This is a genomic window from Humibacter ginsengiterrae, from assembly GCF_054780115.1.
In genome coordinates, this window is sequence record NZ_BAAGWY010000008.1 from 1 (window position 1) to 54,505 (window position 54,505).

The window sequence follows — 54,505 nt, forward strand, 5'->3', positions numbered from 1 at the left end:
CCCACAACCTCCTCAAACTCCGAGCAGCCACCCCCGCCTGACCGGGCAAGCCGGCACCCTCCAGCCAGACGCCGAACGCTACCAAATCCCGCACCCCCACCGCCCAGAAGATTCACGCGACAGCCTGCCCTGTGCTGGTACCACCATCACTACGTCGACACCGGCGGCTGGGCCATCCGCATGATCGCCGGCGCACCACACGTCCGGGCACCAGCATGGATCGACCCCACCGGGGAATGGCGACCCACCGGCACCTGGCGACCCACCGGCACCGCACGCGGAAGGCCGAGACGACGCGAATGAGCGCGCCCCGGGCAACGGCCGCAGCGCGGTCCATGCGTGATCCGGCAACTCCCGGATGTACGGCGGTGCCGCGGCTCCGTGCCGCGAAGTTCGCACTGCCCGACAGCCGGTGGCGTGCGCCCTAGGACTCCGCCACAAGCTCCAGGAATCGCCGGTGGAACCGATACTCGCCATTGATCTCCGGGTGGAAGGCGGTGGCCAGCAGTCCGTCCTGCTCAACCGCGACCACCCTGCCGTCGACGAGCGTCGCCAGCGCGGTAACGTCCTCAGACATCCGCTCGACAGCGGGCGCTCGGATGAACACGGCGTGCACGGCAGGATCACCGAGCTCCGCGATCGGCAGGTCTGTCTCGAACGAATCGTTCTGGTTGCCGAACGCATTGCGCCGCACGGTGACGTGGAGGCCACCGATCGTCTGCTGTCCGTCAGCCGCGTCGACCAGTTTGTCGGCGAGCATGATCATGCCGGCGCACGTGCCGTAGACGGGCATGCCCGCCGCGATCCGATCGCGAATCGGCTGCGCGAGCCCGAACGATCGGCTGAGCTTGTCCATCACGGTCGACTCACCGCCAGGAATGATGAGCCCACCGACCTGGTCCAGTTCGGCCGCGCGGCGCACGGGTACGGCTTCGGCACCGATCTCCCGCAGCACGTGCAGATGTTCGCGGAAGTCACCCTGAAGTGCGAGAACGCCGACCCGGCGGCCGCTACCGGTCACGCTCATGGTCTCCAGCGTAATCGGCTCCCGCCAGCGCTCCGCGCGGGCGTCCCGCGCCGCACGGCGGAGCCGACCCATGAATCCGGGACATGCATCCGCCACACGTTACGAGTCCACGCCGACGTGCGAATCACGAATCCACACCGGCGTCCGACGCGAGCTCGGCCGCAGCCGCGTCGTCGATCTCCCAAATGGTCAGGTCGGGTGCATCGTCACCGAGCTCTGTCCGCACGACAGTTTCTGCCACCTGCGATGCATAGGCCACCACCGCCCATTTGCCCGGGGCGAGGATGCTCGCAACCTGCTTGCGCAAACGCCGCTCAGGGGTGGCGTCATCCTCGGCGACCCGATCGACGACGGCGTTCACCGTGCCGCCGACCCTGGCACCGAGCAGCGGTGTCGCCAAGAGCGAACCCAGTATCTGGGCGAACGAGGCGGCGTCTCGCTCGTTCTCGGGTGCGACCGGATCATGAGGTGCGGTCGTGAGCTCGAGGTGGCCGTCCTTGCCCACTTCGACCCAGACGAGCCCCGTGAGGTTGAGCAACGCGGCACCGTGCAGCTCCCGGAGACGGTTGAAGACTCGACGGGAGGCATCCTCATCGTCGAAAGAGGCACTGATGAGAGCGGATGCCATGGGTCACCTCCGTAGAACGCGGTCGAACGGCTTCTCGTGACATCCGCTCGGCACGTCGAGCCTCGCGCCGTGCTCTTCGTCGATCAAGGGCTTGCAACTATCAACGGAAGCGTCACTTGGACGAACCCGCCTTCGCCGCGCCCGCCGCGCTCGGCTGATGTCGGGAGAGTTCGATGACGCCGTACACCGCGATGGCCCCGGTGACGATGAAGACCACGTCGGCCCAGATCGGCGCGGTCGCCGCTTCCCCGAGCACGACGATGCCGATGCTCACCCCCACGAGCGGGTCGATGACGGTAAGCCCGGCAACGACGAGTTCCGGGGAGCCGGACGAATACGCCGTTTGCACGAAATACGTTCCGAGGATCGCCGCCGTGACCAGCCCGAGCAGGCAGACGACGGTCAGCCAGTCCGCCGGGCTGAGGCGGAAGCCGTTGTGGATGATGGTCTGAACGCGGGTGATCAGCACCTTCGCGAGCGTCGCGACAAACCCGAACAACACGCCGGCGCCCGCGACGTAGAACAGTCGAGTGAACCTGGCCCTGAACGCCACGAAGCCGATTCCGAAGAGCAGCAGCACGACCGCCAGGATGATCACCACGATCAGAAGCTGCGCGTCGGTGATCGGGATCGTGGTGGTGGTGAGCGCCGCGATGGTGACGAACAGACCCACCCCGGCGATGCAGCAGACGATGGCACGGATGGCTCGCGGCTCCAGTCGCGTTCTGGACAGCCTGGCCGTGATCACTGCCGTGATCACGAGCGCCATGGCACCGAGCGGCTGAACGACGGTGAGCGGCGCGAGAAACAAGCTGAAGAGCTGGAGCACGATCGCCAGCCCGAGCATGAGGGTGCCAAGAAGCCACGACGGCCGGCGTGCCAACGCGACGAGCTGCTTCCAGCCCAGGCCGGAGTGCTCCGCCGCATCCGCGCTGCGACCGACCTTGGTGACCCCGTGCTGCTGGAACTCCGCCCCCAATGCGAGGAAGACGGAACCGACGAGCGCGACAGGGATGCCCAGCGACTGCGCTGGAGTGAGCGAGACCAGGGCGAGGCTCACGAGCATCCTTCCCCGCGGAGGCCGTTCTCGGAGGCGATCACGACCTCCTGGACGCGGCCCGGCGGATGAAGCCGACGATCACCGTCGCTATGAAGAGGATGATGCCGATGATCGCAAGCCAGAGCAGGCCCTTGAACGCGAATCCGACGACGGCCACGATCAGCCAGATGACCAGAAGCACAACGAGCAAGATCAACATGGTCGAAACGCTACGCGCGTCCCCGCTGTCGGACGAGGGCTGGACGAGAGCGCGCCGATGCGCTTCAGCGGCGAAGGCTCCTCGCCTACCAGCCGCGCTCGGCGAGGCGATGCGGAGCAGGCACGTCGGCGACGTTGATGCCGACCATCGCCTCACCGAGTCCGCGGGACGCCTTGGCAATCTCCTCCGGGTCGTCGTAGTACGTCGTCGCCTTCACGATCGCCGCCGCACGCTTGGCGGGATCGCCCGACTTGAAGATGCCCGAGCCGACGAAGACGCCGTCAGCACCCAGCTGCATCATCATCGCCGCATCGGCCGGGGTGGCGACGCCTCCTGCCGTGAACAGCACGACGGGTAGCTTGCCGGTCGTCGCCACCTCGGCCACGAGGTCGTACGGTGCCTGCAGTTCCTTCGCCGCCACGTAGAGCTCGTCCTTCGACTTCGACTTCAGCGCGTTGATCTCCGAGGTGATCGCGCGGATGTGCTTGGTCGCCTCCGAGACGTCTCCCGTGCCGGCCTCACCCTTCGACCGGATCATCGCCGCACCCTCGGTGATGCGCCGCAGCGCCTCGCCCAGGTTGGTCGCACCGCACACGAATGGCACGGTGAACGGCCACTTGTCGATGTGGTTCACATAGTCCGCCGGCGACAGCACTTCGGACTCGTCGATGTAGTCGACACCGAGCGCCTGCAGCACCTGCGCCTCCACGAAGTGCCCGATGCGAGCCTTCGCCATAACCGGGATGGAGACCGCCGAGATGATCCCGTCGATCAGATCCGGGTCGCTCATGCGCGCGACACCGCCCTGCGCACGGATGTCTGCAGGCACTCGCTCGAGCGCCATCACGGCGACCGCGCCGGCGTCTTCCGCGATCCTCGCCTGCTCGGCGGTGACGACATCCATGATCACCCCGCCCTTCAGCATCTCCGCGAGCCCGCGCTTGACGCGGCTCGTTCCGAGTTCGGTGGTCGTGGTCTCGATCGTGTCGGTCATGATCCTCTGGGTTTTCGTCACGCATGCCGTTCATCGGCAGGCAAGGGGTTGCTAGCGAAACTCGACGTCCACGGTAGCGGCGCCGGCAGAAAAGACGCAGTGAGCGTGCCTGGTACGGGCGCTGGAGCGGATGGCTGTACCGGGCCGCGTCCCTCATTAAGTTAGCATCTGCGTATGGATGCGGATAAGCCGATATGCGGTCGCGAGGTGGACAGCCAGTACGTCGAGCTGGCCGTCGAGGTGTTCTCGATGCTCGCCGACGCCACCCGGGTGCGGATCATCCTCGCGCTCCGGGATGTCGAGGAGTTGTCGGTGAACCACCTTGCCGACATCGTGGACAAACCGCCGTCGGCGGTGTCGCAGCACCTCGCCAAGCTGCGCCTGGCTCGCATCGTCGCGACACGTCAAGACGGGCAGCGCGTCTTCTACCGGCTGGAGAACGAGCATGCGAGGCAGCTCGTCTCGGATGCGATCTTCCAGGCGGAGCATTCTCTGGGAGACGTGCCGCGCCACCACCACGTGCAGGCGGTTGAGCAGTCGTGAGCCACACACACCAGCACGAGCACGAGCACCAGCATCCTCATGCCCACCACAACCACGACCACGACCATCACCACGACCACGACCACGACCACGACCACGACGGCCACGAGCACTCGCATCCGCATGGCGGTGTGAAGGGATTCCTCTACGACCTCTTCGTTCCGCACACGCACGATGCCGCGGACTCCGTCGATGACGCGCTCGAGGCGAGCAAGGCAGGCGTTACCGCCGTCAAGGTCTCAATGTTCATCCTGCTGGGCACGACCCTTCTGCAGTTCGGCTTCGTGCTGTTCACCGGCTCCGTCGCGCTCCTGGCCGACACGATCCACAACTTCGCCGACGCGCTTACCGCCGTCCCGCTATGGATCGCGTTCGTGCTCGGCCGACGCGTCGCCACTCGCCGCTACACCTACGGGTACGGGCGCGCCGAAGACCTCGCCGGCTTGTTCATCGTCTTCGTCGTCGCGTTGTCCGCGGTCGTCGCCGGCTGGGAGGCGATCGACCGTTTCATCCATCCGCAACCGGTGGAGAATGCCGGGTGGCTGATCGTCGCCGGCCTGATCGGATTCGCAGGAAACGAGCTCGTCGCCGTTTACCGCATCCGCGTCGGGCGCAAGATCGGCTCGGCTGCACTGATGGCCGACGGTGTGCACGCGAGGCTCGACGGCATCACCTCGCTGTCGGTCGTGCTGGGCGCCATCGGTGTGCTCCTCGGCTTTCCGCTCGCCGACCCGATCATCGGCCTGCTCATCGCTATCTCGATCCTGGCGCTGCTCTGGGGCACGGTGAAGTCGGTCGGCGCACGCCTGATGGATGCCGTCGACCCGCTGTTGCTCGAACGAGTCGAGCATGTGCTCGAGCACACGACCGGAGTGACGGGCATCCAGAACGTGAAGCTGCGCTGGAGCGGTCATCGTCTCATCGGATCGGCCATGGTGACGACGGATGCCTCGAGCCTGCACGACGCCGTACGCGTCGCCGATCATGCGTCAGCGCACGTCCGCGGCGAACTCCGCAACCTCGACGACTTCCTCGTTACGCCGGTACCGCCGGGCCGCTGACACGCGCCACCTTCAACGGCGACCGGGGCGCCGGCAGTTCAGGAATAGCCGCGCTTGAGGAGCATGCCCGCTGCCTTGTCGAACTCGTCCGAGCTCGGAATCTGGAAGGCGAGCGCGTTCGCGTATCGGACGATCACGTTGAAGATGCTCGCCACTGCCGCCGCATCGCGGAGATCGTCGACGGACAGGCCGGCATCCAGAGCGGCTCGAGCGTCGGCGGCGGTGAGCTCGTCCGGACGACGCGTGACCTTCTCGATGAAGGTCAGCGCCGCTTTCAGCCGATCGGACACCGGGGCGGTGCGGTAGTCGTTCAACACGGCGTCGACGAGCGCGCGATCGATGCCGCGCACGGCGATCGCACCGTGCGCACCGACGCAGAACGGGCACGAGTTCCAGGATGCGACGGCAGCGGCCATGAGTTCCCGCTCGTACACGCTCCATCCGCTCTCTCCGCGCATGGCCCTCTGCGTCCAGGCGCCCAGAACCGGGCCGGCGAAGTCCTGGTGATAGAACGCCACTCGCGCGGCATCGGGCAGACGGATGCCGGTGAGCCGCGAGATCATCGCGATCAGCGCTCGGTGCCGAAGGGTATCGCCACGCTCGACCTCAGGCAGGCGCATCGAGGGCTTCCTCGATCACTGCCGCTGCGGCATCCCAGCGGTGCAGCCCCGTTCCGATCGCGGCGGTCAGGATCAGCTCGAACGCGCTCCTCTCACTGCCGGTCGCACCCAGCACAGCCGCGATTTGGGCATCCGTCACTCGTGCCGAGTCTCTGGCGATCTGTTCGACGAGCTGGTCGTACGGCTCGGGTACGGCGGCACCCCTCGCGGCACGTTCGAATACCGCCAACCGCAGCGCGCGGTCGGTGTCCCCGCTGTCGGCGACACGGGCAGACAGGGCTCGGGCATGCTCGGCGTGCGACTGCGGGCCGTCCCTTCGCATGGCGGCGACTCTACGCGCAGTCCGAGAGAGCTGAAAAGGGGGATGCCGGTCCGCCCGAACCCGACATCCCCCGGCTCACACGGCCGTCAAACCGCAGCGACGATGCTCTTGAGCTTGTCGTACAGCTCCTCGCTGGTGTGCTGCTCTTGTCCGAGGTTCTCGGTGAGCAGCTCCACGACCTGCTGAAGCCGGAGGGAGTCGGCAAGGCAGATGAGCGACTGGTATGCCGCGATCTCGGTGTGTTCGGTCTCGAGCGCTGCCGACAGCACCACGCTGTCGAGGAGCGACACGTCGGACTTGCGGATCAGAGACGTTCCCTCGCGAGAGAGCCCCTTCGTGGTTTGAGACGGTTCCTCGGCTGCGGAGATCTCCAGCTCCTGGCACACCTGATCGAGGTTCTGCATCTGGTGCCGCGTCTCATCGGCGTGGTGACGGAACATCTCCTTGATGTCCTCACTCTGCGCGGCCTGCTCGAGCTCCCCGAGCATCGAGAGCGAGTCCTGCTCCATCGAGATGGCCGAGCCGATGCGGTATTCGAGAAGCTGGCGTGGGTTGTCGAAGTGTTCGAACATGCGCAGATCTCCCTCACTGATAAGACGTGCAAGACCAGAACACGGCATGGCTCACGTGAAGATAAGGGGTTGCCAAACCGCAACGGACACGTCCGGCGACGGTGGGCACGCACCTGCTGGTTTCGAATACGACGTTGAGCGAAATGTCAAGACCCTCCCGGTATGAGGGCCACCCTTGAAGTCGTCTGCCGACCCGCGTTTCGATGTTCCCCAGGGGTCGTCCCGCTCCGAGCGACATCGCGCCCTACTACAGACTCAAAACACAAGTTCTTCTAAGGAGTGAGCCATGGGAACCATGATCTACGGGCCGCAAGATGTGGAATTCGACGACCGTCTCCTGACCCGCCTGGAGATCGTCATCGTCAACAAGTTCCGTCGCCGCGAGTCCTTTCTGATGTCGTGGCTGGACGACCTTTCGGTCGGAAGCGGCAGGGCGTCGCTGTGGATGTCCGCCGAGGTCCCGGTGTACTTCAAGTACCTGGGGTCGCGCGTTCCGGCCGTCAACCGTGACTGGCTGCGACTCCTGGAGACGGAGGCCAACGGACCGCGCGGCCTCGTCGTGCTCGACGAGGATGGCGCGCCCGCCCACGCTGGACGTGCCGGTCAGCAGCGTCCTGACCGGGACGCACACCCGGTGCGCAGGGTCGCCTAGCCGACTCCCGCTAGTCCCACTGCCACGACTCGGTGCGGTACTCCTCACCGCGGTCGGTGAGTTCGAGGCCCAGGCCGGGCCGCGAGGGATCGGGCACGAGGCATCCGTCGACCAGTTCGGGCGTGCCGTCGAAGAGCAGAGGCTCGATCAGCGCGTGGTCGTGGAAGTACTCCACGTGCACGCCGGGCTCGACGGATGCCGTCAGCACGGCATGCAGCGCCGGCGCGCAATGCGCGCTCAGCGCCACGCCCCACGCGACGCACTGCTCGGCCGCGTTCAGAAATCCCGTGACGCCGCCGCAGCGCGTGGCGTCCGCCTGCAGTGTGTCCACGGCGCCTGAGGTGAGGAGCAGGCGGAAGTCCGCCGGCATGTAGCCGTACTCCCCTGCCGCAATCTGCATGCCGCCCGGGCCGCGGTCGCGCATCAGGCGCAGCCCTTCGAGGTCGTCGCTGGAGACCGGCTCCTCGAACCAGGTCACGCGGTCGTCGGCCCAGAACCGCTGCGCCATGCCCAGTGCTTGTTTGCGGCTGTACGCGCCGTTCGCGTCGACGAACAGCTGCACGTCGCCGCCGATCGCCTCCCGGGCGGTGCGTACGCGAGCCGGATCCGCATCAGGATCCGTTCCGATCTTCATCTTCACCGCGCGGATGCCCTGCTCGGCCCATCCGCCCAGCTGCTGCCGCAACTGCTCGTCGCTGTAGCTCGTGAACCCGCCGCTGCCGTACACCATGATGCGGTCGCGGGAAGCGCCGAGGAGCCGAAGCAGAGACACGTCGAGCAGCTTCGCCTTGAGGTCGTGCAGCGCGACGTCCACGGCCGAGATCGCGCTGGCCGCGATGCCGCGCCAGCCGATGTTGCGCACGGCCCGCGCCATCGCCCAGAAGAGCTCCGGTGTCGCCGTCGCGTCCTTGCCGGTCACGAGAGGCGCGAGCACGTCGCGCACCAGCCCGAGACCGGTCGACGAGGTGTACGCGTAGCCGAGGCCGGTGCATCCGCCCGCGTCGATCTCGACGACGAGCACCGTCGTCGAGTCCCACTTCGCGGTACCGTCCGACTCGTGCATCGGCTCCCCGTCGAACGTCGTCGGCACCACGTACACCCTGGCGCGCACGGCCCGGATCGCAGTGTCGGCGGTCGGACCCGACCGGCCCGTGGCGTCCCGATCCCCTGCCAGGGTCATCCGCTCACTCGTCCTTCTTGTCGCCGCCGATGTGCAGCGCACCCTTCACGCGTTCCAGTCCCTCGGTGACCAGCGCCTCCGCCGAGTCCTTGATCACATTGACCTCGAACGGGTCGCCCTTCAGCAGCGCAAGACCGGTGTTCTTCGCGTACTCCTTCGTGATGTGCGGCGGCAGCGGCGGGATGTTCCGGCTCACCATGGCGTCGATCACGGTTACCCCATCGTGGGCGAGCGCGGTCTCGATCGCGTCGGCGGCGTCGTCGTCCTTCTCCACCCGGATGCCCTGAAAACCCAGCAGCCGCGCATAACCGGCGTAGTCGATCGACTCCACGTCCTGCGCGGTGCGCCACACCGGGTTGGCGTCTTCGGTGCGCATCTCCCAGGAGACCTGGCCGAGGTCGTTGTTATGCAGGATGAGCACGACGAACTGCTTGTTCGGGAACCTCTTCAGGTACTTCTTCATCGTGATCAGCTCGTTCATGCCGAGCATCTGGAACGCCCCGTCGCCGATGGTGCAGATCACCGGACGGTCCGGGAACGCGAACTTCGCAGAAGTCGCGTACGGCATCGCGGCGAGCATCGTCGCCAGCCGGCCGGAGAGGTCGCCGCGCATTCCGCGCCGGAAGCGCAGGTGATGGGCGTACCAGTCGGCGGTGGTACCGGCATCCGCGGTCACGATCACGCCGTCTGGGAGCCGCTTGTTCAGCTCGAAGTAGAACCGCCGCGGGTTGGCGCCGTCGTCATAGTTGACCATCGCCTCCGCTTCTTCCTCGCGCTCCCAGCCCTGCATCTCGTCGATGATCTTGCGCTGCCACGACAGGTCGTCCTTGGGCTTCAGCATCGGGATGAGCGCCTTCAGCGTCGCCCTCACGTCGCCCCACAGGTTGACCTCGGTGGGATAGCGGATGCCCATCTGCTCCGGCTTCAGATCCACCTGGATGGCCCTGGCCGCGCCCGTCTCCGGCAGGAACTCCCCATAGGGATAGTTCGTGCCGAGCATGAGCAGGGTGTCGCACTCGTGCATCTGGTGCAGGCTCGGCAGCGAGCCGAGCAGTCCGACCTGCTGCGTGTGGTACGGGATGTCGCCGGGAATGACATCCTTTCCGCGCAGCGCGGTGATGACGCCCGCGCCGGTCAGTTCCGCGGCCTTCAGCACCTCGTCGGTCGCGCCCTGGGCGCCGGCACCGACGAGGAATGTGACGCGCTCGCCGGCGTTCAGGATGTCCGCCGCCTTGCGCAGCTCCGCCTCGCTGGGCGTGATGTCGGTGGATGCCGGCTCCCTGCTGGCCCGTGAGACCCAGTGCGCCGCGGTCGGCGTCACCGCCTTCATGGCCTGCACGTCGTGCGGGAACACGATCACCGCCGGCTGCAGCCGCGCCAGCGCGCTGCGGAACGCGGTGTCGATCACGGCCTCCGCCTGTACGGGCGAGACGATGGTCTGCACGTAGCAGGCGACGTCCTGGAACACCCGCTCCAGGTTGTTCTCCTGCTGCGTGAACGTGCCGAGCGAGGCGAGGCCCTGCTGGCCGACGATCGCTACGACGGGCTGGTTGTCCATCTTCGCGTCGTAGAGACCGTTCAGCATGTGGAATCCGCCGGGGCTCGACGTGGCTACGCACACGCCGACCTCTCCGGTGAACTTCGCGTGCGCTGTGGCCATCAGCGAGCAGATCTCCTCGTGCGTCGGCCTGATGTAGTCGACGCCGTCGCCCTCGTCCTGCGCTTTGCCGAGCGCGCCGTCGAACGCCCCGATCCCGTCGCCGGGGAACCCGAACACACGAGTGACACCCCAGTCCTTCAGCCGCTCGATGACGACGTCGCTCACCGTCTTAGCCATCTGTCTCCTCCTTCGTCTCTGCCGTTCGTGTCACCGTCGCGCCATTCGATCCGCCGCGCGTGCCGCGATGGCCATGATCGTGAGTGCCGGGTTCGCGCTGCCCTGCGTGGGCAGCACGCTGCCGTCGGTGATGTACAGGTTGGGCACGGCGAAGGTGCGGCAGTCGGCATCCACCACGCCGTGCTCCTCGTCGGCGGCCATGCGCGCTCCGCCGACGAGGTGCGCGTACCGCTTGATCGTGATCGCCTCGTCGGCGCCCGCGGCCAGCAGGATGTTCTCCATCACCTTGGTCGCCGCCTCGATCAGTTGCCGGTCGTTGTCGCACTGGCTGTAGGAGAAGCGCGCGATCGGGAGGCCATGCCGGTCCTTCTCGGTCGACAGTGTCACCCGGTTGTCGGGCAGCGGAAGGAACTCGCACAGCGCCCCGAAGCACGCCCAGTGCACGTAGTCGCTCATGTAGTTGCGGAACTCCGCACCCCAGTGCCCCTGCGCCATGACGTGCTCCGCCCAGGTGATCGGCAGTGGAGACACGGTCTGGATCGAGAAGCCCCGCTTGTACGGCTTGCTCGGGTCGGTCTCATAGAACTGCTCGGTGCTCACCTCCGGGGGCGGCGCCTTGTACATGCGGATCTCCGAGTCGAACCGCCCGGCGGTCTGCGGGGCACCCTGCACCATGAGGTACCTGCCCACCTGGTCGAAGTCGTTGCACAGTCCGTCCGGAAAGCGTGCCGATGCCGAGTTGAGCAGCAGCCGCGGCGTCTCGATCGAGTACCCCGCGACGATGACGACGGATGCCTTCTGGAACCGCTCGCGCCCGTCGCGCACGTAGCGCACCCCGGTCGCGTGCCCGCTGAAGGCATCCACCTCGATGCCGGTCACCATCGAGTCGGGACGCACCTCGGCGCCGTGCTCGAGGGCATCCGGAACGTGGGTGATGAGCGGAGAGGCCTTCGCGTTGACCTTGCAGCCCTGCAGGCAGAAGCCGCGGTAGATGCAGTGCGGACGGTGGCCGAAGCGACCGTTCGCGATGGCGACCGGGCCGACTTTCGCCTCGATGCCGGCCTTCAGCGCCCCGCGCAGGAACACCTCGCCGTTGCCGCCCACCGGATGCGGGCTGTACGGGTAGCGATGCGGGTCGCCCCACGGCCAATCCTCGCCGGCAACCGGCAGCTCGGCCTCGATCTGCTCGTAGTATCCCCGCAGATCCGCGTAGTCGAGCGGCCAGTCGGCTCCGACTCCGTCGACCGTCTTCGTGTGGAAGTCGCTCGGGTGGAAGCGCGGCGTGTAGCCGGCGTAGTGCACCATCGAGCCGCCGACGCCGCGACCCGAGTTGTTGGAGCCGAGCGGCACAGGGTCGCTGCCGCCGATCTCTCGCGGTTCCGTCCAGTACAGCTGGTGGGATGCCGCCTCGTCGCTGACCCAGTCGTCCTCCGGGTTCCAGAACGGGCCGGCATCCAGCGCCGCAACGCGCCAGCCCATTCGGGCCAGTCGTTGCAACATGGTCGCGCCGCCCGCGCCGCAGCCCACGATCACGGCATCCAGCTCGTCGGTGTCGTCGAAGTGCCGCATCTGCGTGCGCAGCCGGTCGTCGACCGCGCCGCGAGGCGTGAGCAGCCAGGCGGATTCGTTGCGCTCGCGCACCGTACTCACGAATCATCGCCCTTCGAGTCGTCGCCGTGTCCCCGGGACGACGACGGAGCGCGACCGCCTTGTCCGGTCGTGTGGCGTGCACTGTTGTGCGCCTCGCGGGCCGGACCCGGGCGACGCAGCGGATCATCGTGCGGGCGGGCATCCGGAACCTCGTACGGCTCCCGCTTGTCGATGCCGAGCTCCTTGTAGCCGCGCGGATACGCGGGACCGCCGAAGCCGATCTCGTTCCACACCGCGGGATGCGAATAGAAGGCTGTCGCGGCGTACCGCGTCCACAGGCTCCACACCTGGGCGGGCGGCAGGTCGTGCCAGCGGTCCTCGCCCCAGGTGCGCACGGTCTCGAGCAGCTCGCACTGCTCGTCCTCGTCGCACTCGGCGAAGTCCCGGCCATGACGGTCGTGCGCATCCTCATTGATCGCGGCTAGGGATGCCTGCCACGCCTCCGAGTCACGCGGCATCGTGTCGTAGTGCCAGCCGTCGGTCTGATTCTCGGCGAGGCGGGCATCCACCATGCGGGCAAGATCCACGGTCTCACCCCCGGGATCGGCCGGCTGCCCCATCAGCCGGTCGAGCAGGCACTTCGCCGTCGCCTCTTCGAGTTGCGTGAAGAAGCGCACCGCCGGAAGCCCGTGCAGACGGGCCTGCAGGGCGGCCTTCGTTGCCGTGTCCCAGTGCTTCTCCTGCCCCATCACGTTGAAGCCGGGGAAGCGGCCGCCACCGTCCTCCGGCGCGAGCGGAAGCGTGTCGCGGGGGCGGTAGTGCTGCTTGCTCACCGCTCTCTCCGCAACAGCGCGGCGAGCAGTCCCATGCCGCCGACCAGCGTGACGAGTAACGGCGCGAGCAGCGGCGGCCCCATCTCCATGTTGTAACGGAAGTTCTTCCACCCACCCGGCTTCTGACGGATGCCCCTCGCGTGCAGCCACACACCCTGCAACCCGTTCGCCAGGATGATCACCGCCGCGATGGGCAACGCCGTCTTGGCCATGCGCTTGCTCACGAAACCAGCCGCACCGGCGACCACGCCGATCGGTCCGGTCGCGATGGGCGCCCACATCCACGGGTTGCCGAAGCTGGCCTTGTCGTGCTCGAAGAAGATCTCGGCGGTCGTGACGGCCGCCCCGACCGCGGTGAGCGCCGACATGCTGCGCTCGAACCGCCCGTGTTCCACGTCTTTCACGAGCCGGTCGATGCCGTAGACGGCCTCCGCTGCCGGATGCCCGTGCAGAGACCGCGGCATGCGCACCAAAGGGCTCAGCCCCTCGGTCCGGCCGCGGCGGTCCCCGGTGCGGCGACGGTCGTTATGGCGCAAAGAACTCTTCGGGCTCAACACTTCTGCATTGTGCGCAGCCTCGCGGCCGGACGTCGAGTGGTTGCGCGATGTCGGCTCGCGTTGTATCGAGAGGGCGCGCGTCAGTCGGCGGGACCCCCCCCCCCCCCCCCCCCCCGACGACGTGTCTTCAGACGTCTCGGCGTCGGTCGATGGCCGTGGACGATCCTCCTCGTCGACCCGGTCGGCTGCCCTGTTCTCGTCGGCGGTGCTGGTTGTTGCGTCGTCGCGCGCTCCGTCGCCGGAACGCTCGGAGCCCTCGAGAGGCTCCGTGCGGATGTCCGGGTCCGGCTGCCCGTTCGTGTCGCTCATGATCGTGCTCCCATACGCTCTCGTCGTCTCGCTCGTCCGCGCAACAAAGCACAAGTCGGGCGATTCTGGCAAGGGGTGGTGCCGGCCATGCGGCGCTGTCAGGGTGACGGACATGGTTGCTCTAGCTGTAATCCTGCTGATCATCGGAATCATCCTGCTGTTCCTCGGCATCTTCGTGCACGTTGCGAGCTTCTTGCTGTGGATCGGCATCATCCTGCTCATCATCGGCATCATCGTCGGCCTCTTCAGGCTCCTGAGAAGAAGCGTCTGACCCGGAACGGGTGCGGCGGTGCGAAAACCTCGCGCCGCCGCATCTGCACGCGCGCCGAAAAGAGCACCGTGAACCACAACGACCACTCCGCGCGCGACGACGCCTCGCCGCGTTCTGCCGGCTTCCCCCCGCACGTCTCGCTGCAGCGCATCGGCGCGAACAGATGGTGTGTCGTCGACTCTCGTTATCCCGCCAACGACGCACGTTGCCTCATCGGGTATGTGGAGCGCGTCGACCACGTTTACCACGCGATCCGGCTCGACTCGTCGCCGATGACGTCGTTCGACGAGCTGGATCTCGAGTCGATCATCCACGATCTCGAACCCGCGGTCTCGGACGACGACCGCTGAGCTCGCCCGGGGACGCGCGCGACGTTACGCCGGGTGAACACCCGGGCTCGCGCCTGGCCTGCGGCGGTTACCTTTGAGGGTTGAGGCATTCCCGTTTCCCTTCGAGTCCGTGCGGCAGTGCGAACCGCTCGTGCACGGATTCCCGCAGCAAAGGAACCGTCATGAGCAGTTCTGCGCATCCCGTCAGTCGTCGCGCCGTCCTGGGCGCCGCCGCGCTCGCGCCCGTCGCGGCCTTCCTCGCCGCATGCTCGTCGCCGGGTTCCGGGTCGTCGGGCACGGCGTCCGCGAAGCTCACCGGCCAGCTGAACATCTACACCTGGCCCGACTACTTCTCGAAGGACGACCTCGCCGCCTATGCGAAGAAGTACGGGGTGACGCCGAAGATCTCGACATACACCGACAACAACACGCTGTACACGAAGCTGAACTCGGCGGCGGGCGCCGGCTATGACATCGTGGTGCCCTCGTCGAGCTGGATCAAGCAGATCTCCGACAAGGGACTGCTCGAGGAGCTCGACCACGACCGGTTGAACCTGAAGAACCTCGACCAGTCGCTGCTGAACCGAAACTACGACCCCGGGAACAAGTACTCGATCCCCAAGGACTGGGGCCTCCTCGGTGTCGTCTACGATCCGGATGCCACCGGCGGCGAGATCAAGACGTGGCAGGACTTCTTCGACGCGGGCGCGAAGCCGAACGTGAGTGGGCGCATCCGCATGACAAGTGCCGCCGAGGAGACGGTCGGGCCGGCGCTGTGGATCCAGGGCAAGGACTGGAACACGAAGAAGATCAGCGACATCGAGGGCACGGCCGACTTCCTCACCGGTTTCGCGAAGCACGTGAAGACGTTCTCGGCGTTCGACGCCAACGCGATGGCCAGCGGTGCCATCGTGATGGCGCAGGCCAACCAGGCGTACGCGCGCAACGCCATCCTGCTCAACCCGAAGCTCAAGTGGGTGGTTCCCGGGCCGACGAGCGAGCTGTGGGTCGACAGCTTCTCCATCGCGAAGGGCGCGCCCGACATCGATCGCGCGTACCAGTTCCTGGAGTACCAGCTGACGCCGACGGTGCAGCTCAACGAAACCGTCTACCTCGGTTACCCTGCGTCGCTCAAGGGTCTCAAGAGCAAGATGCCGTCGAACGTGAAGCAGGCCGACCTGATCTTCGGCGGGCCTAACGTCGACCTCGACAAGCTGACCAGCTTCGTCGTGAACCCCGACACGTACCCGACGTTCCAAGACATCCAGAACAAGGTGCAGGCCGCCGCCGGGGCGTGAGCGGTTCACACCGAAGACAGGCAAAACTCGCCGGGACAGGCAGAATATGCCTGTCCCGGCGGTGAGATCGCTCTCATGCCTGTCTTCTGCTGGGGCGCCGCGAAGGGAGGGCGCGTGAGGCGGAACACGGGCGACCACGTGCTGGCTGCCATCCCGCTCGCCTGGCTCGCGGTGCTGTTCCTCGTACCGCTCGGTTTCACCCTGGTGTACTCGTTCGGCACGAGCGGGTTCGGGTCGGTCACGCTCGGCTTCTCGCTCGACAACTACGCGCAAGCGCTCGGACCGCTCTATCTGGAGACGTTCCTGCGCACGCTCGCGTTCGCCGTGGGGTCGAGCGCCGCGTGCCTGGTGTTCGCATACCCGATCGCGTACGCCATCGCCCGGCGCAGTGGCCGGTTCAAGATCGTGGCGTTCGCGCTGATCCTCGTGCCCTACCTGGCGAGCCTGCTCATCCGGGTGATGTCGTGGCAGATCCTGCTTGCGCAGGGCGGCCCGCTGGAACGGATGCTCCGCAGCATCGGCCTGCTCCACTCGCCTCTCACGATCCTCGACTCGATTCCCGCGGTCGTGATCGGAACGATCGCGGTCTACCTCCCCATCGCGGTCATCGCGCTGGCCGTCGTGCTGGACCGCATCCCACCGGAGGTGATCGAGGCCGGCCACGATCTGGGCGCCTCGCCGTCTGCGACGTTCTTCACGGTCATCCTCCCGCTCAGCCGACCGGGTATCGCCACGGCAGCGCTGCTCACGGCAGTGCCGATGCTCGGCGAACTGGTGATCCCGGTGCTGCTGGGCGGCAACAAGGGGCTGTTCCTGGCGCAGGCCATCTCGGCGCAGTACGTGCAATCGCAGAACTACGCGCTCGGCTCCGCCATGGTCGTGCTGCTGGTGATCGCCATCGCCGTCATCGTTGCACTGCTCGTGCGACTCACGCGCGGCTTCGACGCCACCGGCGGCCAGCCCGGGCGTCCTGAACGTGCGAAGCGGGTCGAAGGATGACCGCACCTGCCCTGCTGCGCGAGTCCGGGCATCCGCCGGTCGGCTCCCGTGGCCCGCGACTGGTGACCGGAGTGGCGCTGTGGATCTGGTTCGGCGTCGCCGTGGTGTTCCTGTTCTCGCCGATCGTCACCGCGATCGCGTACTCGTTCAACGCAGGGGTGGCCGGCAAGCAGACCTCCGCGTTCACCGGGTTCTCCTGGGACTGGTACACCCAGGCGGTGAGCGACCCGACCATCCGTCAGGCGACCGAGACCAGCCTCGTGGTCGCGTTCTGGGCGGCGGTGATCGCCGTTCTCATCGGCACGATCCTCGGGTTCGAACTCGCACGCAACCCGAATCGCGCCGTGAGGCGCCTGCTCGCGGCGCTCACGTACATCCTGCTGATCGTGCCCGACACCGTGCTCGGCGTCTCGCTGCTGCTCTTCTACACCGAGACCCGCATTCCGCTCAGCGAGTTCACCCTGATCGCGGCGCTGACGCCGCCGGCCATCTCGGTGGTGGCGTTCGTGATCAGGGCGCGGGTGCTCACGCTCGACCCCCAGATCGAGGATGCCGCCTCCGACCTGGGTGCATCGCGCCTGGCGACCCTGCGCCTCGTCGTGCTGCCGCAGCTCGGGCCCGCCATCGCGGCAGCAGCGATCATCGCCTACACGTTCGCGTTCGACAACGTGGTGATCGCGAACTTCCTGTCGACGCCGACGGTGAACGTGCTCACCGTGTACCTGTACGGAACACTGCAGTACGGCGCGACGCCCGCGGTCTACGCGACCGCGACGCTCATCTTCGCGGCGACGATCGTGGTGCTCGCACTGGCCGCACTGCTGCTGCGCACGACCGTGCGCTTCCGCGCGCGCCGCGGCGACTGATCGCCCGCAGTCATCCGGCGAACGTCGGCAGGATGCGCCCGCGCACCCCGGGGGAAGCGGCGAAGACCGAGCCGGCGCACGGTTCCTCGCCGTCGGCGATGCCCTCGCGCGAGGTCGTGATGTAGAGCACGTCGAGGTCCTTACCGCCGAACGCGACCGCCGACGTGTTGCTGACGCCGGGAACGGTGATCACGTCGACCAGGTAGCCGTCGGGGTCGTAATGGTGCACCTTGCCGCCACCCCACAAGGCCGCCCACAGGCCGCCTTCGGCGTCGATGGTCAGTCCGTCAGGATGCCCCTGCGTCGGGTCGATCTCCGCAAGGTGCCGGCGGCCCGAGAAAGCGCCCGTCTCGCCGTCGTAGTCGAACGCGTCGATGCACTGCGTGGGGGTGTCGTTGTAATACGCAGTGGCGCCGTCGGCGCTCCACTGCAGTCCGTTCGAGATGGTCACGTCTCCGAAGGCGACGCTCGTCGCGCCGTCCGGTTCCAGCCGGAACAGCGTACCTGCGCCCTTTCGTTCGTCGTACGCCATCGTGCCGCAGTAGAAACGGCCCTGGGGATCGCAACCACCGTCGTTCATGCGGATGCCGGCATCCGTCACCACATCCGGCAACGCCCGCTCCAGCACGAAGTCGGCGTCGAACAGGCTGAAGCCGTGCTCCGTCGCGACCACGAACCCACCCGCCGAACGCGGGCGAAGCGCGGCGGCCACCGATCCCACGTGATAGCGAGGCACGTCATCCGAGTCCAGCCGGCCGCGGCGCGGGTCGCCGAGGTCGAGCACCTCGCCTCGCAGCATGTCCACGATGAGCAGCCTGCCGCGCACCGGATCCCAGATCGGTCCCTCTCCGTGATACGTGATGCGTTCGGTGACCTGCTCGGCGTCCATGTCAGCACGGTACCGGCTGAGCGCTGGTCACCGAACCCCTTGCACCGGCAGCTCGCGTGTCTCGAGCTGGAGGATGTGCTCGGCACGGAACCCGATCAGGCGCTCTGCATCCGTGAGGTCGATCGGCACCTCACGCTCCACGAACCGCTTCCGGCGCGGCACCTCGGGCGCAAGCGCATCGAGCACGTCCTCGGTGCGGTACGGGATGCTCGTCAACGGCGCCGCGAGATAGAACCCGTTCGCCCCCGGCTCGTTCGACTCCAGCGCCAGCTCGATCGCCAGCGCCGCGTCGCGCACGTCCAGATACGACCATCCCTCGGTGAGGGCGGGTCGCGGGTCGTCGGTGAGCCGCACCGACAGCTCCTCGATGGCGGCCATCGAGTTCACATGCGGAAATCGCAGCGTGACGACATCCATACCCCACCGTCGCCACATCATCCGCGACGTGTTCTCGTCGTTCAGTTTCGACAGCGAATACCAATCGGAGACATCGGCGGGAATGTCGGTGTCGATCGGAAAGTAGGCGGGGCGCGCGGCCGGGTCGACGCCCTGAGGCAGGCCGTACCGGTTGATGCTGCCGGCGACCACAGCCCGCCGTACGCCGCGCTCGGCCGCCTGCACCAGCACGTTGAACGTCGACACCACGTTGGTCGTGTACACGTCGTACGGGCTGCCGGCATCCCTGTGGATCAGGGCGGCCAGGTGCACGACGAGCTCGACATCGTCGAGGGCCGCCCCGACCTCATCCGGTGAGCGCGTGTCTCCGTGCACCACCCGATCCGCCCCCGCCACGTCCTGCCCCGGTTGGCATAGGGCGGTCACGAGTGCGCCGGTCCCGGCGAGCCGCTGTGTGGCGGCGCTGCCGATGCGGCCCGCCGCGCCGGTGATGAGAACTCGCTTGCCTGCGAGGCTCGTCGTCTCCAAGCAGGGAGTATCGAGCATCCGATTCGCCATACCCACATTGAAGACGCAGCACCGACCGGATACCAGTGCCCCGGCCGCACCGCGCTCTTCGAAACGCGGCGATGGCAACAAGTGGCAAGCCTTTGCCATCCAGCGCGAACCGGCACACACTGTCACTCGCAGCCCCGGCCACGACGGATGCCGGGGCGAGACGAGGAACAGGAGCTCTCGGGTGGCAAGACTCGGCGTCCAGGCGATGATGTTGAAGCGCGATGTCGCGCAGAACGGTGCATACGCGACCTGGAAGCGGCTGTCCGAGATCGGCTTCCACGTGGTCGAGGTCTCGCAGATCGAGCTCACGGCGCAGACCAGGGACGAGATCGTGCGGGCGAACGACGACTTCGGCATGCTGGTCGCCGCGATCTCCGGCGGGATGGGCCCGACCGGTGGCGGCGGCAACGACTCGCTGCGCGAGTCGTTCGACAAGATCGTCGACGACTGCCGCGCCCTGGGCACGAGCCGGGTGCGGATCGGCATGCTGCCGATGACGGCGCTCGCCTCGAAGGATGCCCTGCTCTCGTTCATCGCAGACGCCGACGAGATGGCTCGCCGACTCGCCGATCAGGGCATCGTGCTGAGTTACCACAACCACCACGTCGAGTTCGCGCGCGTCGACGGGCAGCTCATCCTCGACCTGATCAGGAACGAGGCACCCGACCTCAAGCTCGAGCTGGATGTGCACTGGATCCAGCGCGGCGGAATGGACCCGGTCACCGTACTGAAGAAGTACAACGGTGCTGTCGACCTGGTGCATCTGAAGGACTACCGCATCGCCCTGCCGCCGGCGGAGGCGTTCGCCGCTCTGGCCGCCGGCGACCAGGGCACCTGGACGGAGTACTGGAACAAACTCGTCCAGTTCGCCGAGGTCGGTCGCGGAACGCTCGACTTCGCCGGCGTCGTCGAGGCGGGAATCGCGGCCGGTGCCGAGTACCTGCTGATCGAGCAGGACGAGCAGTACGGCCGCGACATCTACGACTGCCTGGCCGACTCCCGCGCGCACCTGGTCGAACTGGGGTACGGCGACCTGTTCTGACCTTGTACGCGAGCGAGCGGGTTCGGGATACTGGGCGCGGGGCGGGCCTGCGTACGACGGTCTCGCATGCTCGGCGAGGGGGGACGATGGCGTCGGCACGGCACACCTTCAGTCGCGGATTCTCCGCGAACGACGACTTCGACTTCGAGTTGCGCTGCGTGCTCGGGGCCGCATATTCCGGCGCAGCCGACGTGGGCGAGGTACTCGCCGCGGTCGATGACGTCGGCGACAAAGACCAGCGAGGCTGGTACGAGGCGTGGGTGGGCCTCGGCGACCGCGTCGCAGTACAAGCGGATGCCTCGGCCCAGCGCTCGCACGCGGCCAGCGCGGCATCCGCGTACCTGCGGGCATCCCTCTACTACAGCGTCGCCGTGAACACCGCATCGGCACTGGACTCGGCCGACGAGCTGCTCTCCGTCTTCCACAAGCATCGCGACGCCTGGGATCGTTTCGTGGAGACCACCCCCGAGGTGGACGCGTCGAGGGTGGTCATTCCGTACGAGCAGACCAGCCTGCCCGGTTACCTCTTCCGGCCGCGCGGCGCATCCGGACCGCTGCCGCTCCTGATCGGTACGAACGGCAGTGACGGATCCCTGTCGGCGATGTGGTCGTCGTGCGCGTTCGGGGCGCTGCGCCGCGGCTACGCTGTGCTTCTCTACGACGGTCCTGGGCAGCAGTCGATGCTGTTCGACCAAGCGACCACGTTCCGCCCGGACTGGGAGGCGGTGCTGACGCCGGTGCTCGACTTCGCGCTCGGCCTCGACGGCATCAACGCTGACCGGGTCGCCGCCTACGGGATCAGCCAGGCGGGATACTGGGTCACCCGGGCTCTGGCGTTCGAGCACCGCTTCGCGGCGGCCATCGTGGACCCCGGAGTGGTGGACGTTTCCACGTCGTGGACGTCTCACCTGCCGAAGAGCATGCTCGAACTGCTCGAGAAGGGCGAAGACGCCAAGTTCGACCGCGACATGGAGTTCGCCTTCAAGTTCGAGAAGGGCCCGGCGAGCATCTGGGCGTTCCGCGCCCGTCCTTACGGCGATCTCGGCTACGCCGCGACGCTGAAGGCCGTGCGGGAGTACACCGTCGCAGACATAGCCGACCGCATCACGACGCCCCTCCTCATCACCTCGCCGGAGCGCGAGCAGTTCTGGCCGGGACAGTCTGAGCGGCTCGCGGAGCTCACGAGTTCCGTCTCCACCCTCGTGCCGTTCACGGCGGCGGAGGGCGCCGACTTCCATTGCCAGCCGCTCGCGCGCGGTCTCACCGACCAGCGCATGTTCGACTGGCTCGACGAGCGGATGGCGCAGCACTCATGAGAATCGTCGTCATCGGCGCCACCGGCCACGTCGGCGGTTACCTCGTCCCCCGCCTGGTGCGTGCCGGCCACGAGGTCGTCGCTGTGAGTCGCGGCGAGCGTGAGCCGTATCGCGCCGACGACGCGTGGGCATCCGTGGAACGCGTCGCCCTGGATCGCGAGGGACTCGACGCCGACGGCAGCTTCGGCGAGCGCATCGCCTCCCTCAAGGCCGACGTCGTGATCGATATGGTCTGCTTCACGCGGGCATCCGCCGAGCAGCTCGTGGACGCGCTGCGCGGCCGGGTACGGATGCTCGTGACCTGCGGTTCCATCTGGTCGCGCGGCACCCTCACCGAGGTCCCCGGCACGGAAGACGCGCCGCTCAACGGGTGGGGCGCCTACGGCACGGGCAAGGCCGAGCTCGAGACGTACCTGCTCGAGCAGGACGGCGTGCCCGCCGTGGTCATCGATCCCGGCCACATCTCCGGTCCCGGCTGGCACGTCATCAACCCGGCGGGCAACCTTGATCCGTCGGTGTGGGAGCGGCTGGCCTTCGGCGAACCGGTGACCCTCCCCGACGAGGGGCTCGGGATGCTGCACCACGTGCACGCCGACGACGTCGCCCAGCTCTTCCAGCTCGCGGTCGAGCATCCCGAAGCCGCGGGCAACGCGTTCTTCGCGGTCTCTCCTCGCGCCCTGACGCTGCGCGGCTTCGCCGAAGCGGCCGCGGCCTGGTTCGGACAGCAAGCCCGACTCGAGTACATTCCACTTTCGAAATATGCCTCGGCGGTCGGCGAAGAGCACGCCAGGGCAACAGTCGAACACGTCTCGCGCAGCCACGCCATGAGCATCGAGAAGGGGCAGCGGATGCTCGGATACTCCCCCGCATACACCTCACTCGAGGCAACCCGCGAGGCGGTCGAGTGGCTGAACGACCACGACGCGTTCGGGCGTCGGCTGCCGTTCGTGTGACGCCTCAGACCAGGTTGCATCCAGCCGACGAACGCTCTGCCGTAAAACGAACGATCCGCCGCACGGAACGAGGTGTTCCGTGCGGCGGATCGTGTTATTTCCGGCGCATCATGCGGTCCGGCATGCTCAGGCTTACGCGGAGGCCGCCTCACGGTGCGGAAGCCGCCAGTTGGGCCGCACCCAGTGGCAGGTGTACCCCGCCGGGTACTTCTGCAGGTAGTCCTGGTGCTCCTCCTCGGCCTCCCAGAACTCGCCGGCCGGTTCGACCTCGGTCACGACCTTGCCCGGCCACAGTCCGGATGCGTCGACATCCGCGATCGTCTCCCGCGCCACCTGCTCCTGCTCGGGCGTCGTGTAGAAGATCGCCGAACGGTAGCTGCGGCCGATGTCGTTGCCCTGTCGGTTCTTCGTCGACGGATCGTGGATCTGGAAGAAGAACTCCAGCAGCTCCCGGTAGCTGACGCGAGCAGGATCGAAGACGATCTCGACCGACTCCGCGTGGTCGCCGTGGTGCCGGTACGTGGCGTTGGGGGTGTTCGGGTCGCCAGAATAGCCGGTTCGCGTGGAGATCACTCCCGGCTTCTTGCGCAGTAGCTCCTGGGCGCCCCAGAAGCATCCGCCCGCGAGAATCGCTCGCTCGGTACTCATGTCGAGATCTCCTTCGTGTCGTGTCTCTCATTGTGATCACGGATGCCCGCTGCTCGCAGCCACCGCGGCTCACGTCAGAAGGAACGCAGTCGGGCACCGGCAAGTTCCCGCGTCCGCGCCCTTTCGCTGTGAGATCGCTGTACACAACCGGGATGCCACAGACGCGGCATCCCGTATAGAACGGATGCAGGAGCATCCGAATCGGGGAGGATCGCATGGGCACGTTCGTTCTGAGAGTCGTGGTCGGACTGCTGTTCGTCGGGCATGGGCTGCAGAAGCTGACCCACCTGTTCGGCGGTGGCGGCATCGAGAGGACCGAGAAGACGATGGAAGCCCTCGACATGCAGCCGGCGAAGCTGCAGGCGTACGCCGCGGGACTGGTGGAGGCAGGCGGAGGAGCTGCGCTGGCGCTCGGTGCTGCCACGCCACTGGCATCCGCCGGGCTCATCGCGACGATGGTGACGGCGGTGCGCAAGGTGCATCTGAAGAACGGCGTGTGGAACACGAACGGCGGCTTCGAGTTCAACCTCGTGATGGCCTCGGCCGCTCTGGTGCTGGCCGGGCGGCCAGGCAAGGCCTCCGTCGACGGCGCCTTCGGGCGTTCGAAGTGGGGCACCGGCTGGACGGTCTTCGCGCTCGTCGCGGGCGTGATCGGCTCTGCCCTCGCCGTCGCGGCCGGCCGGTGGTTCGCACCGCAGGACGCCGAGACGGACGAGCCCACCCCGGCGGAGGAGCAGACCGCTACAGCCGCAGAGTGACCCAGGCGAGCCTGTACGTACTCGCAGCCGACACGCGGCGATCGCAACGTTCCAGCATCCGCGGGGCGCGAGACTGACGGAATGTCCGCACACCGGTCTCGCAGGTCTCCGCTCGTGTCGTTGCCGCCCGGCGCAGTGTGGATCGCGATCGTGCTGTGGGCCGCGACGTTCGCACTCGGGTTCGCCGCCAGGGCATCGACTGGATGGCTTTCGAGTCAGCTCGCTCTCGACCGCGCGCTGAACGCCACGCACTCGTCTCTTCTCGACACGGTGGCGCGCGCGCTCGACAAGCTCGATTCCGTGAGCGTGGTAGCGGTCATCCTGGTCGTGGTCGGCGTGCTCGTCGGGCTCCTCGTGTCGTGGCCGCGCGCTCTGGCCACGGTGGTCATCGCCGGCGCGGGATGGCTGCTCTGCCTCGTGCCGAAGGCCATCGTCTCGGAGCCGCGTCCGCCGCTGGATGCCGTGGCGCACGTGCTCAACGTGTCGCACGCGACGCAGAGCTTCCCGAGCGGGCACACAGTGTTCGCCGTGACCCTGACCGTGGCGGTGCTCGTCGCCTGCCGCGGGGCACTGGCGCGAACGATCGTCGCCGTGCTGGGCATCCTGCTCATCATCGTCACAGCGTGGTCACGGCTCTACGTCGGGGCGCACTACACGACGGATGTCGTGGGCGCGATTCTCGCGGGCGTCGCGGGCGCACTGCTCATCGCGTGGTTGTGGAACCTCGTCGTTCGGAGCCTGTTCCCCCGGGTCGTGTCGCGCGGGACGCACGGCGTGGGCGAGCGCGTCGAGGCCTGACGCTCGGCCCGCTACATGTGGCCGGCCTGCTGCGCGAGGCCGACGAACGTACCGCCCCAGATCAGCGCCGCAAGCCCGACGACCATCGCGACGGCCACGCCGGCGACGACAGCACCGACGAGCATCGTGAGCAGCATGCGCAGAAAGATGGCGACGCGTCCGCGCCCCTCGCGGTCCGTATCGCCGGCAACCCTGTTGAACGACCAGACGCTCATGGAACCCCCGAATGACTCCACGGTCGTGCCGCACAGCGCGGCACGACCACCTACATGACTTCAGGTGAGCTCCGTTGATCGCCTGAATCCCATGCTGGAACACACATCCGAAACCGCGATCGAAGTCGGCTGAACGCGCTTTGAGGGGTTCGTTGTCATTTCGTGATCCACGCTGTACACCGCAGGCGTGCCATAGGGTCTACTCATGCTGCGCTCCCCTGCTTGGGCTTGGACCTGGACCGCCCTGCGCGCTACCGCTGCAGTGCTCGGAGCATCCGCCGTCATCACGCAGGCCGTCGTGACCTTCGGCGGCGCCATCGCGGCGAAGCGCGACGTCGGCACGACGTTGGTCAACTTCTTCAGCTTCTTCACGATCCTCTCCAACGTGCTCGCGATCATCGTGCTCACGTGGGCCGTCATCCGGTTCTGCACCCGCGGACGAGCGGATGCCTCGCCCGAGCCCCGCTCGCTGGGAATCGCTCTGGCCTGCGCCACGACCTACATGGTCATCACGGGAGTCGTCTACAACCTCCTGCTGCGCGGGATCCCACTGCCGCAGGGGCACACGGTGCCGTGGGCCAACGAGGTCCTCCACGTCGTCGTGCCGCTGTTCCTTCTCCTCGACCTCTTCCTCGCGCCTCGCCGACGCTGCCTGGGCTGGGGTGCGATCGCGGCCGTGCTCGTCTTTCCGCTGGCCTGGGTCGTGTACACCATGGTGCGCGGCCCCCTCGTGACGAACCCGCTGACCGGCGCGCCGTACTGGTACCCCTATCCGTTCCTCGATCCGAACTCGGCCACCACCGGCGGATATCTCGGCGTCGTCGCCTACATCCTCGGCATCGCCGTGGGCATCGCGCTCGTCGCAGCGGGGGTGGTCGCGGTGAGCCGAACGCGGTCCCGGCACTCGACGAGCCACCCGCAGTCTGCCGAACCACCCGCGAATGAACGGGTGGCTCGGCAATAGGAGGGTTGCTCGGCGGTGGCGTTCACCCGACCCAGGCGGTCGACTGCGGGTCCGCCGAAGATGCGCGTGAGCGCCTCGCCCACCCATCGCCTCGACCAAGCGAGCAAGCTCGCTTGCGCGCGGCTCAGTCATCAGTGGAAGGCGGAGACTCCCGTGAGCGCCTGGCCGATGATCAACTGGTGCACTTCGCTCGTGCCCTCGTAGGTGAGCACCGACTCCAGGTTGACGGCGTGCCGCATCACGGGGTGCTCCAGCGTGATCCCGGCGGCGCCGAGGATGGTGCGGCACTCCCGCGCGATCGCGATCGCCTCCCGCACGTTGTTGAGCTTGCCGAGACTGATCTGCTCCGGCCGCAACGCGTGCTCGTCCTTGAGCCTGCCGAGGTGCAACGCGAGAAGCATCCCCTTGCCGAGCTCGAGGCTCATGTCGGCGAGCTTGGCCTGGGTGAGCTGGTACGCCGCCAGCGATCGATCGAAGATGTGGCGATCCGACGCGTACGCGATCGCGGTCTCCAGGCAGTCGCGAGCGGCGCCCAGCGCACCGAAGACGATGCCGAAGCGTGCTTCGTCGAGGCACGATAATGGACCCTTCAGCCCCCGCGCCTCGGGCAGGACGGCGGCATCCGGCAGGCGCACCTCGTCGAGGACGAGCTCGCTGGTCACCGACGCACGCAACGAGAGCTTGTGCCTGACCTCGACCGCCGAGAATCCGGGGGTGTCGGTCGGCACGACGAACCCGCGGATGCCACGACCATCCGTCTCCTCGTCGGTTTGCGCCCACAGCACGGCGACGTCGGCGACGCTTCCGTTCGTGATCCACAGCTTGTTTCCCGTCAAGATCCAGTCGCCGTCGGCCCGCCTGCGTGCCCGGGTTCGCATGCCTGCCGGGTTGGAACCGAAGTCGGGCTCGGTGAGACCGAAGCAGCCGATCACCTCACCGGCGGCCATCCGTGGCAGCCACTCCTGTTTCTGCGCCTCGCTCCCCCAGTGATGCACGGCGAACATCGCCAGCGAGCCCTGCACCGAGACCAGCGAGCGAAGCCCGGAGTCTCCGGCCTCGAGTTCCATGCAGGCCAGGCCGTACGCCGTCGCGCTCGAGCCAGCGCAGCCGTATCCCTTCAAGTGCATGCCCAGCAGACCGAGGTCGCCGAGATCGCGCGCCAGTTCGCGTGCCGGAAACTGTGCGGACTCGTACCAGTCCGCGATGTGCGGCCTGATCTGAGTGTCGACGTACGCGCGCACCGTGTCGCGGATGACTCTGTCCTCCTCTCAGAGCAAGCGATCGGTGGAGAACAGCTCGAGCGGGCTCTGCCTCATGATGTCGTCCTTCGGTGTGGCGTACCTCAGCTCATTGTGAGGCCGCCGCTGACGCTGAGGGTCTGGCCGGTGATGAATGCGGCTTCGTCCGATGCCAGGAAGGCCACGGCGTTGGCCACGTCCTCCGGCCGCCCGAGCCGCCGCAGCGGGATCGCCTTGGTCAGCGCTTCGCGCAACTTCTCCCCGCCGATGGAGGCGAACAGCGCCGTGTCGGTGGGTCCCGGCGACACGCAGTTGGCGGTCACGCCTGCGTGGGCCATCTCGCGGGCGATCGTCTTGGTGAATGCGATCACCCCGCCCTTGGCCGCCGAGTAGACCGCCTCACCGGACGAGCCGACCCGGCCCGAGTCGGAGCCTATGTTGACGACCCTCCCCCCGCCCTGTCCGACCATGATCGGCAGCACGGCGTGGCAGGTGTGCAACTGGCCGTAGAGGTTGATCCTCATGACCCGGTCCCAGGTCTCGGCATCGGAGTCGACGAACGGTTCTGCCTTGTCCCAGCCTGCGTCGTTCACCAGCACGTCGATGCGACCGAAGCGTTCCATGACTCGCGCGATCGTCGCATCCACCGCCTCACGATCGGTGACGTCGAGCTGCAGACCGACTGACCCGTTTCCGAGACCGTCCGCGGTCTCCTTCGCCGTCTCCCCGTCGAGGTCGGTCGCCACGACGGTGGCGCCCTCGGCGGCCAGCTTGGTGGCGATCGCTTTGCCGATGCCCCGCCCGGCCCCGGTCACGACCGCGATCTTGTCGTCCAGCCTTCCCATGGTGTTTCTCCTTCTGTGATCGGCGGGTCGGTACCCGGTCACGGGGCGTAGGGACGTCCGAGCAGACCGCGGGCGATGACGAGTTTCGAGACCTGTGCGGTGCCGTCGCCGATCTCCAGGCCGATCACGTCGCGCAACCGTTGGCCGACTCTGTGCTCGGTCGAATAGCCGACATGACCGAGGGTGAGCAGGCACTGGTGGATGACCGCGGTCGCCAGCCGCGGCGCCCAGAACTTCGCCATCGCCGCTTCGACGCTGTGCTCGCGCCCGACGTCCTTGCGCCACAGTGCCTCGTAGCAGACGTGCCGGGCGCCGGCGAGGTAGGTAGCGTACTCGGCGAGCGGAAACGACACGCCCTCGAAGGTGCCGATCGGCTTGCCGAACGCGACCCTGTCGCGCGACCACTGCACCGCCTCGTCGAGGCTCTGCTCGGCGGCGCCGAGACAGAGCAGCCCGATGATCGGGCGGGAGTAGTCGAAGCTCTGCATCACCGCGACGAAGCCGAGGCCCTCGTCGCCGATCAGCTGGGAACGACCGACAGGGACGCCATCGAAGTGGATCGAGGCGCGACCGATCGCCCGGCTGCCGAGGTCGTCGATCGGTGAGCGCGTCACGCCGGGATCTCCCAGATCGACCCAGAATGCGCTGACTCCGTGGGCCCCCTCGCCTCCGGTACGTGCGAGGACGATCGCCTTGTTGCCGGCCATGCCCAGCGTGATCGACGTCTTCTCGCCGTGCAGCCTCCAGCCGTCGGCATCGGGAGTGGCGGCGAGGTTCAGGCCGGCCGCATCCGTGCCCGCGCCGGGCTCGGTGATCATGATGCAGGGCACGGTCTCGCCCGAGGCGATGCCGGGCAACCACGCCCGCTTCTGCTCGCCGGTGCAGTTGCGCACGAGGATGTCGCTGATCAGCGCGGTGTTGACGATGAGGTAACCGGCATTGAAGTCGGCACGACCGACCTCCTCCGCGGCGATCCCGGCAACGACCGCCGTCGCCTCCTGACCGCCGTATTCCTCGGGGATGCGCAGGCCGATCAGGCCCATCTGCGCCATGTCGAGCGCCAGCTGCGGCCGGAATCGCGCCGCCACGTCGTCGGACTGATAATGCGGGGCCAGCACCTTGCCGGCCCAGCGGCGCAGCTCGGCGCGGAACGCCTCCTCGTCTTCCTGGAATCCGTAGTGCATGACCGGCCGCCTCAGCGCGTCGAGGGGAAGACCGGATCCCGGTGCTCCTGAAGCGCCGTATACCCTTCGACGACGTCGGGGGCCATGAAGCACAGCATCTCGTAGGCCGCGGACTGGTCGAAGATCGGCGCCGCCTGGCGGAGCCAATTGCTGAGCGAGCGCTTGGTGAGCCGGATCGCCTGCTGGGCACCGGTGGCCAGCACCTGGGCGACGCGCAACGCTTCGTCGAGAACCTGATCGCGCGGCACCGCCTTGCTGACCAGGCCGATGCGCTCGGCCTCGGCCCCGGTGATCATCTCGCCCGTCATCAGGTAGTAGCGCGCCTTGGCCATCCCGCACAGCAGTGGCCAGATGATCGCGGCGTGGTCCCCCGCTGCGACGCCGAGTTTCACATGCCCGTCGCCCAACCTGGCGTCCTCGGCCATGATCGAGATATCGGAGAGCAGGGCCACGACGGTGCCCGCCCCGACGGCGACTCCATTGATCGCCGCGACAATCGGCTTCTCGCAGTCGATGATGTTGTAGACCAGCCGGCTCATCTCGCGGAGCATGTGGTCGACACGCTCGTGGTCGCCGGCCAAGCGGGAAACCATGCCGAGGTCGCCGCCGGCGCTGAAGGCCTTTCCCGCGCCCGTGATGACGGCGACCCTCGTCTCGGGATCGTCGGAGACCTCGCCGAAGAGGCGCGCGAGTTCGCCGTGCATCTGCTCGTCAGCGGCGTTGTACTTCTCCGGCCGATCCATCGTGATCAGCAGCACGCCCTTGTCGTGCCGCGCGAAGGTCAACTGGTGGTAACTCCCGAAGTCCACGGCTTGCCTCGATTTGCACAATGAACATGGATTCAGTATTAATGAATGTAGATTCATTACCGCGTGGTGTCAATGCTTCACCGACGGCTCCGGCACAGCGATGAATTCCGTCTCACTGCGAAAGAGGGACCGATGACCGAGGCCGCTGTCGATCGATCCCCTGACCAGCCGCGGCACGCCGCTCGTCAGGTTCTGGCTGCTCATCGCTCACGGCAGCTTCTCGATGCCGCTGCGCGACTCATGCAACGCGATGGCTCCGAGGCTGTCTCGATGCAGGCGCTGGCCGCGGAAGCGGGGGTCAGCGTCGGCCTGATCTATCGGTACTTCGGCAGCAAGGACGAGATCCTGCTCAAGGTGATCACCCAGGTGCTCGATGCCTTCGCCGTCGAGGTTCCGGCGGCGATCGATGCCGCTGGAGAGGATCCGGTACGCCGGCTGGCCGCCGCATTCGCCGCGTACTGCCGGGTGATCGACGAATACCGCCACGCCGCCGTACTCACCTACCGCGAGTCCAAGGCGCTCGCCCCTGCTGGCCGTACCCGGATCAAGCAGCTCGAGGTGGAGACCAGCCAGCCGTTGCGCGACACCATCCGTGCCGGTGTGAAGCAGGGCCTGCTGGTTGCCGACGACCCGGATCTGATCGCGTACGACCTGCTACTCCTCGCGCACTCGTGGGCCCTCAAGCACTGGTACTTCGGACAGACGAAGACGCTCGACTCCTATATCACCGCACAGCTCTCGCTCGCGCTGCGCTCGATGCTCCCTCCCGCGGAGCTCCGGAAGTACCGCGACCTGCTGCAGTAGGACCATCGCGGGCACGCGCATCCTTGCCCCGTCTTTTCACGAGCGGTGCCCGCCGCGAAGGAGTCGGCACGCGACGGGCACCGCAGCATCCGGCCGGCGCTACCCCTTCACGCTCCCGGTGGCGAGCCCGGACTGCCAGTAGCGCTGCAAGAAGAGGAACGCGACGATCAGCGGGATGATCGACACGAACGCGCCCGTCAGCACGGTCGAGAACAGCACCTGCGCGCCACCGCCGGCGGATGCGGTCGCCTGCCACTGCGCGAGCCCGACGGTCACGGGGAACAGCGACGGAGTGTTCAGCATGATGAGCGGCAGGAAGTAGTTGTTCCAGGTGGCGACCAGCTGGAACAACACGACCGTCACGATGCCCGGCGACATCAGACGCACCCCTATGGTCGCGAAGATCCTGAGCTCGCCCGCGCCGTCGATCCTCGCCGCCTCGAGCAGGCTGTCATCCACCGATTCCAGTGCGTAGACACGCATGAGGTAGACCCCGAACGGGCTGACCAGGGAGGGCAGGATGATCGCCCACATCGAGTCGGTCAGGTTCGCTGCCGCGAACAGCAGGTAGGTCGGGATCGCGAGCGCCGTGAGCGGGACCATGATCGACCCGAGTATCACGGAGAAGATGGCGGTCCGTCCGCGGAACCGATACTTGGCCAGCGAGTATCCGGCCGCCGTCGCCAGTGCGGCAGCGCCCACCGCGCTGGTCACGGCGTAGATGATCGTGTTCAGCCCCCACTGCCAGAACACTCCGCCCTGGAACGTGAACAGGTTCGCGAAGTTGTCGAAGAACTGGAACGAGTTGCCGAACCACAATCCGAACGTGCTGAACAGGTCCGAGTTGTCCTTCGTCGTGGAGATGAACAACCACAGGAGCGGGACGATGAAGTAGATCAGCGAGATCCACACGAAGATAGTGAGCAGTGTGCTGCGGCGCTTCTCGCGTTCGACGACCTTGCGCCGGCGTCTCGGATCAGGATGCTTTCCCCGGGCCGAACCGACGGCCTGCGACGCGGGGCGCACAGCGGTGCTCATGACTCGCGCTCCTTCCGGTTGGCGGCGGTCTGCACGACGAACGAGACGATCATGATGATGATGCCGAGCAGGAACGCGATGGCCGCGGCGTAGTTGATGTCCTGGTTCTTGAACGCCACGTTGTAGGCGTAGAGGTTCGGCGTGAAGTCGGTGCCGATCGAGTTCGGCGCGATGTTCGCCAGCAGGTTGGGCTCGTTGAACAGCTGGAACGATCCGATGATCGAGAAGATCAGCGTGAGCAGCAGCGCCTGCCGGATGGCCGGCAGCTTGATACTCCACGCGACACGGAACTGGCCGGCCCCGTCGATCTCCGCGGCTTCGTACAGATCCTCCGGAATCGACCGCAACGCGGCGTACAGGATGATCATGTTGTAGCCGATGAACTCCCAGCAGACGATGTTCATGGTCGAGCCGAGGATGTTCTGCGGCGACAGCAGGTTGGGCGCAGACATGCCCAGCGCATGGAAGATCTGGGTGATGAGCCCGAAGTCGGTGCCATACAGATAGCCCCACATCAGCGTGGCGACGACACTCGGCACGGCGTACGGCACGAACACCAGGAGACGTGCGACGCGGCCGCCTCTGACCCGTTTGCTGTCCATCGCCAGCGCGAAGCAGATGGCGGCGACCAGCATGATGGGCACCTGCACGAGCAGGAACAGTCCCACCCTGCCGAGTCCGGCCCAGAAGCTCGGGTCCTGAACGGCACGGATGTAGTTGCCGAGTCCGGCGAACACCTGCCCGCCCACCAGCTGCGAGCTGAACATGCTCAGGTAGAGCGAGTAGATCAACGGCGCGAGGAACATCGCGGCGAAGATGACGAGAAACGGGATGACGAGAACCCACGCCGCGCGGGTCTGCGCTGCGCCGATCCTGCCCGACGTTCGTTGGGTGGATGGGCCCGGCGAGCTGCGCCGGGCGGTGAGAACGGACATGGTCGACTCCTTGTACGACAGCGGGTCCGAGCGCTTCCGGCCCGGACCCGCTGTGCTCACTTGACGGTGAAGCCCTGCTGCTTCGCGTAGCTGACGACCTGGTTCTGCCAGGTCGCCAGCGCGGCCTTCAGATCGCCGTGATCGGCGATCGCCTTGCCGAGCGTCGTCCCGTAACTGGAGTTCACGTAGTCCATGAACGGCAGCCACTGGAACTTCGGGTTGACGGTGTCGGAGACCTGGGCGAAGAACTTGTTCACCTGCTGTCCGCCGTAGAAGGCGCTCTTCGCGTCGACGAACTGCGGATCCTTGAGTGTCGCCGTCGTCGTCGGGAACAGGAACTGCTTGTTCGCCATCATCAGCGTGGATGCCAGATCGTTGTTGATGAACTTCGCGAGCTCATACGCGGCGATCGGGTTCTTCGTCGTGGCCATGACGGCATCCGAGGAGCCTCCCCAGTTGCCCGAGACGTTCTGGCCGGCCTGCCACTGCGGAATGTCTCCGGCTCGCCACTTGCCACTCGTGCTCTTGACCGTGCCCTGAAGGAAGACCGGTCCCCAGGCTGCGACCAGCCAGCTGGCGTACTTGTTCGCTGCCAGCCCCTGGTAGTAGGCGTCCGTGAAATCGGGATCCGTCGCGACCAGGCCCTTGTCGATCAGGTCCTGCCAGTACGACACGACTTTCTGGTCGGTGGCCGAGTTCAGGTCGATCCCGACGGTCTTCTTGCCGTCATAGCTGAACGGATGGGCGCCGGCCTGCCAGAAGAAGCCGATCATCTGGAACATGTCGTTACCGGGCAGGTCCGTGATGTACGAACCGGTCTTCGACTTCACATCGGCCGCAGCCTTGGCGAAGTCGTCCCACGTCGCGGGTGCACCGTTCAGCCCGGCAGCCTTGAAGATGTCGTCGCGGTACAGGGTGCCCAGCGGGCCGGAGTCCTGCGGGATGCCCCAGATGCCCGAGTTGTTCGCCACCTGGTTCCAGACCCATCCGACGTAGTCGCTCTTGAGGTCCGCCGCTCCGTACGGCGTCAGGTTCAGCAGGCTCTTGGTCTGCGTGAACGACGGAATGTAGTCGTACTCCACCTGAGCGACGTCGGGAACGCCCTTGCCGGCCTTGAGCGCCGCCCGCAGCTTCGGGTAGTGCTGGGCGCCACCAGTGGTGTTGACCACGTTCACCTTGATCTTCGGGTACTTCTTCTCGAACAGGTTCACCTCGTCCTGGATGTTGGGCACCCAGGTCCAGAACGTGAGGGTGGTGGGCGTGTTCATCGCCTTGGTGATGTCTGCCTGGCTCACCGGCTTCGTCGACCCGGTGCTGGCTCCCGGGCTGCTGCATCCGCTGAGGAGCAGCGCGAGCGCCGTGACGCCGGAGGCCAGCGCCAGTGCTGTCTTTCGGAACTTCATCGTCGACCTTCTCTTTCTTCGGTGGTGCTCGGTACGAGGTCGTCCTCGTCTCGGTCGCTGGGCTCTGTCAGGAGGATCCGGCTCGACCAGGCCGGAAGAGTGTGGACTGTATCCGCGGCGGACTCGGAGCCGTCGGCCACATCGCGCGTCGCCGGCAGGAGTCGCACCAGCTGCTCGTCGCCGCTCCAGTTGATGAGGAACCAGGCGCGCGTGCCGTCCGGCATGCGACCGGAGGTCGCGGTCACGGGGATGCCACGTTCTGGCGCGAGCTCGTCGGCGACCCGGTCCGGCACGGCCCAGCGCATCAGCGCGGCAGCGAGCGAGCGCGACGGAACGGTGCCGACCACGGTGACTCTTCCTGTGCCATGGGCCTTAGAGGTGACGGCCGGGAAGTCGCCGAATCGCGGATGCCGGTAACTGACCAGATCCTCGGCGCCCTCGGCGATGAGCCCGTCGATCCACCCGGTGGCCGAGGCATCCTCGTCGAGCTCGATGACGGACGAGGAGACCGCCACCGACGATTCGAGATTGGAGTACTCGTCGTAGTGCACGCCGGCCGCCTCGGTCAGATGATCGGGCGCGACAGCGACACGGGCCCTCGCCAGCTCGTCCCCGTACGCCGTGCGCGGGCCGATCACGAGGTGCCCGCCGGCGCTCGCGTACTCCCGGAGCAGGTCGAGGGTCGCGTCGTTTGCGACGTAGAGCGCGGGCACCACCAGAGCCGGATAGCGCTCCGCCAGCTCCGCAGCGCCGAGCTCCGCCGCTTGCTCGACGTGCAGGATGCGCGCCTGCGCTCCCGACTCGATCACGCCGGTATGGAATGCGTCGAAGATGTGCTCGTACGTCTGCCGGTCCGGTTGCCCGTCGCGGGCCAGCGCCGGGAAGAACTCGAGCGCCCAGCGCGAGTCGTTCGACCAGAGCAGCGCAGCGTCCGCATCCGGCGCGTAACCGTCGAGAGCAGTGCCGGCTCGCTGGAGCAGCTGGCCGATCTCGGCGACCTCGTCGTACACGCGCCCCGGCCGCAGGCTGTGCGGTAGCACGCCGCCCCAGTACGTCTCGGTGCCGTAGGGCAGCGTGTGCCAGTGCCAGTACTCGATCATGGCCGCACCGCGGCTGACCAGCCCCAGTGCCGCGGCCTGCAGCTGGCCAGGCCAGGGCGGAAGGTTCATGAAGCTCTGCCCGATGGACTGGGCGTTCGTCTCCGTCACCAGGAACCGCGCCTGCTTCGACGAGAACAGACGATCCGCCTGCCGGAAGAAGCCACCGACGCCCGAGGTCGTCCAGTGCGTCTGCGCCGACTCGTGCTTCGTGAGATCGAGGTGGTCCTGCATCGCGTAGTACGGGTTGCCGGCCGCGATGTCGAGCGACTCCGTCAACTCGCGGTCGTCGACGGCGGGCCGCGGATATGCAAGGCACGTCGTCACGAACTGCCTCGGCGTGGAGTACTCGCGCACGATCTTCGCCTGCCACGAGATGAACTCAGTGGTCTGCTCGGCCTGGAAACGGCGCCACTCCAGGTCGTACTGAGGCAGCGAGTTGCCGTCCGGCACCCACAGCTCCGACCAGTCGGCGATGCGGTGCGACCAGTACGTGAGTCCCCACTCGCGGTTCAGCGTGTCGACGTCGCCGTACCGGCGCTCGAGCCAGCGCACGAAGCGGAGGAACACGCCGCGGTTGTGGAACAGCTCGAGCCCCGGCTCGTTGTCGACCTGGAACCCGATCACCGCCGGATGCTGCGCGTAGCGTCCGACCACCTTGCGGATGATGCGCTCGGCGAAGTACCGGAACGCAGGATGCGTGAAGTCGGCCTCCTGCCTGCTCCCCCACGGCATCCGCCGGCCCGTTTCCGGTTCCGCGGCGATCTCGGGGTAGGCTGTCTGGAGCCACGGCGGAACGGCGTAGGTCGGAGTACCGAGGATCACACGGATGCCACGGCGGTGCGCCCCGTCGAGCACGGGCTGCAGCCACTCGAGATCGAACTCGCCTTCGCGCGGCTCCCATGTCGACCACACCGACTCGCCCACGCGGATGACCGAGAATCCGGCCTTCACCATCAGGTCGAGGTCTTCCTCGGTGCGCTCGCTCTCGTGGTACTCGGCGTAGTAAGCGGCTCCGAAGAGCACGCGGTCCGGCTCGTAGGGGTGGGGTGACGGCATGGGGACTCCGTTGTCTGTGCTGGGAGCGACGGCTGCGGCGAGGCATCCGAGAGACGGTCACCGCGACAGGTTTCGCATGAAAGCTAACTCATTTCGTTACCGGTAACAATCCTCTGTTACAGTTTCGTTACCGGTAACGAAATGGATGGCGGCCATACAGTTGTGGCGAGCACCGCCGCCCGATTCGGAGGGTAGATGTCACCAGACGGCATGGGAGCTTCGCCGGACCGATCCGTCGGCAAGCAGCCCACGATCTACGACGTCGCGCGGCACGCCGGTGTGTCCCACCAGACCGTGAGCCGACTGCTCAAGGGCGACCCCGGCATCAAGCCGCTCAACCGGGAACGCGTTCTCAAGGCGCTCGACGAACTCGGCTACCGGCCGAACCTGACTGCGCGGTCCCTCGCCACGAACCGGTCGCATCGCGTGGCGGCTCTGACGCAGGAGATCACGCAGGTCGGCCCTGGCATGGTGGCGCAGGGCGCAAGCGAGGAGGCGCGGGCGCACGGGTATGTGCTCGACATCATCACGCTGGATGTCGGCGATCGCGCCAACGTCGAAGAAGCGATCAAGCTCGTGAACCAGCACGACGTCGCAGGCATCCTCGCCCTCGCCTCGACGGACGAACTCCGCGACGCGTTCGAGAGCGCGAGGTTCCAGGTGCCTGTCGTCATCCCGTTCGGAATGGTCGCCGGCGACTCCGGTGCTCCCGACATGCGCGGCGAGGCGATCCGCGAGCTGATCGACCACCTCGTCGCACTCGGTCACCGCCGCTTTCTGCACCTGGCCGGCCCCGGCACCTGGGTGGCGGCACGGAACAGGCGGCAGGACTTCGACGACGCTCTGGCCGCTCACGGTCTGGCGCTCGAGGCCGTGGTGCACGGCGATTGGTCGGCGAAGTCTGGCTACGACGCGGTGCGCGCGCTGCAGCCCGGCAGCTCGTACACCGCCATCGTCGCGGCGAACGACCAGATGGCGATCGGCGCCATCCTTGCCCTAAGCGAGCTGGGACTCCGCGTTCCGGAGGATGTCTCGGTGACCGGCATGGACGACATCCCCGAGGCGGCCTACGTGCGGCCTCCGCTCACCACGATCCAGCTCGGACTCGCGGAGGAGGGCCGCGACACCTTTCGTCAGCTACTGGCGCTCATGACCGGCGAGGAGACCGAACGGCGGCCCACCCCGGCGAAGGTGGTTCTGCGGCGGTCGACCGCGCCCGCAGCCGGAGTCACGAACTGAACCTCACAGGTACGCGGCGGCCAGGCGGTCCCACTCGCCGTCGCGCAGCGGCAGCACCACGCCGTGCTTGGTTCCGGTGGGCAGCGAGAACCCGTCGGCGGCGATGGGCGTCCAGTCCCCCGAGGCCAGGTCGTACGAGACGAGCGGAATGTAGCCCTGCGGGCTCACCGAATACTGATCCACCCAAAGGTGCCACTGACCGGTCGCGTGGTCCTGGAAGATCAGCGGGCCCTCGACGTCGTCGAAGAGGTCGTCCGCGATGCGCGTGGCGACGATCGAGAAGTCCTCGGCGAGGATGCCAGAGCCCACCTCCTGGAATACCTTGTCGGAGTCCGACAGGTCCCCGTCGTCTTTCGAGAACCGGTGCACCCTGCCTTCGTGGCGAACGATCGTCGTGTCGATGACCGAGCGTCCGCGATCGATCATGATTGTCGGTGCGCTGAACTCGCGGAAGTCCTCCGTCTCGGAGACGAGCACCCGGCTGTACGAGTCGGCACGATGGTCCGGATCGTCCTCCGAGTAGAGGTGCGACGACCAGTAGACCTGGAATCGCCCGCGCGCGGCGTCGAACGCCGCCTCAGGGGCCCACGCCATCCCCGCCGTCGGCGGAGCGACCTCCGCCAGCCACGGCTCGGTCCACTCGACCAGGTCGGCGGAGCGCCAGACCACGAGGTTCCTGCTCCCAACTCGCGTCCATTCCGACCAACCCAGGTCGTCGCCGCCCACAACGCGGAGGTCTGTGGCGATGAGATAGAACTCTCCGTCGCCGCGAACCAGGTAGGGATCGCGCACACCCGTCGTTCCCAGACGGGATTCGAGTACCGGCTCACCGTGATTCATCCGGGTCCAGCGCAGTGGCGTGTCCCCGTCGCTCAGGCTGAAGTAGACGCGTTCCCCGTGGCCGACCGGATCATCGACGAAGTGCACCAGCAGGTAACCGTAGGGCGCCGTGGCATGCCGCGGTTCGCCGGAAGATTCGCGGTTCATGGAAGCTCCTCGAATTCGAGAACGGTGAAGGAATAGGGCGGAACGGTGAAGGACGCCTCGAAGGATCCGAGGCTGCACTCTCGTGGAGAGAAGGGCGCCGGTTCGTGCAGCCGTCCGGCGCCGGGGTCGGGGCCGGCGAGTTCCGTGCGGCGCACCGGATGAAGCCCACGCTCCCCCGTGCGCCGGAGCACGATGCTCCGAGGCGAGGGAAGGGCATTCACGATCTTCACGAAGAGCCTGCGCGATAGCGAGTCCCTGACGGCCGAGGCGACGAATCCGTGCTCCTCCGGCGCCCGATCAAGCTGCTCGGTGAGCTCGTTGCCGTCACGGATGCAGGACACGGTTAGCGACGCGTCTCCGGTCGCGGTCGCATGCATCCGCTGCACGTGGTAGTTGAGACTCGGCATGACCCGACGATTGTCGAAGTAGATCAGGTCGGGCACCCACTGCGTATGGCCGGCCTTCGCGAGCAGCGGCGCATACGACGCCATATCGACAACGTCACCGTTGCGCTCGAGGCCCGACATGAATGCGGCTTCCGAGAGGGCGTTGAGCAGAGTGTTCCCCCGGCTGGCGTACTCGCCGACGTAGACCCGCGGGCCTTCCCGGGGGTACGAGTCGTAACGGTCGACGTTCTCGAAGAACCACTCGGGTGACTCGTACATGTGCTCGTCGACGAGGTCGATTCCCTGGTCTCTGGCGAACGACCAGCCGTCGTCGAAATCCGTGCCCGACGGGCTCGGTCCCGAGGTGCCGACGATGTGGATGCCCGGGTGTGCGGCGCGTACGGCCTGGGCGATTCTGTCGAGCCGGTCTCGGAAGAGATCGGTCTGCTCATCCTCGTTGCCGATCCCGAGGTACTCGAGCCCGAACGGCTCCGGATGCCCGTCACGAGCGCGCACCGATCCCCAGCGGCTTTCGGCGCTGCCGTTCGCCCACTCGATGAGGTCGAGCACGTCCTGGATATAGGCATCCATCTCGCCTTCGGGCACCGCGTGCTGGCCGCCGGGTGAGTTCTGGCAGCACACCCCGGCAGGGACGACGGGGAGCGGCTTCGCCCCGATGTCTTCGCAGAACTCGAAGTACTCGAGGTATCCCAGGCCCACGCTCTGGTGGTAGCCCCAGATGTTGAACTGCTCCTCGCGGTCTTCGACCGGTCCAAGGGTGGGCTTCCAGCGGTACAGGTTGGCCAGCCCGTAGCCGTGCGCCAGGCATCCGCCGGGGAATCGGAGGAAGCGCGGCCGGAGCTCCTCGATGGCCTCGGCGAGATCCCTCCGCAGCCCATTGCGTCGCCCGTGGAACGTGTCGAGCGGAAAGAGCGAGACGAACCGCAGCTCGATCGTCCCCGGCTCGGCGAGCGATATCCCGAAGTTGCCGTCACAGGTGGCGGACGCCGAGAGTTCGCCTTCGAGGCAGCGCCACGAGGCATCCGCGGTTCCGGCTTCGACCTCCGCTCGAACGGATGTCCCGTCCAGCACCGAAAGCCTGACGCCGTGCTGCAGGCCGTCGGCGGCGCGCGCGATCACCCGGTAGCGATAGCCGGCGCCTGCCACGAACGGGATGCGGTCGAACCCGTCGTTGACCAGGCGTGCGTCGGCGGACGTCGCCGCGAATACCACGGGAGCACCGGGCGAGGGCTGGGTGACGCTCGAGCTCTCCGGGTCGCCCAGGCGCCAGTGCGACAGCCCGTTCCAGCTCTCGCCCTCTGCGTTCGGGACGGGGTTCGCCTCGTAGCGGAAGGAGCGGTTCTGGATGAGTTCGGCGTAGAGGCCGCCGTCGGCGGCGTGGTTGAGGTCCTCGAGGAACGCTCCCCACAGATCCGTACTGATCGGTGTTCCGATCGCGGCGTCGTCGATCACCAGCGTCGTCATGCGACCCGGTCCACGGGGGTCAGCGCGAGCGGGGTGATGACATCGCGGTCCGCGCGGAGCGTACCATTCACGACGCTGAGTCTGGCCACCTGAATGGCACTGCTGCGTCTGTCGCGGTCACCGTCGCCGGGTTCGCCCTTCGGATGACTGAAGTAGAAGAGCACAGCGGTGTCACCTTCCGGGTCGTCCGCCTCGAGCACGACCACGTCCGCGTGGTGACCGACCGACCGGTCGAGCGGATGCCGCCCCGGCCGATCGAGAATCAGCCCACCATTGTGCGCTTGGCGTCTCCAACCGACGCCGTCCGAGGACCGGTAGACGCCGAGGCCCCGCCACTCGTCCACGATCAGCCAGAACCAGCCGGCGAACTCGAACACCTTCGGTCCCTCGTGGGGTGGAGAAGGGTCGATCGCCCGGCCTTCGACCTGCCAGTGGTCCAGGTCGTGGCTCACGGCCGACCACGTCGTCGAGCCGTCGCGCTCGTTCTTGTACCAGAGGCGCCAGTTCCCGTCGGCGCAGGGGGCGACCGCGGCGTCGATGACGCGCTCCGAGTCGAGCTCGATGGGTCCGACACGGCGCCAGCGGTCGAGGTCGGAGCTGCGGTACTCGACGATTCGCGCCGATGGACCGGCCCACCGGTCGGGCACGCCGTCCACGACGGTAACGTACATGCGGTATCCGTCCGGCGTGGCGATCACCTCGGGAGCCCAAAGGGTGTTGCCCGATTCGAGCCCCTGCGCCGTTCCCCGGTAGGCCCAGGTGCGACCGTCGTCGTCGGAGACCGCGACGCCGATCTCGGTACCGTGGACCCAGCGGTGCCCAGGTCCCTGATCGGTCGTTCGACGCTGGGTGTAGAACATCCACCAGGCCCCGGTCTCGAGGTTCTTCACCACAGTCGGGTCCGTCGCTCCGTCGTACACGGGGTCGCGGTAGACCGGTGCGCTCACCTGTTCCTCGTTTCCTGCAAGGACGCGGTCCGGCGTGCCGGGAAGCGTCGATGTATCGTTATAAACTTTCGATCGGAATGCACTGCTGCGGCAGGAAGGGAGTCGTCGATGGTCACCATTCGCGACATCGCCAAGGCCGCCGGTGTATCACCCATGACGGTGTCGAACGTGCTGAACAGTCGCCCGCACGTCAAGGAATCCACCCGCGCGAAGGTTCTCCAGACCATCGACGAGCTCGACTATCGCGTCAACGTCGCCGCCCGCAACCTGCGTCGCGGCCGTACGCACACGATCGGGCTGGCCGTCCCCGAGGTCGACCGACCCTACTTTGGCCAATTCGGCGCCGCCGTCATCGAGCAGGGACAACGGCACGGGCTGCACGTGGTCATGGAACAGACCGGACGTTCCAGGGAGAACGAGCTCAACGCTCTGGCGCTCTCTCGCCTGCGCATGTACGACGGGCTCATCCTGAGTGCAGTCGGGCTGGGCGAGGCGGATGTCGACCTGCTGCGCGTCGACTTTCCTGTCGTCATCCTCGGCGAGCGCATTTTCCAGGGGCCGGTCGATCACGTCGCCATGCCGAACGTCGATGGCGCGCGCGCCGCCGTGAGGCATCTGGTGGATCGCGGATGCCGTCGCATCGTGGCACTCCACGGTGAACTGGGTGCCGCGACCGACGTGTCGACGCTCCGCCACGAGGGATACCGGCTGGCCCTCGAGGATGCCGGGTTGCCCGAGGATCCCGAGCTCACGGTGATCGTGGAGGACTTCTCCCTGGAGCGCGCCGCCGCCGCGATGCGGCGCATCGTCGCTGAGGGGATTCGCTTCGACGGCCTGTTCTGCGTGACGGACTACGTGGCGCTCGGCGCCGTCCGCGGGCTGAAGGATGCCGGCCTCACCGTTCCCAGTGACGTGAAGGTGATCGGCTTCGACGACGTCGACATCAGCAGTTACCAGACGCCTTCGCTCTCCAGCGTCAATCCTTCGCACGAAGTGATGGCGACCAAGGCTGTCGACCTCCTGGTGCGACGGATCGACGGTGACATCCGTGCCCCCGAGGAGTTTACGAGCCCGTACTCGGTGATGGCGCGCGAGTCGACGGCGGCCGGCTGAACGACGATTCTCCGCGAGACCCGGTGCGGTCATCCCTTCACGCTGCCGTTGACGAGGCCGCTCACGATCTGCCGCTGGGCGACGATGAAGAAGACGATCATCGGGACGAGCACGATCACGGTCAGCGTCATGAACGTCGGCCAGTCCGTCGTGAACTGCCCAACCGCCGTATAGACCTGCAGTACCAGCGTCTGCTTGTCGGGCGAGTTAATAAAGACGTTGGGCGTGATGAAGTCGTTCCACACCCACATTGTCTGGAAGACGCCGACCGTGACCAGGATGGGTCGGATCAGCGGTAGCGCGATGGACCAGAACACGCGGAAAGCGCCTGCTCCGTCGATGCGCGCGGCCTCGAACAGATCGGCGGGAATCGTCCGCATGTAGCCGAGGATGAGGAAATAGCAAAAGATCGATCCTGCCGCGTACATCACGATGAGGCCGTTGAGCGAGTCGACCAGTTGCACGCCGGCGAGCATCCGGTAGAGCGGAATCAGGGTGGCCTGCCCCGGCACCACGAAGGCGATGACGAGGATGATCCCGAGCACGGTCGCGAACCGCGCCTTGCCGATCAGTACCCCGAACGCGGCCATCGCGCCGATCAGCAGCATCAGCACGATCGAGATGACGGTGACGTACAGCGTGTTGAAGAACGCTTGCACGATGGGCAGCGTCTCGAACACGCGGATGTAGTTGTCGAGGTTGAAGGAGGTAGGCGGCGCCAGCGGGTGGGCGGTGGTCTGCGCCTGTGTCTTCAGCGTGTTGACGATGACGTAGTAGAACGGCAGGGCAACGACGCACGCGATGGGGATCATCACGATGCTGAGGATGATGCCTCGGCTCTGTCTCATGAGAAGCGCTCCTCGAGTCGGCGCGAGATGAACAGCTGCAGCAGGATCACCAGTCCGACCGCGATCAGGAAGAGCACGCTCAGTGCGGATGCCTTGCCGACCTGAGACTGGGCGATGCCGTTCTCGATGATCGCCTGCGTCAGCGACCTGGTCGCGAAGCCCGGCCCGCCGTGGGTCAGCGTGTAGGGCAGGTCGTAGACCTTGATGCCACCGGTGAGCAGCAGCAGGCTGCTGATCGAGATCGCCGGCGTCAGCATCGGCAACGTGAGGAAGCGGAACTCCTGCCACCGGCCTGCACCGTCGATGCGAGCAGCCTCGAACATGTCCTTCGGGATCGACTGCAGGTAGGCAAGGTAGAGCATGGCGTGCCATCCGGTCTGCGCCCATACGGCCACGACGATGACGCACAGCTGAGCCAGCGTCTCGTTGGCCAGCCACGGAACGGCCGGGATGCCGAACCAGCCGAGCACGGAGTTGACCACGCCTGAGCCGAGTGGGCTGAAGATGAAGGTCCACACGAGCCCGAGGATCGCAACGCTCGGCACGGCGGGAAAGAAGAACACGCTGCGCACGAAGCCACGACCGAAGAACCGATTGTTCAGGATGACCGCCAGCGGTATGGCGAATAACGTCACCAGCAGGGTGGTGCTGATGGCGTAGAACAGCGTGAACCCGAGGGCCGACAGCATCGAGGGGTCGGACCAGATCGAGAGATAGTTCCGCAGCCCGACGAAGCTGACCTCATCGGAGTATCCGTTGTAGTTCGTGAAGCTCCAGTAGAGCGACTGCGCCAACGGCACGACGTAGAGCGCAACGAAGACGATGATGATCGGCACGACGAACCAGTACGCCGCGAACCTGTCGCGAGCGCGTCGCCGCTTGGGGCGGATGGCGCGCTGGACTGCGGACCGCACGTCCGGTGGCGCGAGAACGGTGGTGTCGGCCATGACACCTTCCTTCCTGGTCGAAGTCCTGGGGCCGTTCCGCAGCAAGCGGACGACCCCGGGATGACCCGTCACTTGACGGACTGGAGTTCGGTGTCCATGCCCTTGGCGAACTGCTCGGGCGTGATCTTGCCGAGGATGTTCTGCTGCATCAGCGAGACCGACGTCGTGCTCAGCACGTCGGAGTTCGTCGGCCAGCTCACGGCCGGCAGGTAGAAGTCGCCCTTGCGAACGGGATCGACCATCTTCGCCAGCGACGCATCGACGACCGGCGTGAAGTCCTTCGTAGTCATAATCGTGCCGGTCTCCTTGTTGTAGATCTGCGCGGCCTTCTTCGACTGCAGGAACTCGACCCACTTCTCCGCCGCCTGCGGATCCTTTGCCTTGGCGTTGATCGCATAGCCGGGCGAGACAGCTCCCGCCCAGTACGGGGTGCCGTTCGCTCCGGGAACCGGCCAGAACTCGAACTTCATGTCGGGCGCTGCCTGACGGATGCCGCCGGGCGTCCACGAGCCGGTGCCGATCATGGCGACCTTGCCCTGGTTGAACTCCTGCTGCACCTGGTCACCGGTCAGGCCGGCGACCGAGCGCGACTCCAGGCCCTGGTCGAAGAGCTCGTTCCAGGTCTTGAGCGCCGGCGTCCACGACTTCACGAACGTTGACTTGTCCGCCCAGATGTCGGCATCCATCTTCCCGCCGTCCGTCTGGTTCTGGATGCCGAGCAGCGCTGCCAGCGTGACTGGGATGCCGTCGCCCGCCTCGTAGAACGGGGTGATTCCGGCATCCTTCAGCTTCTTGCACAGGTCGAGGAACTCCTGCCAGGTCTTCGGCTGGCCGGTGTAGCCCACCTTGCCTAGAAGGCCTTCGTTCACGAGGATTCCGCCGCCCCAGGACGAAGTGGCTGCTCCGTAGATCTTTCCGTCCTTGGTGTAGGTGGCCTTGGCCGCCGTGGCGAGGTTGGAGATCCAGGATTCTTGGGACAGGTCCTTCGCGAAATGCCCGTCCATGATCTGCTGTTTGTTCTCGGCCGTGATGATGAAGACATCCGGTGCCGTGCCGGAGCCCAGCTCTGTCTGCAGCTTTTGGATGTACCCGGTCACGGGCTGCGCGAACGAGAACTTGACCGTGTAGCCCGGGTTCTCCTTCTGGAACTCCGTGATCAGCGGTTGCATCGTCGTCTTGTTATCCCAGGACAGGAACGTGACAGTCCTCGATCCGGTGTCGTTGCCGGGGCTCGAACATCCGGCGAGGGCGGCGCCGACAAGCGCGGCGGCCGCGGTGACGGCAACCGCCCTAGCCACCGTTCGGCGCTGGACGGGGCGTTGAAGATGAGATCTCAGCGACATTGCTTTCTTCTTTCTCTGAGGTGTTCGGGGATTCAGGGGGTGCGTGTCTCGATGACGCGGATGGAATCCGGCCCCGGCCTCACTGGGGCGAGGTCACCGGAGGGGAGATGTACGAGGGGGTCGATGACGATCTCGCGGTGGTACCCGTCGCCACCAGGTATGGCGAAGCGGTGGTAGGCGATGAGCCAGCGGTCAAATCCCGGCAAACGCAGGATGGAGTGGTGTCCGGTGGCGAGCACGCCGTCGTCGGGCGATTGCTCGAGCAGCACGCCCCGTTCGCGCCACTCACCGGTAAGCCTGCCCGCGGTGGCCCACCGAACGCGATACGACGGATCCCGCGTGTCGTTCTCCGACCACGTGAGGTAGTAGACATCGCCGCGGCGATGGACGTGCGCAGCCTCGCGAAAGGTGGGATGCCGCCACTCGACGACCGAGCCGGGATCGATGGAGACCATGTCGTCGTTCAAGCGCGCGATGTGAGCGACACCGTTGCCCCAGACGAGGTACGACGAGCCGTCGTCGTCCGTGAAGACGGAGGGATCAATCGCGCGGCCGCTGTATGCATCCCTGGCGACCAGAGGCTTGCCGGAGTCGGCGAACGGTCCCGTGGGGGTGTCCGCGACGGCGACTCCGATGTTGTCGTCCGCGCTGTAGTAGAGGAAGAATCGACCGCCCTTCTCCGCTACTGCTGGCGCCCACGCGTTCTTCGTGGCCCATGAGACGTCGCGGCCGAGCCGGAGGATCTCGCCACGATCGACCCAGTGCTCCAGATCGTCGGATTCGAGAACATGGAAGACATCCGTGTTCCAGCCGTCCTTGCCGTCTGTCGTCGGATACAGATAGAACTTCTCGCCGAAGGCGACCAGGGCGGGATCCGCATAGTACGTGTGGGCGCTCGTCGCGTTCTCGGTCACGCTCACTCCTCGCGTCTTCGCCGGCCGGACCAATTTGTATCGATACAGGAACTGGTTCGTGTATCGTTACATAGGACACGGCGAATCGCAAGTGAGTTTCGACGACGCTCTAGGGTGTGTGGATGAGACGCCGACTGATCATCGATTCGGACGCCAAGAACGAGGCGGACGACCAGTTCGCGATCGTGCACGCGCTGCTCTCGCCGAGCCTCGACATCGCGGGGATCATCCCGGCCCACTTCGGCGACGCCCGAAGCCCGCACAGCATGCGTGACAGCCGTGACGAGGTCGACCTCCTCCTCCGGCTGCTCGAGCGCGACGACATCGTGGTGGCCGACGGCGCCGAGCATCGTCTTCCGGATGAACGGACTCCTGTCGACTCCGCGGGCGCCCGGCTCATCATCCGCGAAGCACACGAGCCCGGCCGGTTGTTCGTCATCTTCCTCGGGCCGCTCACCGACATGGCCAGCGCACTCCTGCTCGATCCGACGGTCGCCGACAACCCGGAGCTGACGGTGGTGTGGATCGGCGGAACGCCGTACGACGACATCACCGGCGGGGAGCTGCGGGGTGAGTTCAACCTGAGCAACGACGTGGCTGCGGCCAACGTCGTCTTCCAGTCCGGGCTCCGTGTCTGGCAGATACCCATGACGGTGTACCGGATGGTCGGGGTCGGCTACGCCGAACTCGACGAGAAGGTTGCGCCTTACGGCGAGCTCGGTTCGTATCTCGTACGACAGCTCAAGGAGTTCAACGCCGCCAACGTGGATCCGGAGATCGAGTACCGCTCCCTCGGCGACTCGCCCGCCGTGAGCGTGGTTCTCAACCCCGACGGAGCGGTCTGGCGGCATCGGCCGGTGCACGTCTTCGGAGCCGACGCCCGGATGACCAACGTGATCGTCGAGGGCCGGTCGGTTCGCGTGGCCGAAAGCGTGGACGTGAGATTCCTGCTCGAGGACATGTTCGCGAAGATCAAGGCCCACGCCGCGCAGCGCTGAGCACGGCAAAAGTGGCAAACGGTTGTCGTGCGGGTCGCGCCCTGCTGAACTGACCCCATCACGCCACCGAAGGAAGGTTTGCTGTGCCATTCTCCGCGTTCGGAGTCATCACCGATGCCGCCCGCACCGGCGCCGCGTTCGCGGCGGGCGTCGACTACGTCGAGCCCACGATCGTGGACAACGTGATCGTGCCGGACGGCGACGGGTGGCGCCTGTCGGATGCCTACCGCGGCAGGCGGCATCCGTCATTCGCCGTTCTGGTTCCCGGCAGCGTGCCGCTCATCGGGATCGAGAGCAGGCTCGATGAGGCTCGGCGCTATTTCGATGCCGTCTTCTCGCTCCTCGGCGAGGTGGCCGAGCCCGGCGCCAAGGTCGTCTTCGGATCCGGTCGCTCCCGTACGGCACCGGATGGACTTGCCCACGAAGCGGCGCTGGAGCAACTCGCCGACGTCGTGCGCGCGGCACGCGACGCGGCCGCCGCGGCCGACTTGCGCGTCATGCTGGAGCCGTTGAACACCGGCGAGACGAACCTCATCAACTCGATCGGCGAGGCATCGGAGTTCCTCGATGCTTTCGAGATCGCGAACGTCCCCGTCGTCGCCGACCTGTACCACATCGTTCTCGAGCAGGAACCGCTGGACTCGATCATCCGGCACGCCGCGAAGATCGGGCATGCGCACATCGCCGACAGCGGTCGACGCTATCTCGGCACCGGCGATTGGCCGTGGTGCGAGTTCCTTGCGACCCTTCAGCGGGCCGGGTATGACGGCAGCGTCTCACTCGAGTGCAACTGGGGCCCGGACTTCGAAACCGAAGTGCGGGCATCCGTCGACCTGCTGCGCGCCGCCTGACTCCCTCGCCGCGCATTCCGCTGTCCCGAATCGCGGATTCGGTTGACGGACACCCGCAATTCGCGACAGCTGAATCACGGGGTCAGCGGGACCGCGCGGCGCGGATGCCCTCCAGCAGCAGCTCCACGTGCCTGCGCCAGTTGCGGCCGCGGGTCATGTTGGCCATGGCCCCGCGGGTCAAGAGAACGAAGTCCGTACTCGCGATGTCGTCGCGGAGGTACCCCGCGTCGATGGCGCGACCGAGGATGCGCTCGACGATCACGCCGAACTGCTCCTTCTCGGCGTTGATCTCCTGCCAGTCCGGCTCCTCTGCACCGAGCACGGCCAGGCGGTAGGCGGCATCCGTCTCGGCCGTCTCCAGATAGCCGAGAAGTAGAGCGCGGAAGGACTCTCCCGGATCCTCGACCTGCTCCGCCGCCCGCGCTACCGCAGTCATCGCCTCGAAGCGACTGCCCACGATGGCCGCGAGCAGGGCTTTCTTGTCGGAGAAGTGCCGGTAGAGCGTCCCGACGCCGACGCCTGCGCGCTCTGCGATCTCGTCGATCTGCACCACGTCGCCGCGCTCGGTGAAGAGGTCGCGCGCTGCGTCGAGGATGGCCCGGCGATTGCGCCGGGCGTCGGCGCGCATACGCACTTCGGCTTCGGTCATGACTCAGCAGATTACTTGACGGAATGCGGTCGTGCGCACATAATCGGAACCGGAACTCAGATTCCGTTTATCGAGGAGGTTCATCCGAATGATCGTGGTCACCGCTCCCACCGGGCAGATCGGCAGCAAGCTCGTGCGCGAGCTACTCGAGCGAGGGAGCGACGTTCGAGTCGTCGTGAGGGATGCCTCGCGACTCGATGAAGACGTACGCGACCGCGTCGAGGCGGTCGAGGGGTCGCACGGCGATTCCGCCGTACTCGACGAGGCGCTCGCCGGAGCAGATGCGCTGTTCTGGCTGGTTCCGCCGAACCCGGCGGCGCCGAGCACTCGGGAGCACTATCTCGCCTTCGCCCGTGTCGCCTCGCAGGCCATCGCCCGCCACAAGGTGGGACACGTCGTCGGCGTCTCGAGCGCCGGGCACGGCTGGCCGAAGCCCGCCGGCGTTCTCTCTTCGGCGTTCGCCATGGATGCCGAGCTGCGCACATCCGGAGCCGCATATCGGGCCCTGAGCATGCCGTTCTACCTGGAGAACCTGCTGCGGCAGCTCGACGGCATCCTCTCCCGCGGCTCCTTCGCACTGACGGGATCGGCCGAGGCGCCCATGCCCACCGTCGCCACGCGCGATATCGCCCACACGGCGGCCGACCTGCTCACCGATCTGAGTTGGTCCGGTCAGGACGACCTGCCCGTCTTCGGTCCGGATCACCTCAGCCCAGACCAACTGGCCGGCGTCATGAGCGAGGAGCTCGGCCGAGCGGTCGCGTACCAGCGCCTGGCCATCGACGAGTACGCGGGCATGCTGCGCTCCGCCGGCGCACCCGAACAGCAGGTGATCGAGAGCATCCAGACCTTCACGGCAGCCGACGAGGGCATCTACGACGCGGACTGGGCTCGCGCAGTGCCGACCGCGACCGACTTCCGCACGTGGTGCCGGGAGGTGCTGGTGCCCGCCGCGTCCGCGCGAGCGGCCGCATGATGACCGCGCGGTGCATTCGTTGGTCAGCGGCCGTGGGCCAAGTGGCGGTCGCCGTCGAGAGCGTCACGTAGCACGGCGAGGTTCTCGAGGACCAGGTCGCTGAGCGCTCTTCCGTCGTCGGCATCGATCCACTCCGCCAGAGACACCTCGAAGACGTTGGCCGTCGTGTCAGCCAGGAGTGTTGCCGTGCGCGCCGGAACTCCCCGCTCAAGAAGGCCATCCCGGATCGCTTCGGCGATCTCGGCCCGCTTGCGGAGGCTGCGTTCTCGCAAACCGGGGTCGGAGAGGACGATCGCGCTGCGGCGCCGGATCTTGTCGCGCTGGTGCTCCAGTTCCTCGTCCGAGAACCGGCGGATGCTCTCGACGATGAGCTCGATCGGCGAAAGATCGGCGGGCGCGTCGGCGAACATGCTCCGGACGAGCGCCGGGAACTGGTCGTCCGCATAGATGACCTCGCGCTTGTCGGCGAAGTAGCGGAAGAACGTGCGCGTCGTGAGGCCCGCCCGCTCCGCGATCTGCGGCACGGTAGTGGCCGCGAAACCCTGCCGCTCGAAGAGCTCGAGCGCTGCAGCCTCGAGTCGTTCGCGAGCATCCGGGCGCCATCGACTCATGTCATCAGCCTACGTGATGACACTGCATGTCATTGCGTGTACAGTGACGACATGCAGTGTCATCACTTGATCGAAGAACAGTCTGGCGCGAACCGATCGCGGAAGGGAGCGTGGGATGCCTGAGTCGGTATGGATCCTCGGTGCGAACGGGCGAACGGGCAGCGCAGTCGCCCGCCTGATGGCGGCTCGCAACATCGCCACCGTGCTCGTCGGACGCAACGCCTCACGACTCGAGGCGCTCGCGAAAGAAGCGGGCACCGGCGTGGTCGCCGCCGCCGGCCTCGACGATATGGCCGCAGCCATCCGACGTGATCGACCGGGAGTCGTCCTCAACACGGTCGGGCCATTCTCAGCGACGGCGCCGACGATCATCGACGCCTGCATCGCCGCCGGAAGCCACTACGTCGACCTGGGCAACGACATGGGCTCGGTGCCGGCTGTGCTCGATCGCAACAGGGACGCCGCGGCTGCGGGCGTGACCCTCGTCACGGGCGCCGGGTTCGGCGCCGCGGCCACCGAGTGCGTCGCCGTGCGAGTCTGCGCCGGGATGCCGCCGGCCGCGAGAGTGCGCACAGACATGGTCCCCTCGCTCGCGATCGAGGAGGGCACACTCGGCGAGGCCTTCGCGGCGACACTGCTCCACGGCATGCCCGGTGTCCCCGGCGGCCGGTACCGGGCTCGCCGTGTCGCGCGCGGCCGCGTCGTGTCCGCCGGCATCGGCAGTCGGCCACGGGCGCTGACGACACCTGATGGAGACACGGTACGGACGGGTCTCATGCCGCTCGGCGAGCTCGAGGCCGCACGGCGCGCATCCGGGTCACCCGAAGTCGAGGCAGCATCGTCCGAGGCTCCCTCCGGCCCCGTTCGCGCGCTCTTCCCTCTCGCCGAGGTCGCCCTTCGGATCGGTCCATTGCGCCGCGCGCTGATTCACCGGGTCGCGGCCGTGCACACGAGCTTCCGACCACGGCCGAGGGAATACTCCTGGGCGCACGCACGGGTCGAGTGGGCGAACGGCCAGATCAAGGAAGGCTGGCTGCGGCTGGGCGATGCGAGCGATGCGACGGCACGCTTCGCCGCAGAGGTGACCGCCCGGCTTGCTGAGGAGAGAGGCGAGCCGGGCGCCTTCACGCCGGCCGCGCTGTTCGGACCGGGACTCGCAGAGGCCTGCGGCGGCCAGTACGTGGAGTGACGCTGGGTCTCTCGTCACGCTCGCCCCGACTCGTCGGGCACGGCGTTGCGCAGGTCGTCGAGGAGGCTGGGCCCGGTGGGGCGCCAGTCCAACTCCCCGGCGGTCCAGGTACCGGATGCGGGCAGGTCGAGCCCCGCAAGCTGAGCGAGCCATCCGAAGTACCCGGCAGCGTCTTCGGGCGCCAAGGAGGCCACGGGGAGGTGCAGGGTTTCGCCGATCGCTTCGGCGATCTCGCGCAATCGCACGCCCTCTTCGGCGACAGCGTGATACCGCATTCCCTGCCGGCCGCGCTCCAGCGCGAGCCGGAACAGCCGCGCGGCATCCGTGACATGCACTGCGGGAACACGGTTGCTGCCATCGCCGATGTAGGCGACGCTGCCGCGCTCGCGTGCGAGGCGGATGTGCCAGCGCATCCGTCCTTGCCGTCGGGTGTCGTGGACCTGCGGCAGACGCACGATCCTGACGTCGAGACCGTTCTCGATGAGCGCCTCGGCCGCCTCTTCGGAGGCGGCCCGCGCAACGACGGACGACGGCTCGTGCGGATCGCTCTCGACGACCGCAGCGCCCGGTCGCGCCCGCACCAAGCCTGTTCCGGAGGTGACGATGAGCGGACGGTCGGTGCCGGCGAGGGTCTCTCCGAGTGCAGCTATGACCATCCGATCGTTCTCGCTCGGTTCGGCTGAATCCGGATGCTCGTGGTCGAACGCCGTGTGCACGACCGCCTCCGCATCATCGGCGGCGACACGGAGTCGGGGCAGGTCGTTCACGTCGCCGAGGAACGGCGTCGCGCCCGCTGCCCTGAGTCGCTCCGCCCCCGCTTCCGATCGGCTGAGTCCCACGACGTCGTGCCCTGCGTCTCTGAGGTCGGTGACCAGGTGACTGCCGATGAATCCTGTCGCGCCTGTGACGAACACTCGCATGATTGCTCCTTTGATCTGTGTCCAACCCTGTTCAAGCACAAGTCCTTGTGTTCACAGGGGCTGGAATCCAAATCCGTATAATCGCGATATGAGTCGAAGATCCGTCGCAGACGATCGCGACTGGCGCCCCTCGATGCCAGAACTGCTTCGCGGGCGGCTTCGTGAATTGAGCGTTCTCGTGGAGCAGCGCGGCGAAGACGCACTGGCGGAGTCGCCGCTGTCGTTGCCGTTGAACCATCTGCTCGACGCGGTCGTGAGGGAGCCGGGGATCACCGTGACCACGATCGCCGCCGGCCTCGGCAAGAGCCAGCAGGCCATGAGCCAGGCCGCCGACCGACTCGAGCGGCTGGGTCTGATCGAGCGCCGAGTCGGGGCGGGTCGCTCCGTTGCTCTGCACCCGACAGATGCTGGAAAGGCGGCATCCGCCGACGGTGTCGAACGAGAGCTCGCGTCAGAACAACGGATCCGCACCACGCTCGGCCCTCAGCGGTACGACGCGCTGATCGCGCTTCTCGCGGAGGCGCGCGACGCGCTCCGGGCCGGCTGACGTGTTCCCCATAGCCACGCGTCGGCTCGATGGACGCGCTGCGGCCCGGTCACCGGCCGCGGGAGAACTAACGGTTGCGCGCATCACTGAAGGCGTCGATCACCAGCTCGGCGAACCGTTGCGCCTGCGACGTCTTGGTTCGCGTCCCGTCCGGACCCAGAACTCGACCTGCACGCAACACGAGGACGAGGTCGTCGACCACGAAGTCCGAACGTAGGCGACCGCTACGCTGTGCACGGCGAGCCAGTCCCCTCAGCATGCGAAGCAACTCCCGGCGGTGCTCCACGAGCGGACCGGAAGAAGGTTGGGTCGCGGTGAACTCATCGACGAAGCCTCGATTCTCCGCGTTCAACTCGATCAAACCTTGCACCGCCCTGACAAAACCTCGCCAGGGGTCCGAGTCGTCGCAGGCATCCACGACGATCTGCCGACAGGCCCGTAGCTCGATGTCGAACGCTTCGTCGATCACGGCTTGCTTCGTGGGAAAGCGGCGGTAGAGCGTCGCCGGGCCGACTCCCGCCTCACGTGCGATCTCGCGCATCCCGATGCCCACACCGCGCTCGGCGAACAGGCGCCGCGCCGCCGTCAGGATGCGATCTCGGTTGTCTTGCGCATCCGAACGTAGTCGGGGCATCTCCGCACTCATTCGTCTCACTTCGCTCAACCGGACGGCGGCGTCCACTACCGTCCTCATCGTATCGGCGACGAGACGGACGACAGGAGATACGGTGCGGGCGGTCAGCATCCAGCGATTCGGAGACGCGAGCGGCATGAAGGTCGTGGACATCCCCATTCCCTTGCCAGGGGCGGGCCAGGTGGCGCTGCGAACGGAAGCGATCGGTATCGGCGGCGTCGACGT

The 54,505-nt window shown here is 66.9% G+C and carries 58 protein-coding genes and 1 pseudogene (1 of these 59 cut by a window edge); 23 read left to right on the top strand and 36 right to left on the bottom strand.

Annotated elements, in window-relative coordinates; translation table 11 throughout:
• Nucleotides 1-424 precede the first annotated feature (424 nt).
• The 5 genes from pdxT to pdxS all read right to left on the bottom strand — a co-directional run bounded on the left by pdxT (nt 425) and on the right by pdxS (nt 3,908).
• A complete protein-coding gene (gene pdxT, locus ACYVII_RS10935) occupies nt 425-1,027 on the bottom strand; it encodes a pyridoxal 5'-phosphate synthase glutaminase subunit PdxT (protein ID WP_460534840.1) in 603 nt (200 codons plus the stop codon).
• Nucleotides 1,028-1,151: 124 nt separating this feature from the next.
• Nucleotides 1,152-1,655 carry a hypothetical protein gene (locus ACYVII_RS10940; protein ID WP_460534843.1) on the bottom strand — a complete coding sequence of 168 codons (504 nt, stop codon included), beginning with the start codon at nt 1,653-1,655 and terminating at the stop codon, nt 1,152-1,154.
• A gap of 112 nt (nt 1,656-1,767) precedes the next feature.
• Nucleotides 1,768-2,721 carry a DMT family protein gene (locus ACYVII_RS10945; protein ID WP_460534844.1) on the bottom strand — a complete coding sequence of 318 codons (954 nt, stop codon included), beginning with the start codon at nt 2,719-2,721 and terminating at the stop codon, nt 1,768-1,770.
• A gap of 31 nt (nt 2,722-2,752) precedes the next feature.
• Nucleotides 2,753-2,914, bottom strand: a complete 162-nt coding sequence (locus ACYVII_RS10950) for a hypothetical protein (RefSeq protein WP_460534846.1) — start codon at nt 2,912-2,914, stop codon at nt 2,753-2,755.
• A gap of 85 nt (nt 2,915-2,999) precedes the next feature.
• A complete protein-coding gene (pdxS, locus tag ACYVII_RS10955) occupies nt 3,000-3,908 on the bottom strand; it encodes a pyridoxal 5'-phosphate synthase subunit PdxS (RefSeq protein WP_460534848.1) in 909 nt (302 codons plus the stop codon).
• A 174-nt stretch (nt 3,909-4,082) separates the two neighbouring features.
• On the opposite strand from pdxS, the gene ACYVII_RS10960 reads away from it, so the two are divergent.
• On the top strand, nt 4,083-4,451 hold the full coding sequence (locus ACYVII_RS10960; RefSeq protein ID WP_460534850.1) for an ArsR/SmtB family transcription factor: 369 nt from the start codon (nt 4,083-4,085) through the stop codon (nt 4,449-4,451).
• Nucleotides 4,448-5,512, top strand: coding sequence for a cation diffusion facilitator family transporter (locus ACYVII_RS10965; protein ID WP_460534852.1), 1,065 nt, complete (start codon nt 4,448-4,450; stop codon nt 5,510-5,512). Before ACYVII_RS10960 ends, ACYVII_RS10965 begins: the two co-directional genes overlap by 4 nt.
• A 38-nt stretch (nt 5,513-5,550) precedes the next feature.
• Here the strand turns inward: ACYVII_RS10965 and ACYVII_RS10970 are convergent, their stop codons facing one another.
• The 3 genes from ACYVII_RS10970 to ACYVII_RS10980 form a co-directional block, all read right to left on the bottom strand.
• Nucleotides 5,551-6,132: a carboxymuconolactone decarboxylase family protein gene (locus tag ACYVII_RS10970; protein ID WP_460534854.1), complete on the bottom strand. Its 582-nt coding sequence runs from the start codon at nt 6,130-6,132 to the stop codon at nt 5,551-5,553.
• Nucleotides 6,119-6,454 (bottom strand): hypothetical protein, encoded by a 336-nt coding sequence (locus tag ACYVII_RS10975; protein ID WP_460534856.1) that lies wholly within the window; start codon nt 6,452-6,454, stop codon nt 6,119-6,121. The genes ACYVII_RS10970 and ACYVII_RS10975 overlap by 14 nt, the downstream gene beginning before the upstream one ends.
• Before the next feature lie 86 nt (nt 6,455-6,540).
• A complete protein-coding gene (locus tag ACYVII_RS10980; protein ID WP_460534858.1) occupies nt 6,541-7,026 on the bottom strand; it encodes a YciE/YciF ferroxidase family protein in 486 nt (161 codons plus the stop codon).
• Between the two features lie 286 nt (nt 7,027-7,312).
• Between ACYVII_RS10980 and ACYVII_RS10985 the strand changes: the two genes are divergently transcribed.
• The gene (locus tag ACYVII_RS10985; protein ID WP_460534859.1) at nt 7,313-7,678 is read left to right on the top strand and encodes a DUF7882 family protein; all 366 of its coding nucleotides are present in this window, start codon (nt 7,313-7,315) and stop codon (nt 7,676-7,678) included.
• Between the two features lie 10 nt (nt 7,679-7,688).
• Here the strand turns inward: ACYVII_RS10985 and ACYVII_RS10990 are convergent, their stop codons facing one another.
• From ACYVII_RS10990 to ACYVII_RS11010, 5 genes are read right to left on the bottom strand one after another with little or no spacing between them, the layout of a single operon-like run.
• Complete coding sequence (locus ACYVII_RS10990) at nt 7,689-8,858, bottom strand: enolase-like domain-containing protein (protein ID WP_460534861.1); 1,170 nt, start codon at nt 8,856-8,858, stop codon at nt 7,689-7,691.
• 4 nt (nt 8,859-8,862) lie between these two features.
• Nucleotides 8,863-10,695: a thiamine pyrophosphate-requiring protein gene (locus ACYVII_RS10995; protein WP_460534863.1), complete on the bottom strand. Its 1,833-nt coding sequence runs from the start codon at nt 10,693-10,695 to the stop codon at nt 8,863-8,865.
• A gap of 30 nt (nt 10,696-10,725) precedes the next feature.
• A complete protein-coding gene (locus ACYVII_RS11000) occupies nt 10,726-12,345 on the bottom strand; it encodes a GMC family oxidoreductase (RefSeq protein ID WP_460534865.1) in 1,620 nt (539 codons plus the stop codon).
• Entirely contained in the window at nt 12,342-13,118 is a 777-nt protein-coding gene (locus ACYVII_RS11005) for a gluconate 2-dehydrogenase subunit 3 family protein (protein WP_460534867.1), read from the bottom strand. Before ACYVII_RS11005 ends, ACYVII_RS11000 begins: the two co-directional genes overlap by 4 nt.
• Nucleotides 13,115-13,582, bottom strand: a complete 468-nt coding sequence (locus ACYVII_RS11010; RefSeq protein ID WP_460534869.1) for a hypothetical protein — start codon at nt 13,580-13,582, stop codon at nt 13,115-13,117. Before ACYVII_RS11010 ends, ACYVII_RS11005 begins: the two co-directional genes overlap by 4 nt.
• 514 nt (nt 13,583-14,096) lie before the next feature.
• On the opposite strand from ACYVII_RS11010, the gene ACYVII_RS11015 reads away from it, so the two are divergent.
• From ACYVII_RS11015 to ACYVII_RS11035, 5 genes are all read left to right on the top strand, one after another.
• Entirely contained in the window at nt 14,097-14,255 is a 159-nt protein-coding gene (locus ACYVII_RS11015) for a hypothetical protein (RefSeq protein ID WP_460534872.1), read from the top strand.
• A gap of 68 nt (nt 14,256-14,323) precedes the next feature.
• A complete protein-coding gene (locus ACYVII_RS11020; RefSeq protein WP_460534874.1) occupies nt 14,324-14,605 on the top strand; it encodes a hypothetical protein in 282 nt (93 codons plus the stop codon).
• A gap of 161 nt (nt 14,606-14,766) precedes the next feature.
• Nucleotides 14,767-15,882: a polyamine ABC transporter substrate-binding protein gene (locus tag ACYVII_RS11025; protein ID WP_460534876.1), complete on the top strand. Its 1,116-nt coding sequence runs from the start codon at nt 14,767-14,769 to the stop codon at nt 15,880-15,882.
• 114 nt (nt 15,883-15,996) lie between these two features.
• The gene (locus ACYVII_RS11030; protein ID WP_460534878.1) at nt 15,997-16,881 is read left to right on the top strand and encodes an ABC transporter permease; all 885 of its coding nucleotides are present in this window, start codon (nt 15,997-15,999) and stop codon (nt 16,879-16,881) included.
• Nucleotides 16,878-17,747 (top strand): ABC transporter permease, encoded by an 870-nt coding sequence (locus ACYVII_RS11035; RefSeq protein WP_460534880.1) that lies wholly within the window; start codon nt 16,878-16,880, stop codon nt 17,745-17,747. The genes ACYVII_RS11030 and ACYVII_RS11035 overlap by 4 nt, the downstream gene beginning before the upstream one ends.
• A 10-nt stretch (nt 17,748-17,757) precedes the next feature.
• Here the strand turns inward: ACYVII_RS11035 and ACYVII_RS11040 are convergent, their stop codons facing one another.
• Entirely contained in the window at nt 17,758-18,636 is an 879-nt protein-coding gene (locus ACYVII_RS11040; protein WP_460534883.1) for an SMP-30/gluconolactonase/LRE family protein, read from the bottom strand.
• Between the two features lie 27 nt (nt 18,637-18,663).
• Entirely contained in the window at nt 18,664-19,560 is an 897-nt protein-coding gene (locus ACYVII_RS11045; RefSeq protein ID WP_460534886.1) for an NAD-dependent epimerase/dehydratase family protein, read from the bottom strand.
• Nucleotides 19,561-19,771: 211 nt separating this feature from the next.
• Between ACYVII_RS11045 and ACYVII_RS11050 the strand changes: the two genes are divergently transcribed.
• From ACYVII_RS11050 to ACYVII_RS11060, 3 genes are all read left to right on the top strand, one after another.
• Nucleotides 19,772-20,632 (top strand): sugar phosphate isomerase/epimerase family protein, encoded by an 861-nt coding sequence (locus tag ACYVII_RS11050; RefSeq protein ID WP_460534889.1) that lies wholly within the window; start codon nt 19,772-19,774, stop codon nt 20,630-20,632.
• An 86-nt stretch (nt 20,633-20,718) separates the two neighbouring features.
• Nucleotides 20,719-21,948, top strand: a complete 1,230-nt coding sequence (locus tag ACYVII_RS11055) for an alpha/beta hydrolase family protein (RefSeq protein ID WP_460534891.1) — start codon at nt 20,719-20,721, stop codon at nt 21,946-21,948.
• Nucleotides 21,945-22,901, top strand: a complete 957-nt coding sequence (locus ACYVII_RS11060) for a Rossmann-fold NAD(P)-binding domain-containing protein (protein ID WP_460534893.1) — start codon at nt 21,945-21,947, stop codon at nt 22,899-22,901. Before ACYVII_RS11055 ends, ACYVII_RS11060 begins: the two co-directional genes overlap by 4 nt.
• Before the next feature lie 132 nt (nt 22,902-23,033).
• Here ACYVII_RS11060 and msrA read toward each other — a convergent pair whose 3' ends face one another.
• On the bottom strand, nt 23,034-23,549 hold the full coding sequence (gene msrA / locus ACYVII_RS11065; RefSeq protein ID WP_460534895.1) for a peptide-methionine (S)-S-oxide reductase: 516 nt from the start codon (nt 23,547-23,549) through the stop codon (nt 23,034-23,036).
• Between the two features lie 215 nt (nt 23,550-23,764).
• On the opposite strand from msrA, the gene ACYVII_RS11070 reads away from it, so the two are divergent.
• Both ACYVII_RS11070 and ACYVII_RS11075 read left to right on the top strand, forming a co-directional pair.
• Complete coding sequence (locus tag ACYVII_RS11070) at nt 23,765-24,307, top strand: DoxX family protein (RefSeq protein WP_460534897.1); 543 nt, start codon at nt 23,765-23,767, stop codon at nt 24,305-24,307.
• A gap of 81 nt (nt 24,308-24,388) precedes the next feature.
• On the top strand, nt 24,389-25,105 hold the full coding sequence (locus tag ACYVII_RS11075; protein WP_460534899.1) for a phosphatase PAP2 family protein: 717 nt from the start codon (nt 24,389-24,391) through the stop codon (nt 25,103-25,105).
• An 11-nt stretch (nt 25,106-25,116) separates the two neighbouring features.
• Here ACYVII_RS11075 and ACYVII_RS11080 read toward each other — a convergent pair whose 3' ends face one another.
• Entirely contained in the window at nt 25,117-25,320 is a 204-nt protein-coding gene (locus ACYVII_RS11080; RefSeq protein ID WP_460534901.1) for a hypothetical protein, read from the bottom strand.
• A 205-nt stretch (nt 25,321-25,525) separates the two neighbouring features.
• On the opposite strand from ACYVII_RS11080, the gene ACYVII_RS11085 reads away from it, so the two are divergent.
• Nucleotides 25,526-26,284, top strand: a complete 759-nt coding sequence (locus ACYVII_RS11085) for a Pr6Pr family membrane protein (RefSeq protein WP_460534903.1) — start codon at nt 25,526-25,528, stop codon at nt 26,282-26,284.
• A 131-nt stretch (nt 26,285-26,415) separates the two neighbouring features.
• Here ACYVII_RS11085 and ACYVII_RS11090 read toward each other — a convergent pair.
• The 4 genes and pseudogenes from ACYVII_RS11090 to ACYVII_RS11105 form a co-directional block, all read right to left on the bottom strand.
• Nucleotides 26,416-27,600: pseudogene (locus ACYVII_RS11090) on the bottom strand (acyl-CoA dehydrogenase family protein).
• Nucleotides 27,601-27,626: 26 nt separating this feature from the next.
• Nucleotides 27,627-28,367, bottom strand: coding sequence for an SDR family NAD(P)-dependent oxidoreductase (locus ACYVII_RS11095; protein WP_460534905.1), 741 nt, complete (start codon nt 28,365-28,367; stop codon nt 27,627-27,629).
• A gap of 38 nt (nt 28,368-28,405) precedes the next feature.
• Complete coding sequence (locus ACYVII_RS11100) at nt 28,406-29,551, bottom strand: acyl-CoA dehydrogenase family protein (protein ID WP_460534908.1); 1,146 nt, start codon at nt 29,549-29,551, stop codon at nt 28,406-28,408.
• An 11-nt stretch (nt 29,552-29,562) separates the two neighbouring features.
• The gene (locus ACYVII_RS11105; RefSeq protein ID WP_460534910.1) at nt 29,563-30,360 is read right to left on the bottom strand and encodes an enoyl-CoA hydratase/isomerase family protein; all 798 of its coding nucleotides are present in this window, start codon (nt 30,358-30,360) and stop codon (nt 29,563-29,565) included.
• Nucleotides 30,361-30,492: 132 nt separating this feature from the next.
• Between ACYVII_RS11105 and ACYVII_RS11110 the strand changes: the two genes are divergently transcribed.
• Nucleotides 30,493-31,164, top strand: coding sequence for a TetR/AcrR family transcriptional regulator (locus ACYVII_RS11110; RefSeq protein WP_460534912.1), 672 nt, complete (start codon nt 30,493-30,495; stop codon nt 31,162-31,164).
• Nucleotides 31,165-31,263: 99 nt separating this feature from the next.
• On the opposite strand, the gene ACYVII_RS11115 is transcribed toward ACYVII_RS11110, so the two are convergent.
• Genes ACYVII_RS11115 through ACYVII_RS11130 form a run of 4 tightly spaced genes read right to left on the bottom strand, consistent with a single transcriptional unit; the run spans nt 31,264 to nt 36,696 of the window.
• Nucleotides 31,264-32,202 carry a carbohydrate ABC transporter permease gene (locus ACYVII_RS11115; protein WP_460534914.1) on the bottom strand — a complete coding sequence of 313 codons (939 nt, stop codon included), beginning with the start codon at nt 32,200-32,202 and terminating at the stop codon, nt 31,264-31,266.
• Nucleotides 32,199-33,137: a carbohydrate ABC transporter permease gene (locus ACYVII_RS11120; RefSeq protein ID WP_460534916.1), complete on the bottom strand. Its 939-nt coding sequence runs from the start codon at nt 33,135-33,137 to the stop codon at nt 32,199-32,201. Before ACYVII_RS11120 ends, ACYVII_RS11115 begins: the two co-directional genes overlap by 4 nt.
• Before the next feature lie 56 nt (nt 33,138-33,193).
• Nucleotides 33,194-34,540 (bottom strand): ABC transporter substrate-binding protein, encoded by a 1,347-nt coding sequence (locus ACYVII_RS11125; RefSeq protein WP_460534918.1) that lies wholly within the window; start codon nt 34,538-34,540, stop codon nt 33,194-33,196.
• Nucleotides 34,537-36,696: a beta-galactosidase gene (locus ACYVII_RS11130; protein WP_460534920.1), complete on the bottom strand. Its 2,160-nt coding sequence runs from the start codon at nt 36,694-36,696 to the stop codon at nt 34,537-34,539. The genes ACYVII_RS11125 and ACYVII_RS11130 overlap by 4 nt, the downstream gene beginning before the upstream one ends.
• Nucleotides 36,697-36,891: 195 nt before the next feature.
• Between ACYVII_RS11130 and ACYVII_RS11135 the strand changes: the two genes are divergently transcribed.
• Nucleotides 36,892-37,935: a LacI family DNA-binding transcriptional regulator gene (locus ACYVII_RS11135; RefSeq protein ID WP_460534922.1), complete on the top strand. Its 1,044-nt coding sequence runs from the start codon at nt 36,892-36,894 to the stop codon at nt 37,933-37,935.
• 3 nt (nt 37,936-37,938) lie between these two features.
• Here the strand turns inward: ACYVII_RS11135 and ACYVII_RS11140 are convergent, their stop codons facing one another.
• From ACYVII_RS11140 to ACYVII_RS11150, 3 genes are read right to left on the bottom strand one after another with little or no spacing between them, the layout of a single operon-like run.
• On the bottom strand, nt 37,939-38,922 hold the full coding sequence (locus tag ACYVII_RS11140) for a glycoside hydrolase family 43 protein (protein ID WP_460534924.1): 984 nt from the start codon (nt 38,920-38,922) through the stop codon (nt 37,939-37,941).
• A complete protein-coding gene (locus tag ACYVII_RS11145; protein ID WP_460534925.1) occupies nt 38,919-40,793 on the bottom strand; it encodes an alpha-L-arabinofuranosidase C-terminal domain-containing protein in 1,875 nt (624 codons plus the stop codon). The genes ACYVII_RS11140 and ACYVII_RS11145 overlap by 4 nt, the downstream gene beginning before the upstream one ends.
• Complete coding sequence (locus tag ACYVII_RS11150) at nt 40,790-41,740, bottom strand: glycoside hydrolase family protein (protein ID WP_460534927.1); 951 nt, start codon at nt 41,738-41,740, stop codon at nt 40,790-40,792. The genes ACYVII_RS11145 and ACYVII_RS11150 overlap by 4 nt, the downstream gene beginning before the upstream one ends.
• Before the next feature lie 108 nt (nt 41,741-41,848).
• Here ACYVII_RS11150 and ACYVII_RS11155 point away from each other — a divergent pair, with 108 nt between their 5' ends.
• Entirely contained in the window at nt 41,849-42,853 is a 1,005-nt protein-coding gene (locus ACYVII_RS11155) for a LacI family DNA-binding transcriptional regulator (protein WP_460534929.1), read from the top strand.
• Between the two features lie 29 nt (nt 42,854-42,882).
• Here ACYVII_RS11155 and ACYVII_RS11160 read toward each other — a convergent pair whose 3' ends face one another.
• The 4 genes from ACYVII_RS11160 to ACYVII_RS11175 all read right to left on the bottom strand — a co-directional run bounded on the left by ACYVII_RS11160 (nt 42,883) and on the right by ACYVII_RS11175 (nt 46,905).
• On the bottom strand, nt 42,883-43,701 hold the full coding sequence (locus ACYVII_RS11160) for a carbohydrate ABC transporter permease (RefSeq protein WP_460534931.1): 819 nt from the start codon (nt 43,699-43,701) through the stop codon (nt 42,883-42,885).
• Nucleotides 43,698-44,648: a carbohydrate ABC transporter permease gene (locus ACYVII_RS11165; RefSeq protein WP_460534933.1), complete on the bottom strand. Its 951-nt coding sequence runs from the start codon at nt 44,646-44,648 to the stop codon at nt 43,698-43,700. Before ACYVII_RS11165 ends, ACYVII_RS11160 begins: the two co-directional genes overlap by 4 nt.
• Before the next feature lie 68 nt (nt 44,649-44,716).
• Nucleotides 44,717-45,946: an ABC transporter substrate-binding protein gene (locus tag ACYVII_RS11170; protein WP_460534935.1), complete on the bottom strand. Its 1,230-nt coding sequence runs from the start codon at nt 45,944-45,946 to the stop codon at nt 44,717-44,719.
• A 77-nt stretch (nt 45,947-46,023) separates the two neighbouring features.
• Nucleotides 46,024-46,905 (bottom strand): glycoside hydrolase family protein, encoded by an 882-nt coding sequence (locus ACYVII_RS11175; RefSeq protein WP_460534937.1) that lies wholly within the window; start codon nt 46,903-46,905, stop codon nt 46,024-46,026.
• A gap of 122 nt (nt 46,906-47,027) precedes the next feature.
• On the opposite strand from ACYVII_RS11175, the gene ACYVII_RS11180 reads away from it, so the two are divergent.
• Together ACYVII_RS11180 and ACYVII_RS11185 are read left to right on the top strand one after the other, a co-directional pair.
• Nucleotides 47,028-47,903, top strand: coding sequence for a nucleoside hydrolase (locus ACYVII_RS11180; protein ID WP_460534939.1), 876 nt, complete (start codon nt 47,028-47,030; stop codon nt 47,901-47,903).
• Between the two features lie 83 nt (nt 47,904-47,986).
• A complete protein-coding gene (locus ACYVII_RS11185; RefSeq protein ID WP_460534941.1) occupies nt 47,987-48,754 on the top strand; it encodes a TIM barrel protein in 768 nt (255 codons plus the stop codon).
• Nucleotides 48,755-48,836: 82 nt separating this feature from the next.
• On the opposite strand, the gene ACYVII_RS11190 is transcribed toward ACYVII_RS11185, so the two are convergent.
• The gene (locus ACYVII_RS11190; protein ID WP_460534943.1) at nt 48,837-49,403 is read right to left on the bottom strand and encodes a TetR/AcrR family transcriptional regulator; all 567 of its coding nucleotides are present in this window, start codon (nt 49,401-49,403) and stop codon (nt 48,837-48,839) included.
• A gap of 88 nt (nt 49,404-49,491) precedes the next feature.
• Here ACYVII_RS11190 and ACYVII_RS11195 point away from each other — a divergent pair, with 88 nt between their 5' ends.
• Complete coding sequence (locus ACYVII_RS11195) at nt 49,492-50,379, top strand: Rossmann-fold NAD(P)-binding domain-containing protein (protein WP_460534946.1); 888 nt, start codon at nt 49,492-49,494, stop codon at nt 50,377-50,379.
• Between the two features lie 23 nt (nt 50,380-50,402).
• Here ACYVII_RS11195 and ACYVII_RS11200 read toward each other — a convergent pair whose 3' ends face one another.
• Nucleotides 50,403-50,990 (bottom strand): TetR/AcrR family transcriptional regulator, encoded by a 588-nt coding sequence (locus ACYVII_RS11200; RefSeq protein ID WP_460534949.1) that lies wholly within the window; start codon nt 50,988-50,990, stop codon nt 50,403-50,405.
• Nucleotides 50,991-51,105: 115 nt separating this feature from the next.
• On the opposite strand from ACYVII_RS11200, the gene ACYVII_RS11205 reads away from it, so the two are divergent.
• Nucleotides 51,106-52,179 carry a saccharopine dehydrogenase family protein gene (locus ACYVII_RS11205; RefSeq protein WP_460534952.1) on the top strand — a complete coding sequence of 358 codons (1,074 nt, stop codon included), beginning with the start codon at nt 51,106-51,108 and terminating at the stop codon, nt 52,177-52,179.
• Between the two features lie 14 nt (nt 52,180-52,193).
• Here ACYVII_RS11205 and ACYVII_RS11210 read toward each other — a convergent pair whose 3' ends face one another.
• A complete protein-coding gene (locus ACYVII_RS11210; protein WP_460534954.1) occupies nt 52,194-53,099 on the bottom strand; it encodes an SDR family oxidoreductase in 906 nt (301 codons plus the stop codon).
• An 88-nt stretch (nt 53,100-53,187) separates the two neighbouring features.
• On the opposite strand from ACYVII_RS11210, the gene ACYVII_RS11215 reads away from it, so the two are divergent.
• Nucleotides 53,188-53,646: a MarR family winged helix-turn-helix transcriptional regulator gene (locus ACYVII_RS11215; RefSeq protein ID WP_460534956.1), complete on the top strand. Its 459-nt coding sequence runs from the start codon at nt 53,188-53,190 to the stop codon at nt 53,644-53,646.
• A gap of 67 nt (nt 53,647-53,713) precedes the next feature.
• On the opposite strand, the gene ACYVII_RS11220 is transcribed toward ACYVII_RS11215, so the two are convergent.
• Nucleotides 53,714-54,391, bottom strand: a complete 678-nt coding sequence (locus ACYVII_RS11220) for a TetR/AcrR family transcriptional regulator (RefSeq protein ID WP_460534958.1) — start codon at nt 54,389-54,391, stop codon at nt 53,714-53,716.
• Between ACYVII_RS11220 and ACYVII_RS11225 the strand changes: the two genes are divergently transcribed.
• Nucleotides 54,375-54,505 carry the beginning of a zinc-dependent alcohol dehydrogenase family protein gene (locus ACYVII_RS11225; protein ID WP_460534960.1) on the top strand. Its footprint extends 841 nt past the window's final position, so only the first 131 of its 972 coding nucleotides appear in the window; the start codon lies at nt 54,375-54,377; the stop codon falls past the right edge of the window. The two genes, ACYVII_RS11220 and ACYVII_RS11225, sit on opposite strands and share 17 nt — an antisense overlap.

What these genes read in the sequence shown, in the direction of transcription:
- ACYVII_RS11190 (WP_460534943.1), bottom strand. Translation starts at nt 49,403, where the DNA reads ATGACCGAAGCCGAAGTGCGTATGCGCGCCGACGCCCGGCGCAATCGC.
- ACYVII_RS11115 (WP_460534914.1), bottom strand. Translation starts at nt 32,202, where the DNA reads ATGAGCACCGCTGTGCGCCCCGCGTCGCAGGCCGTCGGTTCGGCCCGG.
- ACYVII_RS10985 (WP_460534859.1), top strand. Translation starts at nt 7,313, where the DNA reads ATGGGAACCATGATCTACGGGCCGCAAGATGTGGAATTCGACGACCGT.
- ACYVII_RS11080 (WP_460534901.1), bottom strand. Translation starts at nt 25,320, where the DNA reads ATGAGCGTCTGGTCGTTCAACAGGGTTGCCGGCGATACGGACCGCGAG.
- ACYVII_RS11035 (WP_460534880.1), top strand. Translation starts at nt 16,878, where the DNA reads ATGACCGCACCTGCCCTGCTGCGCGAGTCCGGGCATCCGCCGGTCGGC.
- ACYVII_RS11075 (WP_460534899.1), top strand. Translation starts at nt 24,389, where the DNA reads ATGTCCGCACACCGGTCTCGCAGGTCTCCGCTCGTGTCGTTGCCGCCC.
- ACYVII_RS11100 (WP_460534908.1), bottom strand. Translation starts at nt 29,551, where the DNA reads ATGCACTACGGATTCCAGGAAGACGAGGAGGCGTTCCGCGCCGAGCTG.
- msrA (WP_460534895.1), bottom strand. Translation starts at nt 23,549, where the DNA reads ATGAGTACCGAGCGAGCGATTCTCGCGGGCGGATGCTTCTGGGGCGCC.
- ACYVII_RS11160 (WP_460534931.1), bottom strand. Translation starts at nt 43,701, where the DNA reads ATGAGACAGAGCCGAGGCATCATCCTCAGCATCGTGATGATCCCCATC.
- ACYVII_RS10990 (WP_460534861.1), bottom strand. Translation starts at nt 8,858, where the DNA reads ATGACCCTGGCAGGGGATCGGGACGCCACGGGCCGGTCGGGTCCGACC.
- ACYVII_RS11120 (WP_460534916.1), bottom strand. Translation starts at nt 33,137, where the DNA reads ATGTCCGTTCTCACCGCCCGGCGCAGCTCGCCGGGCCCATCCACCCAA.
- ACYVII_RS11110 (WP_460534912.1), top strand. Translation starts at nt 30,493, where the DNA reads ATGACCGAGGCCGCTGTCGATCGATCCCCTGACCAGCCGCGGCACGCC.
- ACYVII_RS10970 (WP_460534854.1), bottom strand. Translation starts at nt 6,132, where the DNA reads ATGCGCCTGCCTGAGGTCGAGCGTGGCGATACCCTTCGGCACCGAGCG.
- ACYVII_RS11060 (WP_460534893.1), top strand. Translation starts at nt 21,945, where the DNA reads ATGAGAATCGTCGTCATCGGCGCCACCGGCCACGTCGGCGGTTACCTC.
- ACYVII_RS11135 (WP_460534922.1), top strand. Translation starts at nt 36,892, where the DNA reads ATGTCACCAGACGGCATGGGAGCTTCGCCGGACCGATCCGTCGGCAAG.
- ACYVII_RS11070 (WP_460534897.1), top strand. Translation starts at nt 23,765, where the DNA reads ATGGGCACGTTCGTTCTGAGAGTCGTGGTCGGACTGCTGTTCGTCGGG.
- ACYVII_RS10945 (WP_460534844.1), bottom strand. Translation starts at nt 2,721, where the DNA reads ATGCTCGTGAGCCTCGCCCTGGTCTCGCTCACTCCAGCGCAGTCGCTG.
- ACYVII_RS11200 (WP_460534949.1), bottom strand. Translation starts at nt 50,990, where the DNA reads ATGAGTCGATGGCGCCCGGATGCTCGCGAACGACTCGAGGCTGCAGCG.
- ACYVII_RS11140 (WP_460534924.1), bottom strand. Translation starts at nt 38,922, where the DNA reads ATGAACCGCGAATCTTCCGGCGAACCGCGGCATGCCACGGCGCCCTAC.
- ACYVII_RS11055 (WP_460534891.1), top strand. Translation starts at nt 20,719, where the DNA reads ATGGCGTCGGCACGGCACACCTTCAGTCGCGGATTCTCCGCGAACGAC.
- ACYVII_RS11210 (WP_460534954.1), bottom strand. Translation starts at nt 53,099, where the DNA reads ATGCGAGTGTTCGTCACAGGCGCGACAGGATTCATCGGCAGTCACCTG.
- ACYVII_RS10950 (WP_460534846.1), bottom strand. Translation starts at nt 2,914, where the DNA reads ATGTTGATCTTGCTCGTTGTGCTTCTGGTCATCTGGCTGATCGTGGCC.
- pdxS (WP_460534848.1), bottom strand. Translation starts at nt 3,908, where the DNA reads ATGACCGACACGATCGAGACCACGACCACCGAACTCGGAACGAGCCGC.
- ACYVII_RS10995 (WP_460534863.1), bottom strand. Translation starts at nt 10,695, where the DNA reads ATGGCTAAGACGGTGAGCGACGTCGTCATCGAGCGGCTGAAGGACTGG.
- ACYVII_RS11205 (WP_460534952.1), top strand. Translation starts at nt 51,106, where the DNA reads ATGCCTGAGTCGGTATGGATCCTCGGTGCGAACGGGCGAACGGGCAGC.
- ACYVII_RS11025 (WP_460534876.1), top strand. Translation starts at nt 14,767, where the DNA reads ATGAGCAGTTCTGCGCATCCCGTCAGTCGTCGCGCCGTCCTGGGCGCC.
- ACYVII_RS11195 (WP_460534946.1), top strand. Translation starts at nt 49,492, where the DNA reads ATGATCGTGGTCACCGCTCCCACCGGGCAGATCGGCAGCAAGCTCGTG.
- ACYVII_RS11130 (WP_460534920.1), bottom strand. Translation starts at nt 36,696, where the DNA reads ATGCCGTCACCCCACCCCTACGAGCCGGACCGCGTGCTCTTCGGAGCC.
- ACYVII_RS11220 (WP_460534958.1), bottom strand. Translation starts at nt 54,391, where the DNA reads ATGCTGACCGCCCGCACCGTATCTCCTGTCGTCCGTCTCGTCGCCGAT.
- ACYVII_RS10960 (WP_460534850.1), top strand. Translation starts at nt 4,083, where the DNA reads ATGGATGCGGATAAGCCGATATGCGGTCGCGAGGTGGACAGCCAGTAC.
- ACYVII_RS10940 (WP_460534843.1), bottom strand. Translation starts at nt 1,655, where the DNA reads ATGGCATCCGCTCTCATCAGTGCCTCTTTCGACGATGAGGATGCCTCC.
- ACYVII_RS10980 (WP_460534858.1), bottom strand. Translation starts at nt 7,026, where the DNA reads ATGTTCGAACACTTCGACAACCCACGCCAGCTTCTCGAATACCGCATC.
- ACYVII_RS11180 (WP_460534939.1), top strand. Translation starts at nt 47,028, where the DNA reads ATGAGACGCCGACTGATCATCGATTCGGACGCCAAGAACGAGGCGGAC.
- ACYVII_RS11085 (WP_460534903.1), top strand. Translation starts at nt 25,526, where the DNA reads ATGCTGCGCTCCCCTGCTTGGGCTTGGACCTGGACCGCCCTGCGCGCT.
- ACYVII_RS11015 (WP_460534872.1), top strand. Translation starts at nt 14,097, where the DNA reads ATGGTTGCTCTAGCTGTAATCCTGCTGATCATCGGAATCATCCTGCTG.
- pdxT (WP_460534840.1), bottom strand. Translation starts at nt 1,027, where the DNA reads ATGAGCGTGACCGGTAGCGGCCGCCGGGTCGGCGTTCTCGCACTTCAG.
- ACYVII_RS11145 (WP_460534925.1), bottom strand. Translation starts at nt 40,793, where the DNA reads ATGACGACGCTGGTGATCGACGACGCCGCGATCGGAACACCGATCAGT.
- ACYVII_RS11040 (WP_460534883.1), bottom strand. Translation starts at nt 18,636, where the DNA reads ATGGACGCCGAGCAGGTCACCGAACGCATCACGTATCACGGAGAGGGA.
- ACYVII_RS11095 (WP_460534905.1), bottom strand. Translation starts at nt 28,367, where the DNA reads ATGGGAAGGCTGGACGACAAGATCGCGGTCGTGACCGGGGCCGGGCGG.
- ACYVII_RS11155 (WP_460534929.1), top strand. Translation starts at nt 41,849, where the DNA reads ATGGTCACCATTCGCGACATCGCCAAGGCCGCCGGTGTATCACCCATG.
- ACYVII_RS11125 (WP_460534918.1), bottom strand. Translation starts at nt 34,540, where the DNA reads ATGAAGTTCCGAAAGACAGCACTGGCGCTGGCCTCCGGCGTCACGGCG.
- ACYVII_RS10975 (WP_460534856.1), bottom strand. Translation starts at nt 6,454, where the DNA reads ATGCGAAGGGACGGCCCGCAGTCGCACGCCGAGCATGCCCGAGCCCTG.
- ACYVII_RS11215 (WP_460534956.1), top strand. Translation starts at nt 53,188, where the DNA reads ATGAGTCGAAGATCCGTCGCAGACGATCGCGACTGGCGCCCCTCGATG.
- ACYVII_RS11165 (WP_460534933.1), bottom strand. Translation starts at nt 44,648, where the DNA reads ATGGCCGACACCACCGTTCTCGCGCCACCGGACGTGCGGTCCGCAGTC.
- ACYVII_RS11010 (WP_460534869.1), bottom strand. Translation starts at nt 13,582, where the DNA reads ATGCCGCGGTCTCTGCACGGGCATCCGGCAGCGGAGGCCGTCTACGGC.